54 protein-coding genes (1 of these 54 running past the window's edge) are annotated in these 56260 nt (G+C 70.8%); 24 read left to right on the plus strand and 30 right to left on the minus strand.

What is annotated here, in order from left to right; all coding sequences use genetic code 11:
* Window positions 1-109: 109 nt before the first annotated feature.
* Window positions 110-1138: a tRNA (adenosine(37)-N6)-threonylcarbamoyltransferase complex transferase subunit TsaD gene (tsaD, locus tag GNZ18_RS02815; protein ID WP_214616131.1), complete on the minus strand. Its 1029-nt coding sequence runs from the start codon at window positions 1136-1138 to the stop codon at window positions 110-112.
* Between the two features lie 60 nt (window positions 1139-1198).
* Between tsaD and alaS the strand changes: the two genes are divergently transcribed.
* On the plus strand, window positions 1199-3820 hold the full coding sequence (gene alaS, locus GNZ18_RS02820) for an alanine--tRNA ligase (protein WP_156214463.1): 2622 nt from the start codon (window positions 1199-1201) through the stop codon (window positions 3818-3820).
* Window positions 3821-3831: 11 nt separating this feature from the next.
* Here alaS and GNZ18_RS02825 read toward each other — a convergent pair whose 3' ends face one another.
* The 3 genes from GNZ18_RS02825 to GNZ18_RS02835 form a co-directional block, all read right to left on the minus strand.
* Entirely contained in the window at window positions 3832-4308 is a 477-nt protein-coding gene (locus GNZ18_RS02825; protein WP_173390620.1) for a Fur family transcriptional regulator, read from the minus strand.
* Window positions 4309-4834: 526 nt separating this feature from the next.
* On the minus strand, window positions 4835-5365 hold the full coding sequence (locus GNZ18_RS02830; RefSeq protein WP_216651135.1) for an SMI1/KNR4 family protein: 531 nt from the start codon (window positions 5363-5365) through the stop codon (window positions 4835-4837).
* Window positions 5366-5529: 164 nt separating this feature from the next.
* Entirely contained in the window at window positions 5530-6705 is a 1176-nt protein-coding gene (locus GNZ18_RS02835; protein ID WP_156214465.1) for a DUF418 domain-containing protein, read from the minus strand.
* Window positions 6706-6854: 149 nt separating this feature from the next.
* On the opposite strand from GNZ18_RS02835, the gene GNZ18_RS02840 reads away from it, so the two are divergent.
* On the plus strand, window positions 6855-7517 hold the full coding sequence (locus GNZ18_RS02840; protein ID WP_312874266.1) for a response regulator: 663 nt from the start codon (window positions 6855-6857) through the stop codon (window positions 7515-7517).
* Entirely contained in the window at window positions 7514-8620 is a 1107-nt protein-coding gene (locus GNZ18_RS02845; protein ID WP_156214466.1) for a sensor histidine kinase, read from the plus strand. Before GNZ18_RS02840 ends, GNZ18_RS02845 begins: the two co-directional genes overlap by 4 nt.
* Before the next feature lie 23 nt (window positions 8621-8643).
* On the opposite strand, the gene GNZ18_RS02850 is transcribed toward GNZ18_RS02845, so the two are convergent.
* The 3 genes from GNZ18_RS02850 to GNZ18_RS02860 all read right to left on the minus strand — a co-directional run bounded on the left by GNZ18_RS02850 (window position 8644) and on the right by GNZ18_RS02860 (window position 12460).
* Complete coding sequence (locus GNZ18_RS02850) at window positions 8644-9237, minus strand: ASCH domain-containing protein (protein WP_156214467.1); 594 nt, start codon at window positions 9235-9237, stop codon at window positions 8644-8646.
* 749 nt (window positions 9238-9986) lie between these two features.
* Window positions 9987-10208, minus strand: coding sequence for a LuxR C-terminal-related transcriptional regulator (locus GNZ18_RS43515; RefSeq protein WP_312874295.1), 222 nt, complete (start codon window positions 10206-10208; stop codon window positions 9987-9989).
* 1223 nt (window positions 10209-11431) lie between these two features.
* Window positions 11432-12460 (minus strand): RNA polymerase sigma factor, encoded by a 1029-nt coding sequence (locus tag GNZ18_RS02860; RefSeq protein ID WP_156214468.1) that lies wholly within the window; start codon window positions 12458-12460, stop codon window positions 11432-11434.
* A 405-nt stretch (window positions 12461-12865) separates the two neighbouring features.
* Between GNZ18_RS02860 and GNZ18_RS02865 the strand changes: the two genes are divergently transcribed.
* The gene (locus tag GNZ18_RS02865; protein ID WP_156214469.1) at window positions 12866-13270 is read left to right on the plus strand and encodes a hypothetical protein; all 405 of its coding nucleotides are present in this window, start codon (window positions 12866-12868) and stop codon (window positions 13268-13270) included.
* Between the two features lie 195 nt (window positions 13271-13465).
* Here GNZ18_RS02865 and GNZ18_RS02870 read toward each other — a convergent pair whose 3' ends face one another.
* The 3 genes from GNZ18_RS02870 to GNZ18_RS02880 form a co-directional block, all read right to left on the minus strand.
* Window positions 13466-13705, minus strand: a complete 240-nt coding sequence (locus GNZ18_RS02870; protein ID WP_156214470.1) for a hypothetical protein — start codon at window positions 13703-13705, stop codon at window positions 13466-13468.
* Window positions 13698-14111 (minus strand): hypothetical protein, encoded by a 414-nt coding sequence (locus tag GNZ18_RS02875; RefSeq protein ID WP_156214471.1) that lies wholly within the window; start codon window positions 14109-14111, stop codon window positions 13698-13700. The genes GNZ18_RS02870 and GNZ18_RS02875 overlap by 8 nt, the downstream gene beginning before the upstream one ends.
* 481 nt (window positions 14112-14592) lie before the next feature.
* Window positions 14593-15087 carry a winged helix-turn-helix transcriptional regulator gene (locus GNZ18_RS02880; protein ID WP_156214472.1) on the minus strand — a complete coding sequence of 165 codons (495 nt, stop codon included), beginning with the start codon at window positions 15085-15087 and terminating at the stop codon, window positions 14593-14595.
* A gap of 107 nt (window positions 15088-15194) precedes the next feature.
* On the opposite strand from GNZ18_RS02880, the gene GNZ18_RS02885 reads away from it, so the two are divergent.
* Both GNZ18_RS02885 and GNZ18_RS02890 read left to right on the plus strand, forming a co-directional pair.
* Window positions 15195-16619: an MFS transporter gene (locus GNZ18_RS02885; protein WP_214616122.1), complete on the plus strand. Its 1425-nt coding sequence runs from the start codon at window positions 15195-15197 to the stop codon at window positions 16617-16619.
* An 18-nt stretch (window positions 16620-16637) separates the two neighbouring features.
* Entirely contained in the window at window positions 16638-17126 is a 489-nt protein-coding gene (locus tag GNZ18_RS02890; RefSeq protein WP_156214474.1) for a pyridoxamine 5'-phosphate oxidase family protein, read from the plus strand.
* 91 nt (window positions 17127-17217) lie between these two features.
* Here GNZ18_RS02890 and GNZ18_RS02895 read toward each other — a convergent pair whose 3' ends face one another.
* Window positions 17218-18171 (minus strand): LysR family transcriptional regulator, encoded by a 954-nt coding sequence (locus GNZ18_RS02895; protein WP_156214475.1) that lies wholly within the window; start codon window positions 18169-18171, stop codon window positions 17218-17220.
* A gap of 96 nt (window positions 18172-18267) precedes the next feature.
* On the opposite strand from GNZ18_RS02895, the gene GNZ18_RS02900 reads away from it, so the two are divergent.
* The 3 genes from GNZ18_RS02900 to GNZ18_RS02910 all read left to right on the plus strand — a co-directional run bounded on the left by GNZ18_RS02900 (window position 18268) and on the right by GNZ18_RS02910 (window position 21980).
* Entirely contained in the window at window positions 18268-19515 is a 1248-nt protein-coding gene (locus GNZ18_RS02900; RefSeq protein ID WP_216651136.1) for an MFS transporter, read from the plus strand.
* A 243-nt stretch (window positions 19516-19758) separates the two neighbouring features.
* Entirely contained in the window at window positions 19759-21549 is a 1791-nt protein-coding gene (locus tag GNZ18_RS02905; RefSeq protein WP_156214477.1) for a hypothetical protein, read from the plus strand.
* Window positions 21550-21620: 71 nt separating this feature from the next.
* Entirely contained in the window at window positions 21621-21980 is a 360-nt protein-coding gene (locus GNZ18_RS02910; protein ID WP_156214478.1) for a hypothetical protein, read from the plus strand.
* Window positions 21981-22357: 377 nt separating this feature from the next.
* Here the strand turns inward: GNZ18_RS02910 and GNZ18_RS02915 are convergent, their stop codons facing one another.
* Complete coding sequence (locus GNZ18_RS02915; RefSeq protein WP_216651137.1) at window positions 22358-23527, minus strand: low temperature requirement protein A; 1170 nt, start codon at window positions 23525-23527, stop codon at window positions 22358-22360.
* 179 nt (window positions 23528-23706) lie between these two features.
* On the opposite strand from GNZ18_RS02915, the gene GNZ18_RS02920 reads away from it, so the two are divergent.
* Window positions 23707-24177 carry a VOC family protein gene (locus GNZ18_RS02920; RefSeq protein ID WP_173390621.1) on the plus strand — a complete coding sequence of 157 codons (471 nt, stop codon included), beginning with the start codon at window positions 23707-23709 and terminating at the stop codon, window positions 24175-24177.
* A 7-nt stretch (window positions 24178-24184) separates the two neighbouring features.
* On the opposite strand, the gene GNZ18_RS02925 is transcribed toward GNZ18_RS02920, so the two are convergent.
* On the minus strand, window positions 24185-24922 hold the full coding sequence (locus GNZ18_RS02925; protein WP_156214480.1) for an SDR family oxidoreductase: 738 nt from the start codon (window positions 24920-24922) through the stop codon (window positions 24185-24187).
* A gap of 91 nt (window positions 24923-25013) precedes the next feature.
* Here GNZ18_RS02925 and GNZ18_RS02930 point away from each other — a divergent pair, with 91 nt between their 5' ends.
* From GNZ18_RS02930 to GNZ18_RS02945, 4 genes are all read left to right on the plus strand, one after another.
* Window positions 25014-25865: a LysR family transcriptional regulator gene (locus GNZ18_RS02930; protein WP_156214481.1), complete on the plus strand. Its 852-nt coding sequence runs from the start codon at window positions 25014-25016 to the stop codon at window positions 25863-25865.
* A gap of 141 nt (window positions 25866-26006) precedes the next feature.
* Entirely contained in the window at window positions 26007-26447 is a 441-nt protein-coding gene (locus tag GNZ18_RS02935) for a hypothetical protein (protein WP_156214482.1), read from the plus strand.
* Window positions 26448-26826: 379 nt separating this feature from the next.
* Entirely contained in the window at window positions 26827-29007 is a 2181-nt protein-coding gene (locus tag GNZ18_RS02940) for a hypothetical protein (protein ID WP_156214483.1), read from the plus strand.
* Entirely contained in the window at window positions 29007-29684 is a 678-nt protein-coding gene (locus tag GNZ18_RS02945; RefSeq protein WP_156214484.1) for a hypothetical protein, read from the plus strand. The genes GNZ18_RS02940 and GNZ18_RS02945 overlap by 1 nt, the downstream gene beginning before the upstream one ends.
* 46 nt (window positions 29685-29730) lie before the next feature.
* Here GNZ18_RS02945 and GNZ18_RS02950 read toward each other — a convergent pair whose 3' ends face one another.
* Together GNZ18_RS02950 and GNZ18_RS02955 are read right to left on the minus strand one after the other, a co-directional pair.
* Window positions 29731-30258, minus strand: a complete 528-nt coding sequence (locus tag GNZ18_RS02950) for a DUF6939 family protein (RefSeq protein WP_156214485.1) — start codon at window positions 30256-30258, stop codon at window positions 29731-29733.
* Between the two features lie 583 nt (window positions 30259-30841).
* Window positions 30842-31582 carry a TetR/AcrR family transcriptional regulator gene (locus tag GNZ18_RS02955; RefSeq protein ID WP_156214486.1) on the minus strand — a complete coding sequence of 247 codons (741 nt, stop codon included), beginning with the start codon at window positions 31580-31582 and terminating at the stop codon, window positions 30842-30844.
* Between the two features lie 89 nt (window positions 31583-31671).
* Here GNZ18_RS02955 and GNZ18_RS02960 point away from each other — a divergent pair, with 89 nt between their 5' ends.
* From GNZ18_RS02960 to GNZ18_RS02970, 3 genes are all read left to right on the plus strand, one after another.
* The gene (locus GNZ18_RS02960; protein ID WP_216651138.1) at window positions 31672-33081 is read left to right on the plus strand and encodes an MFS transporter; all 1410 of its coding nucleotides are present in this window, start codon (window positions 31672-31674) and stop codon (window positions 33079-33081) included.
* A gap of 300 nt (window positions 33082-33381) precedes the next feature.
* Window positions 33382-35001, plus strand: a complete 1620-nt coding sequence (locus GNZ18_RS02965; RefSeq protein ID WP_156214487.1) for an alpha/beta fold hydrolase — start codon at window positions 33382-33384, stop codon at window positions 34999-35001.
* 265 nt (window positions 35002-35266) lie between these two features.
* Complete coding sequence (locus GNZ18_RS02970) at window positions 35267-35815, plus strand: GlcG/HbpS family heme-binding protein (protein WP_156214488.1); 549 nt, start codon at window positions 35267-35269, stop codon at window positions 35813-35815.
* Window positions 35816-35889: 74 nt separating this feature from the next.
* Here GNZ18_RS02970 and GNZ18_RS02975 read toward each other — a convergent pair whose 3' ends face one another.
* Window positions 35890-37239 (minus strand): FAD-binding oxidoreductase, encoded by a 1350-nt coding sequence (locus tag GNZ18_RS02975; RefSeq protein ID WP_156214807.1) that lies wholly within the window; start codon window positions 37237-37239, stop codon window positions 35890-35892.
* Between the two features lie 166 nt (window positions 37240-37405).
* Between GNZ18_RS02975 and GNZ18_RS02980 the strand changes: the two genes are divergently transcribed.
* The 4 genes from GNZ18_RS02980 to GNZ18_RS02995 all read left to right on the plus strand — a co-directional run bounded on the left by GNZ18_RS02980 (window position 37406) and on the right by GNZ18_RS02995 (window position 40983).
* Complete coding sequence (locus GNZ18_RS02980) at window positions 37406-38176, plus strand: sensor histidine kinase (RefSeq protein WP_156214489.1); 771 nt, start codon at window positions 37406-37408, stop codon at window positions 38174-38176.
* Window positions 38173-38859, plus strand: coding sequence for a response regulator (locus GNZ18_RS02985; RefSeq protein ID WP_156214490.1), 687 nt, complete (start codon window positions 38173-38175; stop codon window positions 38857-38859). The genes GNZ18_RS02980 and GNZ18_RS02985 overlap by 4 nt, the downstream gene beginning before the upstream one ends.
* Window positions 38860-39149: 290 nt before the next feature.
* Window positions 39150-39665, plus strand: a complete 516-nt coding sequence (locus GNZ18_RS02990) for a hypothetical protein (protein ID WP_156214491.1) — start codon at window positions 39150-39152, stop codon at window positions 39663-39665.
* A 256-nt stretch (window positions 39666-39921) separates the two neighbouring features.
* A complete protein-coding gene (locus GNZ18_RS02995; RefSeq protein WP_156214492.1) occupies window positions 39922-40983 on the plus strand; it encodes a hypothetical protein in 1062 nt (353 codons plus the stop codon).
* On the opposite strand, the gene GNZ18_RS03000 is transcribed toward GNZ18_RS02995, so the two are convergent.
* From GNZ18_RS03000 to GNZ18_RS03065, 14 genes are all read right to left on the minus strand, one after another.
* Window positions 40980-41855, minus strand: a complete 876-nt coding sequence (locus GNZ18_RS03000) for a lysophospholipid acyltransferase family protein (protein WP_156214493.1) — start codon at window positions 41853-41855, stop codon at window positions 40980-40982. The two genes, GNZ18_RS02995 and GNZ18_RS03000, sit on opposite strands and share 4 nt — an antisense overlap.
* Window positions 41852-42850 carry an NAD-dependent epimerase/dehydratase family protein gene (locus GNZ18_RS03005; RefSeq protein WP_376766258.1) on the minus strand — a complete coding sequence of 333 codons (999 nt, stop codon included), beginning with the start codon at window positions 42848-42850 and terminating at the stop codon, window positions 41852-41854. The genes GNZ18_RS03000 and GNZ18_RS03005 overlap by 4 nt, the downstream gene beginning before the upstream one ends.
* Window positions 42851-42888: 38 nt before the next feature.
* A complete protein-coding gene (locus GNZ18_RS03010; RefSeq protein WP_018654693.1) occupies window positions 42889-42987 on the minus strand; it encodes a 30S ribosomal protein bS22 in 99 nt (32 codons plus the stop codon).
* A gap of 421 nt (window positions 42988-43408) precedes the next feature.
* Window positions 43409-43612 (minus strand): helix-turn-helix domain-containing protein, encoded by a 204-nt coding sequence (locus GNZ18_RS03015; protein WP_067466901.1) that lies wholly within the window; start codon window positions 43610-43612, stop codon window positions 43409-43411.
* A gap of 340 nt (window positions 43613-43952) precedes the next feature.
* Entirely contained in the window at window positions 43953-44828 is an 876-nt protein-coding gene (locus tag GNZ18_RS03020; protein WP_156214495.1) for a phosphatase, read from the minus strand.
* Window positions 44829-44898: 70 nt separating this feature from the next.
* Window positions 44899-46122, minus strand: a complete 1224-nt coding sequence (locus tag GNZ18_RS03025) for an acetoin utilization protein AcuC (protein ID WP_156214496.1) — start codon at window positions 46120-46122, stop codon at window positions 44899-44901.
* A 63-nt stretch (window positions 46123-46185) separates the two neighbouring features.
* On the minus strand, window positions 46186-46617 hold the full coding sequence (locus GNZ18_RS03030) for a hypothetical protein (protein WP_156214497.1): 432 nt from the start codon (window positions 46615-46617) through the stop codon (window positions 46186-46188).
* A 147-nt stretch (window positions 46618-46764) separates the two neighbouring features.
* Entirely contained in the window at window positions 46765-47559 is a 795-nt protein-coding gene (gene proC, locus GNZ18_RS03035; RefSeq protein WP_173390622.1) for a pyrroline-5-carboxylate reductase, read from the minus strand.
* A gap of 52 nt (window positions 47560-47611) precedes the next feature.
* Entirely contained in the window at window positions 47612-48547 is a 936-nt protein-coding gene (locus GNZ18_RS03040) for a proline dehydrogenase family protein (protein ID WP_312874267.1), read from the minus strand.
* A gap of 71 nt (window positions 48548-48618) precedes the next feature.
* Entirely contained in the window at window positions 48619-49845 is a 1227-nt protein-coding gene (locus GNZ18_RS03045) for an LCP family protein (protein ID WP_156214499.1), read from the minus strand.
* Window positions 49846-49924: 79 nt separating this feature from the next.
* Entirely contained in the window at window positions 49925-50659 is a 735-nt protein-coding gene (locus GNZ18_RS03050; RefSeq protein WP_156214500.1) for an ABC transporter permease, read from the minus strand.
* Window positions 50656-51387, minus strand: a complete 732-nt coding sequence (locus GNZ18_RS03055) for an ABC transporter ATP-binding protein (protein WP_156214501.1) — start codon at window positions 51385-51387, stop codon at window positions 50656-50658. The genes GNZ18_RS03050 and GNZ18_RS03055 overlap by 4 nt, the downstream gene beginning before the upstream one ends.
* A 73-nt stretch (window positions 51388-51460) precedes the next feature.
* Window positions 51461-52069, minus strand: a complete 609-nt coding sequence (locus tag GNZ18_RS03060) for a TetR/AcrR family transcriptional regulator (RefSeq protein ID WP_312874268.1) — start codon at window positions 52067-52069, stop codon at window positions 51461-51463.
* Window positions 52066-52950 (minus strand): sugar phosphate isomerase/epimerase family protein, encoded by an 885-nt coding sequence (locus GNZ18_RS03065; protein ID WP_156214502.1) that lies wholly within the window; start codon window positions 52948-52950, stop codon window positions 52066-52068. Before GNZ18_RS03065 ends, GNZ18_RS03060 begins: the two co-directional genes overlap by 4 nt.
* Window positions 52951-53100: 150 nt before the next feature.
* Here GNZ18_RS03065 and GNZ18_RS03070 point away from each other — a divergent pair, with 150 nt between their 5' ends.
* The 3 genes from GNZ18_RS03070 to radA all read left to right on the plus strand — a co-directional run.
* Window positions 53101-53799, plus strand: coding sequence for a class I SAM-dependent methyltransferase (locus GNZ18_RS03070; RefSeq protein ID WP_312874269.1), 699 nt, complete (start codon window positions 53101-53103; stop codon window positions 53797-53799).
* Window positions 53800-53921: 122 nt separating this feature from the next.
* Window positions 53922-54986, plus strand: a complete 1065-nt coding sequence (locus tag GNZ18_RS03075) for an alpha/beta fold hydrolase (RefSeq protein ID WP_156214503.1) — start codon at window positions 53922-53924, stop codon at window positions 54984-54986.
* Window positions 54987-54997: 11 nt separating this feature from the next.
* Window positions 54998-56260, plus strand: the 5' portion of a protein-coding gene (radA, locus tag GNZ18_RS03080) for a DNA repair protein RadA (RefSeq protein ID WP_156214504.1). It continues 210 nt past the right edge of the window; 1263 of the gene's 1473 nt are visible here — the first part of the coding sequence; the start codon lies at window positions 54998-55000; the stop codon falls past the right edge of the window.

Below are 56260 nucleotides of genomic sequence, written 5' to 3' on the forward strand. Positions count from 1 at the left end.
CTCCGCCATTCGAATCGGCGGGCGACGAAGGCCGGGGAGGGCCGGGGCGAGCGTTGGCCCGAGTGCAAGGAGACTCGCGCGGGGCGCGGACGTCCCGTCGTAGCAACGGCTACCGACTGGCGGGGGCGAGCGCGGCCCGGGTCAGCGGGGCCGAGGGGTCGGTCGCCAGCGTCAGACCTGCGGGCGGGGCGCCGGCGTCCACGAGGAGTTCGCCGACGGCGGCGATCATCGCGCCGTTGTCGGTGCACAGCCGCGGCGGCGGGACGCGCAGGACGAGCCCGGCGGCGGCGCAGCGCGAGGCGGCCAGCTCCCGCAGCCGCCGGTTCGCGGCCACGCCGCCGACGATGGTCAGGGTGTCGACGCCGTGCGCGCGGCAGGCCGCGACGGCCTTGGCCGTGAGGACGTCCGCGACCGCCTCCTGGAACGAGGCGGCGACGTCCGCCAGCGGCGCGCGGGTGCCCTCGGCCTCCACATGCCGGGCGACGGCGGTCTTGAGGCCGGAGAAGGAGAAGTCGAATCCGGCGCCGAGCATGGCGCGCGGGAAGCGCACGGCGGTGGCGGAACCCTCGCGGGCGGCCCGGTCCACGGCGGGTCCGCCCGGGTAGCCGAGGCCGAGGATCCGGGCGACCTTGTCGAACGCCTCCCCGGCGGCGTCGTCGCGGGTGTCGCCGAGGTGGACGATCGGGTCCCGGGCCAGGTCGCCCAGCAGGAGCAGCGAGGTGTGCCCGCCGGAGACGATCAGCGCGACGGACCGTCCGGGCGGCGGGCCGTGCTCCAGCGTGTCGGCCGCGACGTGTCCGGCCAGGTGGTGGACCCCGTACAGGGGCAGGTTCCAGGCGAGCGCGTACGCTTTGGCGGCGGCCACACCGGTCTGGAGCGCGGTGGACAGGCCCGGACCGGAGGTGACGGCGATCGCGTCCAGGTCGGACGGGCGGACGTCCGCCTCCGCCATCGCCGTCCGCACGCACGGCGCGAGCGCGTGCAGGTGCGCGCGGGCCGCGATCTCCGGGACGACGCCTCCGAAGCGGGCGTGCTCGTCCATGGACGACGACAGCGCGGCGCCGAGCAGCCGCCCGCCCGACACGACGCCCGCGCCGGTCTCGTCGCACGAGCTCTCGATGCCGAGCACCACCGCCACACCGGCCTCCTTATCGCAATAGACTCGCAGTTGCGAATCTAGTGCAACAAAGGAGCGGACATGCGGACGGCAGAGGTCAAGCGGCGGTTCCTCGCGCACTTCGAGGCGGCGGGGCACCGGGTCGCCGCCGGTGCCCCACTCCCCGCCGACGATCCGACGCTGCTGTTCGTGAACGCCGGAATGGTGCCGTTCAAGCCCTACCTGCTCGGGCAGCGGACCCCGCCGGGGCCGCGGATGACCAGCGTGCAGAAGTGCGTGCGGACGCTCGACATCGACGAGGTCGGCAAGACCACCCGGCACGGCACGTTCTTCCAGATGAACGGCAACTTCTCCTTCGGCGACTACTTCAAGGAGGAGGCGATCGCGCTCGCCTGGGACCTGGTCGTCAAGCCGGTGGCCGACGGCGGCTACGGGCTGGACGCCGACCGGATCTGGGCCACGGTCTACCGGGACGACGACGAGGCGTACGCGCTGTGGCGCGACCGGATCGGACTGCCCGAGGCGCGGATCGTCCGGCGGGGGAAGGCCGACAACTTCTGGTCGATGGGCGTCCCCGGCCCGTGCGGCCCCTGCTCCGAGCTGTTCTACGACCGAGGCCCCGCGTACGGCCGCGACGGCGGCCCCGAGGTCGACGAGGACCGGTTCCTGGAGTTCTGGAACCTGGTCTTCATGCAGTACGAGCGCGGCGAGGGCAGCGGCAAGGAGGACTACCCGGTCCTCGGCGAGCTCCCGTCCCGCAACATCGACACCGGCATGGGCCTGGAGCGCATGGCCGTGCTGCTCCAGGGCGTCGACAACCTCTACGAGATCGACGAGACCCGTCCCGTCCTGGACGCCGCCGCCGAGCTCACCGGCACCGCCTACCGGACGGAGCCGGACACGGACGTGCGGCTGCGGGTGATCGCCGACCATGTGCGCACGGCCCTGATGATGATCGGGGACGGGGTGACCCCCGCCAACGAGGGGCGCGGCTACGTGCTGCGCCGGATCCTGCGGCGGGCCGTCCGCGGCGTCCGGCAACTCGGGTACGAGGACCCCGCCCTCCCGCACCTGCTTCCCGTCGCCCGCGACTGCATGGCGCCGTCCTACCCCGAACTGGCCACCGACTTCGAGCGGATCGCCTCCTACGCCTACGGGGAGGAGGACGCCTTCCGCGGCACGCTGCGCCAGGGCAGCGCCCTGCTGGGGCGCGCCCTGTCCGGCACGTCCGGGCCGCTGCCCGCCGGGACGGCGTTCCGGCTCCACGACACCTACGGGTTCCCGATCGACCTGACCGTCGAGATCGCCGCCGAGCGGGGCCTCGACGTGGACGTCGACGGCTTCCGGCGGCTCATGGCCGAGCAGCGGCGCAAGGCCCGGCAGGACGCGCGGGCCAAGAAGACCGGCCACGCCGACACCGGCCTCTACCGGTCCCTGCTGGACGCCGGCGGCCCGACCGACTGGCTCGCCCACGACACCCTCACCGCCGAGGCGACCGTCCTGGCCGTGCTGCGCGACGGCGGGCCCGTGGACGCGGCCGGCGAGAGCGAGATCGTCACCGTGGTCCTGGACCGCACGCCCTTCTACGCCGAGTCCGGCGGGCAGGACAGCGACGCGGGCACCCTGCGCGGCACCGGCTTCGCCGCCGAGGTCCTGGACGTCCAGCGGCCGGTCAAGGGCCTGATCACGCACCAGGTCCGGATCACCGGCGGCGAGATCGCGACCGGCCTGCGGGCGCACGCCGAGGTCGATCCCGAATGGCGGCTCGGCGCCCGGCAGGCGCACTCGGGCACCCATATCGTGCACGCCGCGCTGCGCGCCGCCCTCGGTCCGGGCGCCGTGCAGTCAGGCTCCTACAACCGTCCCGGATACCTGCGGCTGGACTTCTCCTGGCAGGGGACGCTGCCGGACGCCGCCCGCGGCGAGATCGAGGAGACGGCGAACCTCGCCATCCGCCGCGACCTGCCGGTGGAGGTCCGCCGCATGCCGCTGGCGCGGGCCCGCGAACTCGGCGCGCTGGCGCTGTTCGGCGAGACCTACGACGACGTCGTGCGGGTCGTGGAGATCGGCGGCGCGTGGTCACGGGAGCTTTGCGGCGGAACCCACGTGGACCACGCCGCGCAGGTCGGCAGCATCACGCTCACGGGCGAGTCGTCCGTCGGGTCCGGGCGGCGGCGCGTCGAGGCCGTCACCGGCCTGGAGTCGTTCCGCTACCTCGCCCGCGAGCGGGATCTGGTCACCGAGGTCGCCGCCCGGCTGAACGCGCCCCGGGACCGGCTCCCCGAGCGCGTCGCGAACCTGGTCGAGAAGCTCAAGGAGGCCGAGCGCGTCAACCGGCTCCTGCGCGACCAGGTGGCGGTGGCCGAGGCGGGCATCGCCGCCGCCCAGGCCGAGGACGCGGGCGGAGTCCGCTTCGCTCACGCGCACACCGACGCGCCCCCGCGCCGGCTCGCGGAGCTGATCGTCGATCGGCTGCCCGAGCGCCGTCCGGGGGTCGCGGCCGTGACGTCGCCGTCGGGATTCGTGGTCGCCGCCAACCAGGCGGCCCAGGACGCCGGAGTGTCCGCCGGGGAACTGGTCAAGACGGTCCTGGACGGGCGGGGCGGCGGGAACGCCCGGCTGGCCCAGGGGCGTCCGCCGGGCGACGCGTCGGCGGCCCTGACGGTCCTCGCGCGGCTCCTGGCCGCGTCCACCGACCGCTGACCGGCGCGGGGTCACTCCTCCGGGAGCCGGGGCGGACGGCATGCGGCGCAGCGGCCCCGGACGACGATGCCCGTCGCGGCGAACCCGGCGAGGTCGCGCCGCACCAGCGCCCGGACGTCACCGAGTTCGCCGCCGCGCAGCGCGGTGACCCGGGCGCAGCCGTCGCAGACGGTGTGCGCGTGCGGGTGGTCGGCCAGCCCGTAGGTGACGCGCTTCCCGATCGCCAGGGTGTGGACGATCTGGAGCCGTTCGAACAGCGCCAGTGTCCGGTAGACGGTCGACAGGTCCATGGTGCCCGCGGCGGCGGCGCGTTCGTGGACCACGTCGGCGGTCAGGTGGCCCTCCGCCTGGGCCAGGACGGTCACGATGAGCGCGCGCGGACGGGTGCTGCGATGGCCCGCCGCCCGCACCCGGCGCAACGCCCACGAACGGCGACGCGCGTGGTCCGGGCGGCAGGGGTCCCGGTGGGAGGGATCCGGAGGCGACATGGCTGCATTGTTGATGCAGTTGCGACTTATTTGCAATAGTGGCCCCATGGCCTGCACACCGGTGAACTGGAGCGACGCCGCCGCCTGCTTCACCATCGCCGAGAACGCCTGACGCCCGCCCAGGCTCCGCGGACCGCGGCGCCCACCGAACCCCGGATCATGCTCAGAACACGTTCCCCGGGTCCGGTGGGCGCCGCCCCACATTCTCCACCCGCACCAGTGCCGCCAGGGGAAGGGGCAGGCGACGCCCTCCTCCCCGCCAACGCGAAGAGGCGACGGCACGACGGCACGACGGCACGACGAGGTGACAAGGCGAGGAGGCGACAAGGTGACAAGGTGACGAGGCGACGGCACGACGAGGTGACAAGGCGAGGAGGTGACGAGGTGACGAGGTGACGGCGATGAGGCGCGATGGCTTTCGTCGTGCCCTATGCCGACAAGCCGGACGTGCGGTTCGAGTACGTCAGGCGGCGTACCGTCCGCGTCCGGTACCTGCTGCGGGTGTCCGCGGTCGGACGGCGGGCCTTCAGGCCAGGCGCCGCTCCGCTTGGGACCACGGCTGCGGCCCTGAGAAGTCGTCGCTGTCCATGGCTTCTTCCACGTACCACCCCGCGTCGGCGAGCCAGGTCCGCAGCCAGTCCGCGAGGCTGTCGGCGTCCTGGAACCATGCGTGGCTCCAGTCGTCGTCCACGGCATTCGGCTCGAAGAGCAGGACGGGCGCTTCGGCGTCGGTGCAGTCGACCGCCGCGTACATGCCGCAGCCCCAGTCGAGGACGGGAAGCACGCCGGTCGGCCACTGGCCGGGCGTCTGCTCCTCCCGGTAGGCGCTCACGACGGTGCGGCCTTCGGAGCCGATGAGGGGAAGGAACTGGTGGTCGGGCCCGAACCCGCCGTTCCCCACCTCCCGATAGAGCCGTGCCAGCAGCGGAGGCAGCGCGAACCCGAGCACCGCCTCAGCCTCCTTGACCTGCTCTGGCGTGGCACAGGAGAGGTCGCCGCCGGTCTGCCGCATCGCCCGCTCGGCGACCCGGATCAGCAATTCGTCGTGGTCCGTCACGCGGATCACGATGGCATTCGCCTCTGACACCAAGGAACGCGGCGCCCGGCGCCCGCCCGCCCCGGGCACGCAGCGCGTGAGGTTCGTCAGGACGTACCGAGGCTGACAGCGATGGCGGGCGCCCGGCATCCGCCGCCCCGCCACACGCCGGCCGTTCATCTCCCTCATCTGACGCACCGGCTCGCCAGCGACGCGGTGTGGACGAGGTGCTCCAGCGGCCCGCGCCGGAAGTACCGGGACCACAGGAACGCCGGGACGGTCACCGCGAGCATGAAGCCGAGCAGGATGTGCGGCGGCCATTCCGGCAGCTCGGCCCCGCGCGGCAGGAGTACGACGATGTGGGCGACGTAGGCGGTCAGCGACATCGAGCCGACCGCGATCAGCGGGACGGCCAGCCGCCGCAGCCGGGGAAGCCGGTCGACGGCGGCCAGCGCCGCGACCGTCACCAGCAGGGCCGCGCCGGTGCCGCCGGCCAGCGAGAGGGTGGTCTCGCCGTGCGGCGCGGCGGTCAGCAGCCAGGCGGCCCCCTCGGACGGGTCGCCGTCGACGTCGGACCACCAGGCCGCGGGCGACCCGGTCTCCCCCATGAGGCCCGGGAGGAGCCGGAAGGCCAGCCACGATCCGCCGTACCCGAGCACCGTGAGGGCACCGCCGAGTGCCGCGAGGCGTACGCGGACGGCCCTCGATGCGAGATCGAGGCGGCCGAAGGCCATCCCCGCGATCAGGAACGGCATGTAGGTCAGCGCCGGGTAGGTGCCCGTGAACAGCAGGTCGAGGAGACCTTCGCCGCTCACCCGGACGACCGCGCCGCCGCCGATGCCGCCGTCGGAGAGGTCGTCCAGGACGTCCCGCATCACGAACGAGAGCTGCGGGCCGACCAGTGCCCACCCGACCGCGATCAGGGCCAGCGTCCGGGCGCGGAGGCGGATCAGGGGCAGCGCGAGCAGGAAGTAGGCGCCGTAGTAGGCGAGGACGACGTCCACGTCGGTCGGGGTCATGGTCAGCGCGACGCCGAGCGGCACCAGGATCGCCGCCCGGATGACGACCTTCGCCGCGGCCTGCCTGCCGGGCCGGCCGGTCTTCGGCGTGCGCCGCCCACCGATGATGACCAGCGTCACCCCGCCGAGCAGCGCGAACAGGGCCATGGATCTGCCGTGCGTCAACTCCGCGAGCACGCCCGTCGGCCCGCCGTCGGCCGGATCAGGGCCGACGTGCGCCACGTACATTCCGAAGACCGCCAGGCATCGGGCCAGGTCGAGACCGACGAGACGTCCCGTCGCCGGGGCGTCCCGCCGGGTCGCCGAGGCGCCGTGCTCGCTCGGGGGAGCCTGCTGTGTCATGTCATCGAATGTCGCGGCTCGGGGCGGCTGATCACATCCGCCGCCCGTCTAGAGATACCCGGCCGATCGGCTAGACCGACCCGCCGACCGGCGGGTGTTCATGGCCGTGCGGCCGTCCAACGACACTTGGACATGGTAGTAATCGAAACGTGATCCGCGTGCTTGTGGTTGATGACGAGGCACTGATCCGTACCGGCTTCACGCACATTCTCAACGCCGCCGACGGCATCGAGACGGTCGGGGCGGTCGCGGGCGGCGAGGCGCTGCGCGCCGTCCAGGACCTGCGTCCAGACATCGTCCTCCTCGACATCAGGATGCCGGACGTGGACGGGCTGACCGTGCTCGCCGACATCCGCCGGCTGGCCGATCCGCCCGTGGTGGCCATGCTCACCACCTTCGACACCGACGAGTTCGTGGCCGGGGCCCTGCGCTCCGGGGCCGCCGGGTTCGTGCTGAAGGACACCGACCCCGAACACCTGGCCTACCTGGTGCGCACCCTCGCCGAGGGCGGAGTCGCGCTGTCGTCCAAGGTCACCCGCACGGTCGTCGACGGCTATCTGGACGCCGGGTCCCAGGCCCCCGCCGTCAGCGCGGTGGCCCGGCTCACCGACCGCGAGCGGGACGTGCTCGTGCTGGTCGCCCAGGGCTTGTCGAACACCGAGATCGGGGCCCGCGTGCATCTGAGCACCTCGACCGTGAAGGACCACGTCAGCGCGATCCTCGCCAAGCTGGAGGTCGGCGGGCGCGTCCAGGCCGCGCTGCTGGCGGACCGCGCCGGCCTGCTCGTCCCGCGCGACGGGGAAGGCACATGAAACGGCGCGCGGTCCGCCGTCCCCTGACGGACGCGGGTCTCGTCGCCATCTCACTGCTGGACGCCTGGTTCCAGGGGAGCTTCGACACGCGGTTCAACATCGCGTGCGTCGCGCTCACCTCGTGCGCCCTGCTGCTGCGCCGCCGCGCGCCGCTGCCCGCGTTCGTCCTGACCGTGCCCAGCGTGCTGACCTCGTCGGCCGTGGCCGGATCGCTGATCGCCATCTACGCCCTCGCGGCGCGGACGCGCAGCCGCCCCCTGCTGGCGGCCTGCGCGGCGGTCTTCGCCGCCTGCTACATACTGCCGTGGCCGGCGCCCAAGATCGGCCCGATCCTCGCCCTCTCGGACGTCCCGGACCTCGCCTACGGGCTGGGCCTGGCCGCCGCCCCGGCGCTGTTCGGCCAGCTCGTCCAGGCCCGCCGCGACCTCGCCGCCCGCCTAGGGGAGATCACCGAGGTACGCGAGCACGAGCAGTTCCTCGCCGCGCAGAGCGTCCTCGCCAAGGAACGCGCCCAGCTCGCCCGCGAGATGCACGACGTCGTCTCCCACCAGGTCAGCCTGATCGCGGTACGCGCCGGCGCGCTCCAGGTCAGCACGCTCGACCCGGACGCCAAGGACGCCGCGACCACCATCCGGCGGCTGAGCGTCCAGACCCTGGACGAGCTGCGGCACATGGTCAGCGTGCTGCGCACCTCCGGCAGCCCGCCCACGGAGCTGACCCCCCAGCCGACCCTCGCCCAGCTCCACACCCTGGTCGCGGGCTCCGGCATCGAGGCCGACCTGCACGTCGACCTGGACGGCGACCTCCCGCCCCCGGTCCAGCGGGCCATCTACCGGACGGTGCAGGAGGCACTGACCAACGCCCGCAAACACGCCCCGGGCTCCAGCACCCGCGTAGAGGTCCGCCACCGGGACGGGACTGTGCGCACCACCGTCACCAACACCGCCCCGACCAGACCCGCGCTCCCCCTCCCCAGCGCACACCACGGCCTGATCGGCCTACGCCAACGCGCCGAACTCTTAGGCGGCGCCCTGGAATCAGGCCCCACCCCCGACCGCGGCTACCACCTCACCCTGGAAATCCCCATACGGCCACGGCGCTGATCCGCGGGCACCCCCGGGAAGAATCATTCGGCCAAGGACCGCAGGTAGGCCATGAGCGCCTTGCCGCGCGGGGAGATGCGGTAACCGGTCTCCAGGCTCTCGGTGAGGCCGAGGGCCTTGAGACGGCGGACGTCGGCCTTGAAGGAGAGCTTCTCGCGGCCCAGCCGCTCGGCCAGATCCATGGCGCGCAGGCCGGGTCGCTCTTCGATGAGCCGGAGGACCTCACGGGTCCAGGGCGCGCGGCGGCTGCGGCCGTCGATGCCGTCCAGGGTGGCTTTGAGCCCGGCCAGTTCCTGCTCGGTCAGCTCGGCCTTCTCGGCCAGCTCCGATCGAGGGTCGGGGCCGCCCAGATGGAGCATGACGCGGTGGTAGCCGCCCTCCTTGGTGCTCTTGGACAAGGCCGTGAGCAGAGCAGCGCGCCCCTTGAACCCCGATCGGAGCGCGTCCTCCTCGGTGATCTCCTCAGGGGTGACGGCCGTGACCGAGTCGATGACGACGATCCCCGCCCAAGTGCGCTGGGTGCTTCCCGCATGAACACGCGGCTCGGCCCACACCCGGAACACCCGATCGATCCGCCCACCCGCGATCCCCTCCAGGACCTCCCGCCTGAACAGCATCGTCCCCTCCCCGGTAACACGCCTCTCCTCCCGCAATCCTCCTAGGAAAACCCCGAGGAGGGCACCGGGGGGAAGGAACCGGCACGGGCCTGCGGCCATGCTCACATCCATGGGTCTCTCGTGACGCAACTCGCCGACCCTCACCTCATCGACCCGCACGTTACCGTGGGTAGTTATACTCTGACATCGTGCATTCGGTGCCGTCCGGAGCTCTGTGCTTCGGAAATCTCCCGTTCTTGTTCAGCGTGAGGCGTTTCCTCCCGCAGCAGGGACAGTCCTGTTTGCTCCTGGGCCGCCGGCACCGCCCACTGATATCGCCGTCGCGAGTGTAGCGAGTTGTTCCTGACCCCTGACACTCTTCCTGTTCACGGTGAACAAAGAAGCCGCGCGTGGCTTCCAGATAATGTCTCGGTAAAGTCTTATCCTTATTCAGCGAGACCCGTAAACAGCATATGTCGCAGTGGACCATGCGCCTCCCACTTCCCCGCTTCCCCAGCAGCCCCACACAGGCACGCTGGAATCTGGCTACAATTGGAGCCTATCCGAACCCACTGACGATCTGACCTACCCAAACGTCTGCACAGTCACCACACAGCAGGGGCAGACCCCTATCGCGAATGCAGCTCCCCGAATCACCACAGAACGCCCAGGCGCCCCGCATTCGCGGATCGGCCCCAACCATGTGGATCGGATACCAGTCACGCTGCGACACGACGCGGGAAGACAGGTCCGGCGGTCTTCTGATTCGATCAGATCAACTGGCGGCGAGCGGCCCACACCACCGCTTCGATCGGGGTGCTCACCTCTAGTTTGTCGCAAATCGTACGCAGGCGGCGACGCAGGGTACGGGCCGACAACTCCAGGTTGCGGGCGGCGATATCAGCGGTAACGCCAGAAGCGATCTGAGCCAGTAGCTGAATTTCCTCCTCGCCCAGAGGTCGCTCCTCGACGTCTCGACGCCGCGCGAGGATGGGGAAGGCCGTATGCGCCGTCCAACTCACCGCAGCCGTTCCTAGCGGGGATTCGGTGGATCGCGCTTGAGCTCCGGTGTCCTCCCGAGGCTCGAAATCACTCGGTCGGTCAGGGGCCTCCAACGGTCTCTGCTCGTCGGCATCGACGAGCAGCCATCCACGTGCCCTGGTCTCTTTCACGCTGACGTTCACGGGTCGGAACCTCGCCGCGAGAGCCGAGGCGTTCGATCGGTCGGGAATGGTTTGCGCCAGGCTGTCGGTGTACAGCCCGTCCGAGAGCATCATGGTCAGGTCGACGCCGGCCTCGGCCATCGCTCGTTTCGCGACGGGGGCTTCCAGAAGTCGAACGGTCAGATTGATCGCCTGGCCGAGGATTCCGTGCTCGTCAGCGCGCACGAGGCCGGAATGAGCGGCCATGCGCAAGCGCAGGGCGCTCTTGGCGGGACGCACCCGGTTGTGCTGGCGGACTCTGAGGCACAGCTGGTCGATGAGTTGAAGGAAATCGGCCGTTCGGGGAGGCTGGGGGAACACAATCAGCAACCCGTCACCCCGGTCCTCCCTGTACGCCTTGCCCCACCCAGCCTCGATGCTGTGGTCGACCGCCTCCTGCACAACGTGGTACATGGCGTCGCGCAAAGCCATCCTCTCGTGGTCAGCGCGGTTGAAGCCGCTGAACCCGGTGATGTCGATGGCCATGATCAAGGAATGCCGAAGGTCCAGCGGCGAGCGTGGCCGCTGGAGTGATTGGGCGGTATCCAGGATCTCGGCGATCAGATCGTCGTCGGGCTGGTCGCGCAGCCGACGGGCGCCGGGGGACCCCAGGTCGGTATGTTCGAGCAGGCTGAGGGCTCGCAATACGCCCGCCAGAGTCTGGCGCGTTGATCGTTGAAGAATGATCCCCTGCCAGGGCGGCCGCTCCCGGCCGGCGTCGGCGGCCTCCTGCAGCCGCTGGTCAATGGTGCCGGAGTCGAACACCTCGGTGCCCGCGGTCGTCTCGGCGATCAGAATGTCCAACGGTGTGGGCGTGTCAGCGGGTGCGTGGTCCCGCAACATTCCCCACAACTCCACCGCCTGCCGCTGCCAGTACGCATGTCGTGCAGCGAACACCGAGTTCACATGAACCGTACTGACATCCCCCACGACCGTGACATCATGCCCGGCGACAATGTGAGTGCCGCTAAAAAGGCTGTCGGCAGTGCTGGCCTTCTCACTGGGGCCGGTCATCACCAATCACCCTCCTGTACCGCATCCCGGCTCACACTGGTTCTCAACCGGCTGAGCCGGGTGCGCAGCGTTTTCTCGTTCATCTCAAGCTCGGTGGCGACCTCCCTGATCGTCTTGTCGTCCAGGATCATCTGAGCGGCGGTACGGGTCTGCGAATTGGCGATCTCTGCCAGGACCTCGCGGCGGCGCTCGCGCTTCAGCGCCGATTCACTGGTTGGGTCTTCCCACTGTGTCGTGGTCGTGGTCAGCGCGGCCTCGGCCACTTCAGGAGAACGCCCGGACGAGCCATGGCGGCCCCAACTGTGCTGCTCCCGGGCCCAACGGTCGTAGACGTTGGGGAACTGGAACAGGCAGGCGCCGATAAAGAAGGTGTTCAGGCTGGCACCCTTGCTCGGGTCCCAGCGGTTGGGCTCAAGCACTTTGGTCGTGAAGTACTTCAGCGCACGGGTGACGGTCTCGCCCACCAACTCCAGCCGATCCTCACGGCTCCAGCGGCCGGGCCCGTACTCGGCCAGGCTGATCGGTCGCCCCCTGGCCTTGCATTCCTTCACGATCTGGCCGGTACGTGTCCAGTTCATCAGCACCGCCAGCGCGTAGGCGACCGTCTCGGCCTTCCAGGTGGAGGTGATCGGTCCATCGAAACCCTCGGCCCGCATCTCCTGTACAAGTCTCTGCTGCTCGACCCGTTGTTGAGGGCGCTCAGCTTGTTGAGGGCGCTCAGCTTGTTGAGGGCGCTCAGCCGGTACCGTCGCCTCCGGAGCAAAAGCGTCCTGGTCTTCCAACTCCACCGTGGCGAGCTCGGCCTCCAGCGCGCGCAGGCGCCGCTCGGTGACTTCTGGCCCGCCGTCGGCTCCATCCTGCTCCTGATCAAGATCATCTTCGGCATCGAGATCCTTGCGGGTGTCACCATGCTCAGGAGGGTGATCTGGTGATGTGCTCGCCGGAGTGGCCTGATCCGGACGCTTGCCGTGTTCTATCTGGGGCGGATCAGGCCGTGGCGGATCCCCCGCCTCCTCGGCTCGCCCCATCATCCCCTCCAGTAAGAGTCTGGCCTGGATGGCCGTACCTGTCAGCGGTGTAGATGACGCCACGCCGGATTTGCCGCACCTGATCCCGACTTTTCTCCACCCAGATCAACTCGGCATCGGACGCCCTCGACCTGAGGAACTCTCATCCCGCAGTGATCTACAGCCGCCGGTGTCGGCGCCATCAAGGCACGAACCGCCTTCACCACAGCCTCCGAGCCGCACACCGTTGGAGACTCCATGGCCACCACCCGTCCACCCGGCACCACCGGCCCCTGGCCCCGGCCGAAGCGGGACAACGCCGCTGCGAAGAGATCTCGCTCCGCTGCCAGCGGACGGAGGCGGACCGGCAAGGCCGATCGGCTCAGCGACGCCCCTTCCAGCGAGAGGGCGCGTCCGTGGCGATGGATGGCCCTGCCACTGGGACTGACGGCCTCCCCCAGCGGTGCCGCGCTGGCCGTCTGGCGCCAGACCGGCGACGCCGACCTGGCATTCAAGATCGCCATTCTGGTCGCCGCGCTCGCGCTTCCCCTCGGCCTGACGGTGATCTTCCAGAACGCTCTACGAACCTGGCTCAGGCATCGCCCGGAGATGCGCCGCGCCCGCGACGACGGGCACGCTCTGCGCGCCACGACCGAAGCCGCGCTGGCCGGTCCGCACGACACCCCGGACGTGGCCGCCCGCAAACGCGCCGACGCGCGCGCCTACGCCCGCGATCGCGGTTGGACCAACCCCACCACGCTCGGCGACATGATGGCCATCACCCGCCACGGGCTCCCCGCCGACGGCTCCGACCACTGGCATGAGCAGTAGATCATCAAGCTTTGAGATCGGCAGGGATTCGGGCACCTTCCAGCACGGAGGTGCTCGACCGGGCTCGTGCGCCAGCGCACAACGGCTGGAACGCGCGGCCGTGATGCCACCCGCACCACGTCGGAAACGGTCGTGCGGCCTGTTCCGGCCGGTCCTACCGCTTCGATCATTTGCCACGCGTGGAACGAAATCGGGCTAGGAGTCCGCGACCTCGAGTTCTTCCTGTTTCTTCCTGCGCCTAATATAGCGTTCAATCACGCCCGTAATTGCGGCCGATGTCGCCACCACGCCGATCACCGCGGGGACGGCCGCCGGGCCGAGCGAGACGAAGACGGCAGCGGTGGCCGCCCCAATGGAACCAACTGAACCTAATACCGCCGGCACCGTCTGCGAGTTGGGGGCCGCTGACCTGCCGTCGGGCGGGTCGTCAGCCATACACCTTCACTCCCACAGCCACCGCGCTTAAAAGGATCATGACAGCAACTCCGTTGGCGATGAAGATCCAGCCCATCTTGAGCCAACCCCACTCCTTAATCCTAGCTCCACTCTCGTAGGCGAGCAGGCGGAGAAGGAAGGGGAAGGCAGTACAACCAAGCAGTATGGCTATGAGGCAGAGCACCACCTGAGACATCGGGACGGGCAGTTTCTTGGACGAGGCCACGACGAGCGTGGTCGCCAGGGCCAGCCCAGCCGCTATCGTCCAATCCGTCCAAAACAATCCGTCTTCCCTGGTCAGGCCGTGCTTCTTGCCAGGAAGTTCCGTCCGGCTGAGCCCCTTCAGCGTGATCTGGAGCCCGGCCGTCACCAGCGTTATGGTCACAGTGATGAGAAGCTCTCGCAAAGTGCCGTCATCCCTCGCCTTCAAACCAGATGTGGCCGATGAGTCATCTGGCGTGCTATCCGAGAGTAAATACCTAAACACTCATTCATGATCGTTTTAAGGATGTCTGGAAAGTTCGGCCGACTGAGGTCACGGCCTGGCAGGGGTCACCGCAGGTTCACATACGCATGGCGAAGTCATCCACGTCTTCCGGTGCGGATGAAGCGCGACACGGGGCTTCTCGATCAGGGCCCTTAGGGGCCGTAGGGCACGCCCCAGGAGCCGAAGTAGATCAGGTCGGCGTCGAGGGCATTGGCGCCGCAAGCACCGTCTTTCTCCCCGGCCAGAAGGCCGGCAGGCACCCAGGGCCCTTCGCGTGACCGAGCCCATGCAGGCGAGCTGCACGATCGTGCGGTGGAGTGCCTGCTTGGACGGCGAAAGGCTCCGTGCGTTGGCACATCGGGTTGGGCGATGGAGAGTCCCGGTCAGGGGGTTCCGTTGGCTAGGGCCTTTGGGGAAGGGCGGCGTGGGCTATGGCGGCGCGTTCGGCCGCGTCGCGTTCGGTGGCCTCCTGCTCAGCGGCGGCGCGGAGGTCGTAGGCGGCGCGGGCCGCGGCGATGGAGTTCTGGTGCTCCTCGGTCCAGACGACCAGGGAGCGGACGGTGGCGTGCAGCGTCTCGCCCATCGGCGTCAGGGCGTAGTCCACGCGGGGCGGGACGGTCGGGTGGACCGTCCGGCTGACCAGGCCGTCGCGTTCCAGGTGGCGCAGGGTGCGCGTCAGCATGCGCTGGCTGACCCCGTCGATCGCGCGGCGCAGTTCGGTGAAGCGCAGGCTGCGCTTGTCCAGGAGGGCGATCACCAGCAGCGACCACTTGTCGGCGATGCGGTCGAGGATCTGCCGCACTTCGCAGTCGGCGCGCTGGTCCCACTGGAGAACGTCGTCGTCGACGCCGGTATCCGCGCAGTAACCGAGGGACTCGAAAGTGCCGTCTTCCATGCTCACCGATGGTGCCTGACGATGCTGTCACTTACAAGAGGGAACCGGCAGTCATTCGGGGAACCACCCCGGGGGCCGGTTCCCGCGATGAGAGGGAGCGGGCACCGATGTCCGGTTCGACCAACGTGTCACCCCGGCTGGAACGGCGTGCGTGGGGTGTGCTGCTCGTGCTGTGCGGCGCGATCTTCCTGGAGGGGATCGACGTGGCGATGCTGAACGTGGCGCTGCCGTCGATCCGCGCCGACCTGGGCCTGTCCACGGGGATGCTCAGCGGGGTCGTCAGCGCCTACGTGCTGGGCTACGGCGGGTTCATGCTGCTGGGCGGACGCGCCGCCGATCTGCTGGGCCACCGCCGGATGTTCGTCCTGTGGCTGGCGGTCTTCCTGGTCTTCTCCGGGTTGGGCGGCCTGGCCACCGAGGGCTGGATGCTGCTGGTCGCCCGGTTCGTCACGGGGGTCGCGGCCGCGTTCATGGCCCCCGCCGGGCTGGCCCTGGTCACCCTGAGTTTTCCGGAGGGGCCCGCGCGCACGAAGGCGCTCGGGGTGTACGCGGGGACGGCCGCGGGAGGGTTCTCGCTCGGCGTGGTCGCGGGCGGCGCGCTCGCCTCGTTCGGGTGGCGGTGGGTGTTCTTCGCGCCGGTCCTCCTGTCGGCGCTGATCCTGGTGGCGGCCCTGGCCTTCGTCCGCGACACCGGCGGCGAGCGTCCCCCGGGCGGCTTCGACCTGGCCGGATCGTTCACCGTGACCGGCGCGATGCTGCTGCTGGTGTACGGGGTCGTCCGGCTGGAGCACCCCGGTGACGCTCCCGTCCTGACCGTCGGCGCGTTCGCGGCGGGCCTGGCGCTGCTGGGGCTGTTCATCGCGGTCGAGCGGCGGTCGGCGTCCCCGCTGCTGCGGTTGGGCATCCTGCGGACGGCGTCGCTGGTGCGCGTGAACGTGGCCGCGCTCCTGTTCCTCGCCGCGTTCGCGGGCTTCCAGTTCCTCGCCACCTTGTACTTCCAGGAGGTGCGCGGCTGGAACACGATGCAGACCGGCCTGGCCATGCTGGTGCTCGGTATCGACACCGTCCTGGCGCCTCTTTTGACGCCGCGCCTGGTGGGCCGCTTCGGCAACGCCCGCGTGCTGTTCGGCGGCATCGTGCTCGCCGCGGTCGCGTACGCGCTGTTCCTTCCCGTCGGGCTGGACTGGACCTACGCGGCCATGCTTCCCACGCTGATCCTGCTCGGGCTGGCCTTCTCGCTGACGTACGGGCCGCTGACCATGGCCGCCACCGAGGGCGTCGCCGAGGACGAACACGGCTTGGCGGGCGGTCTGCTCTACACCTCCATCCAGTTCGGGACGGCGCTCGGACTGTCGGCCGTCACCGCCGTCAGCGTCGCCGCCGGTTCGGGCCTGGACGCCCTGCGCACCGCGCTGATCGTCCCCGTGGCGGCGGCGGCGGTCGGCGCGATCGTCATCGCGTTCGGGCTTCGTACGCCCGCCATGCCGCCGAACGCGACCACCCCGGCCGAGTCCAGCGCGATCGCGGCTTGAGAAAGGAAGAGGAGAGCAATGGCCGACAAAGTGGCATCGTTCGCCGAGATCAAAGAACAGTTCGACACCTACATAGGCGACATCGTGTACGCGACCATGACCACCGTCGACACCAAGGGACGGCCTCGCGCGCGGGTGCTGATTCCGGTCTGGGAGACCGTGGACGGCGTCCCGGTGGGATGGCTGGCCACCTACAAGACGCCGGTCAAGGCCGCTCATCTGGCCGGGAACCCGCACACCACCTTCTCCTACTGGACGCCGAGGCAGAACGCGGTGAGCATCGACACCGTCGCCGCGTGGGTGGACGACCCGGACACAAAACAGCATGTGTGGGACCTGTACCAACGAACGAGTCCAAAGGGAGCCGGGTACGACCTGGGCAACTTTTGGCGCGGCGGGCCCGGCGATCCGGAACTGCACGTCCTGCGGTTGGAGCCCTGGCGCGTCCAGGTGATCAGGGGAACCGACCTGCACAGCAGAATCTGGCGCGCCACAGACGCAGGGTAAAAGGGCGGCGGCTTCTGCCAAGGAACAGATGTCGATCGTCCCCGCCGGGCAGCCGTCCAGCTCCGCTCGGCGGGGACACGTTATCGCGTCATCATGCGCTGACCGCCGCTTGCTCGGCGGCGGTCGGCCTTGGCGGGCCTGCTTCTTCAAGGAGTTCGGCAAGGGCGTTGAGCGCCGGGGTGGTGTGGTCGGTGCGCCAGACCAGGCCGAGCTGGCTCGTGGCCTCCAGGCCGCGTACCGGGATGTAGCGCAGGTCGGTGCGGGCGTGGTGTTCGGTCAGGGGGCGGCAGGCGAGCATGGCGTGGCGGCCCGAGGCGGCGAGGGCCAGGCCCTGCTGGACGGTGGTGATACCGGCCGTGGAAAGGATCGGCGCACCGGACGGCGTGACCGGCGGTGTCCGGGCGGCCTTCCAGTAGTCGGGGGCGTCACCGGTGCGGTGCAGCAGATCGAGGTCGGCCAACTCCTCCAGGTCGATGGTGTGCCGATCGGCCAGCGGGTGCTCGGTGCTGAGGACGATGAACTGGTCCTGGGCCGGGAACCGGAATCCGACGGTCAGTTCGGGCTCATGCACGGGCAGCTCCACGATCACGGCGTCCACCTCACCGTCGAGGACGGGGGTGAACGGTGAGCCCAGCGGGAGATCGTGGGTGTGCACGGCCACCCCGTGCAGGTCGTGCAGGGCGCGGAAGGTGGAGGTGATCTCCTCATAGACCATGCCGGTGAACCCGATTCGCAACTCTTCCAGGGCACCGCGCATCGCTCGTTCCCGGGCGCGGTCGAAGGTCCGCAGCAGCGTCCGGTAGGCGGGACGGACCTCCTTGACGAACTGCGCCCCGGCCCGTGTGAGGGAGACCCGGCGGCTGGTGCGGGCGACCAGTCGCGCGCCGACGCGCGATTCCAGCGTGGCGACGAGCTGGCTGACCCTCGACTGGGAGTAGCCCAGCCGTTCGGCGGTGCGTCCGAAGTGGAGTTCCTCGGCCAGGACGATCAGGCACTCGATCTGTTGCAGGTGCGCCTGGTGCATCGTGGGAAGCCCGGTGGTCATATGACCGAGTGTAAGGACCGATCGATCAGCCTGGCTAATCGATCAATGAGGAGATCGGTGTTGTTCCGGCGCGTCGGTGGCGATGGGCTGGGGGGCATGAGTTCTCTGGATGCGGTCCGTGACGAGCGAACGCCCCTGCCCGGGTGGGTCGCCGTCGGGGTGCTGACGCTGAGCACGTTCCTGGTGGTGACCTCCGAGATGCTCCCGGTCGGGGTGCTCACCCCGATGGCCGACGGGCTGGGCGTCTCCTCGGGCGCGATGGGCACCAGCCTGACGATCACCGGCCTGGTCTCCGCGCTGACCGCCCCGCTGGTGCCGCGCCTGCTGGGGAACCTTGACCGCCGGGTGGTGCTGGCGGTGGCGATGGTGGTGCTCGCCGCCGGCAACGGGCTGACCGCGATCGCCGGCGGGTTCGGGATGCTGGTCGTCTCGCGGATCGTCCTCGGTATCGGGATGGGGACCGTCTGGGGCATGGCCGCGGCGGTGGCGACCCGCCTGGTCGCGCCGCGCGACATCGCCCTGGCGGTCTCCTTCGCCGTCAGCGGCGTGGCCTCGGCCTCCGTGCTCGGCGTCCCGCTGGGCACCTTCGTGGGCAACGCCTTCGGATGGCGGACGGCCTTCGGCGCCCTCGCGGCCCTGTCGCTGCTCCTCGTCCCGGCCCTGGCGCTGACGCTGCCGAGGCTGCGTCGTCCGGCGGCGACCGGCGACGAAGCCGGGGCCGGACGGCGCCGGTCGCTGGCGCGTCCGGCGGTCGTCTCCGGGCTGGTCGTGGTGGTGCTGCTGGTCACCGCGCACTTCGCCGCCTACACCTACGTCCGTCCCGCGCTCGAAGAACTCCCCCGCATGTCGGCGAACGCGATCGCCCTGTCGCTGCTCCTCTACGGCGTGTTCGGGCTGATCGGCAACTTCGCCGCCGGGGCCGCCGCCGGACGCCGCCCCCGGCAGACGGTGCTGCTCCTGGCCGCGGGCATCACCGCGGCGCTCATGATCCTGGCCCTGTTCGGCACCACCGCGCTGGTCGCGGGCCTGGCGATCGCGCTGTGGGGCGCGGCCTACGGCGGCGTCTCGGTCGGTGGACAACTGTGGATGTCGGCCGCCGCCCCCGACCGGGTCGAGCACGTCACCGGCCTGTACGTCGGGGTGTTCACCGCTTCCATCGCCCTGGGCGCCTTCGCCGGCGGCCTGATCGTCGAGGGCGCGGGAATCGTGCCACTGCTGTGGAGCACCGCCGCCCTGGCACTGGCCTCACTAGTGGTCGGCCCCATCGGCCGCGTCCCGAGCCGACCGCAACCCAGCAAACCCCCCACCTCCCCCGACCTGGCCCACGCCCATCACGCCGAATAGCCCCATTCCATTATCCCCGACTGCGCCAGGGGCGTTGATTTTTAAATCGCGTGGTCGTGATTCGAATGCCACATATTTCGGGTAGAGCCGTAGCTTTACTCTCCCGAGCACGCTCAACTGCTGGTCAACGCTCGTCGAATGACCGCAACCGGCCCACATGTTGATCAACAACCGACCGGAGTGCGACTCTCCCCGCAGAGCCCGTAGATCGCGGGCTCAGTAGGGATTGAGGACGTCAAGTACATGGGTCTCAAGATTCAGGCGGCGATCGTGGCCGTTGCCGCGGCAGCATCACTCGCGACGCCGGGAACCGTCCAGCTGGCAATGGCGGGCCCGCGGGCCGACCAGCCTTCCTCTCCATTCGCATATCCCCGCCAACCCCACACCTACAAGCCGCACAAACACCCTGACAGGTCCAGAGCTCCGAGTGGCGCAACAGAGCCGGAGCCCCTGCCGCATGTCGCCCCCGGCCTGACGAACCTTCTGACCGACTACCGCGAAAGGGCGATCGGTCACGAGGACTTCGCCAGATTCGCCTACATCAAGCTCGGGATCCCGCAGCCCGGCCGGGAACTCCCGGACCGCTACACAGACTCCGAGCTTCCCGACGAGCAGCGTTCCCTGCTGGCGGGCCTCCTGGCCGGTGCCCTGGACCAGCTTCCCAAGGACGTGGCCGAGAGCATCCGCGGCAACGCCAGGCCCATCGAACCCGCTCCGAGCTCGCGGTTACCTTCTCGGCCGCGCGCGGCGGCTCCCGACGCTCACTGCGGATACCAGTATTCGAGGTCACTGTGGGGTGAGGTGTCCTGGTGCAAGGAGACCACGGCTCACTTCGAGGTGAGCTACAACGTCACGGGCCCTCGCGCGGTCGATCTGACCGATGCCGACGGCAACCGGGTTCCGGACTACGTCGAGCAGACGGTCAAGTCACTGGAGTATGCCTGGAGCAGGTACAAGGGCTTCGGGTACAAGATTCCCGACAAGGCAGATGTGTACATCGGGAACCCTCGCGTCGCCGCTGGAGTGGGATTCACGCCGCCGTACTCGCTCATCGGCTTTCCCACCATCGTGATGGGGCAGCAAGCCGGCGCGTTCTACCTGCCCCGCCATGAGTTGTTCCATCTTTCGCAGTACGAGTACATCCCCACCCGTTCGTGGGTCTTCAGCGCTCGCACGACGCAGTGGTGGATGGAGGCCACGGCCGAATGGGGAGCCCGCGTGACGATGGGCGGCGACCCGAGCGTGCCCGAGTCAGAGCGATACCAGTACGCCCGGCACCTGCCCGAGTTCCTGGGGCGCCCCAACGACAAGCTCAACCAATGGGACGGGTTCGGCGCGCCCCGCCAGTACGGGGCCTTCATCTTCGCCGAGTTCCTCTCCGCCAGGCTGAGCTTCGACGCGGTCCGCCAGACCTGGGAGCATCTCGGGGGCAACTGGCGGGGGCAGCCTTTGGAAGCGATCGACGACACCTTCGCCGACTACGGCGTGATACCCAGCGACGAGATGCAGGTGTTCGCGACCGCCAACTACCAGCTGTGCAAGAACGATCCCCAGGATCCCAACGATTCCGGCTGGCACTATCTCAACATCGACGTCCCCCGGTGGTGTGATTTCCTGGCGTCCGACTCACGCACCAACGGCGCGGGCAGCGCGGCCCCGGGCATCCACCGCCCGTACCGCTACAACGTTCGCCTCGGCGCCGACGGTCGGGCCGCGGGGACGGTGACGGTCCGCGGAGGCGGCACCGCCTACATCGATCTCATCGCTCCGGCAGGGGACCTGCGGCGCCTCGTGGTCGGGCTGACCGGAGTCCGGGGCCTCCAGGGCAATCTCATCACCTGGGAGACGATGCCCAAGCGGTGCTATCCCGACCAGCAGACCCTGTTCCTCGACGCGAACGCGGAGATGCAGGCCAACCTCGGCGACCGTTGCACGGTGGCGACCCTCGCCATCAATCGACCCAACGCTGACACCGATGGAGACGGGCAGCGGGTCAACTGGTCCACCTATTTCCTCAGCGCCGCCCCTCGGTAGCGGACATGGACGGGAGGGCGCCTGATCAATCCGCCTGCTTTGCTCAGGCGCGCTCCTCTACACTCTCGCCAATGAGCGGAAGGCTCTCCCGCGGCTTCATGGGCTGCGCGGCGGCCCTGGCGGCCGTCCTGCTCGCGGGTGTTCTCTTACTGGTCGTGTGGTCGTCATCGCGGTGCGGCGAAGCGGAGCCCGGTGAAGTCCAGGTCGTCAACGGCACCGGCGGTGGCGTCCGCCTTCGGCTGCGCTACGACTCCGGCGCGACCAGCGAGGCGATACCGCTGTCACCAGGACAGGCCATTCACATGGCGGCCTCATGCGCTCCCACGGCGTTCGTCGCGACGGCCCCCGACGGCCGCACCGCCACCTACGGCCCTCCGGTCTGTCCCGGAGGGCCCTGGTACATCCGCTTCCCCGGAGCCGAGTCGCCATGATGGTCGATCGCCTCGCCCGGCTCGCTCCGGCGGCGCTGCTGTTACTGACAGCGTCCGCGTGTTGCGTGCCCGGCGAAGGGCCAAGCGTCATCACCGTCATCAACGACAGTCCCGTCGCCGTGAGAGTCTGGCGCCAGTACGGGACCGGGACGGCGGACGGACGATCGATGCGTGTCCGGCCCGGGGAGGTTACCCGCCTTCCCGCGCCGTCCTCCTGCGCCCCCGACACCTACTTCGCGCGGGCGGGCGATGGGCGCACGGTCAGCGAGGGGCCCCCCGTCTGCCCGGACGCGACCTGGCGGATCACCCTGCCGACGCCGGGACCGACCGCGTCGCCCACGTCCAGCTAGGACGCGTCCCCCGGCCCGGCGCCCCGTTCATGACCGGTCCTCGCCTCTGGCCTCCAGGGCCTCGGCGACCTGGCGGTGCACCCGTGTCAGCACGATGACCAGCACCACGAGGATGACGTCCAGGATCAGGACGGAGACCAGGGGCGACAGCCACCGCGCCGCGACTCCGGCGGCGGCGCAGGCGGCGCAGGCGAGGAGCCGGGCGGCCCACGCGCGTCCCGTGGTGACGTAGTACCACCACGCCTGCGCCACCAGGTACAGGATCGGGCCTCCGAACATGAGCAGGCTCAGCCGGACGGTCCCGGCCCCGGAGGCGTGGCCGATCACCAGCCCCGATCCGACCGCCAGGGCCACCAGGCCGGTCAGCGTGCCGTAGGTGCTGTTCACCGCGCGGTGGATCGACCGCATCGGGTCGGACGTGGACGCGACCTGCCGCGTCACGATCTCCTCGCCGCCGAGGAAGTAGGTGGCCCACAGGCACGCCGGCGCGACGAACACGCCGAGGGCCGCGGCCACCGTGGGCGCGTCGACCGGCGCGTCGGTGATCGACGAGCCGATCGTCAGCACGGTCTCGCCGAGTTGCAGGATGAGGAACAGGCGGATGCGCTCCACCATGTGCTCGGCGTCGAACACGAAGTACCGGGACGGGAAGACCCGGCCGGGCAGCGGGTGCCGCAGCCATGTGCCGGTCAGATCGACCGCGGCCGCGGCGGCCCACCAGGCGATCCGGGCGTCATGGTCCACCGCGGCCCCGACCAGCCACAGCGGGACGGAGACGGCCGCCCAGATCAGGACCCGGTGGTAGTGGCTGCGCAGTACGGCCACCGACGCCGTCACGGCGGCCGTCGTGCCGGTCAGCAGCAGGATCGCCACGAGCGGCACCACGAACGCCCACGGACGGCCCGCGAACGCGTGCGGGATCTGGGCGTTCATGAACAGGCCGAGGCCCATCACCGCCAGCACGAGCCCTCGGGTCTGGGCCCGCGTGATGTCCAGGAAGGTGGCGTCGAAGCTGGTGAGGACCCATGTGCCGAGGACCGCGACGACCATCACGGCGGTCTCGGCGGCGCCGCGCCAGGACAGCTCGGTGTGCAGGTGCTCCGCGAGCTGCCCGACGGCGAAGACGAAGACCACGTCGAAGAACAGCTCCAGCGGGGACACGGCGCGGCGCGGCCCGGCGTCGGCGACCGCGCTCACGTCGGGAGGTCCGTCGGAGACGCGACACGAACCTCACTCAAGGTCAGCATGAAGTCACGTTAGGTCATCACCAGCGGCGATGGGACGAGGTGTGAACCAGCCCCATCGGGCATAGCGGCCAAAAGGACCGTTGACCACTGCGAAGACGGGAATGGATCATGGCTGTCTCCAGCACTCCGATGAACCTCACTCAGGCCGCCCACGTCGGGATCTCGGTCTCGGACCTGGACGCGTCGATCGCGTTCTACAGGGCCCTCACGGGACGGGACCCCATCGTCGCGGACGAGACCATGCGCAGCGTGCCGTTCGGCGGGACGCAGGGCCTGCCCAACGCCGAGCTCCGGTACGCCACGTTCAACCTCGACAACATCGGGATCGACCTCATCCAGTTCCAGGACCCGGTCGGCACGCCGACGCACGGGGCGGCCAACCGTCCGGGCTCCATGCACCTGTGCTTCGAGGTCGAGGACTTCGACGCGGTGCACCGGCGCATGGAGGAGGCGGGCTACGGCTTCCTCGGGGACGACTACACCTTCGTCGCGGGCGAGGTCACCCCCGATGAGGCACTCGGCACCCAGGTCGCCTACTTCAACGACCCGGACGGCACCAACCTGGAGATCATCCGGCCCAGGGGCGGGTTCGCCAACTAGCGCGGACTCACCAGGGGATGACGCCGTCGTCCTCGAAGAAGGAGCCGGTCGGGCCTCCGTCGGGCATCGTGGCGAGCCGGATCGCGATCGCCGCGCCCTGCTCAGCGGTGCGGGGCGCCTGGAAGCCGGTGAAGTCGGTCGCGACCAGTCCGGGGCAGGCGGCGTTGACCAGGAGGTTCGTCCCGGCGAAGTGCCGGGCGTAGTGCACGGTGACGGCGTTGAGGAACGACTTCGTCGGCGAGTACGCCGCCATGACGGGGCCGACCTCGACCTCCGGATCCGTCTGCCGCGTGAGGGAGCCGACGGAACTGGACATGTTGACGATGCGCGGCGACGGCGCGCGCCGCAGCATCGGCAGCATCGCGTTGGTCACCCGGATGACGCCGATGACGTTGGTCTCGACATTGGCGCGGACGACGTCGAGGTCGAGCGTGGTCGGGTCCTGCACCCATCCCGGGCCCGCCTCGCCTGAGATTCCGGCGTTGTTGACCAGGACGTCCAGGCGTCCGGCCCGGCGTTCGATCAGTTTCGCGGCGTCGGCGGCGCTCTGGTCGCCGGTCACGTCCAGGGGGACGCCGAAAGCGTCCGCCCCGGCGGCGCGCAGTTTCCCGACGGCGGACTCGCGGCGTCCTTCGTCGCGGGCTCCCACGCCCACGCGGTATCCGAGGGCGCCCAGGCCGGCCGCGATCTCGTATCCGATCCCCTTGTTCGCGCCGGTCACCAGCGCGACTCTCGCTTCGCTCATGCGTCGATGCTCGCCCGCGACCGAGCGGCGGCTCCAACACCGATGAAGTGCGCTGTGATACCGGGGAGGTATCACCGCATACGCTCTGCCCATGGACAGCTTGGAGACGCGCGAGCTGAGGTACTTCATGGCCGTCGCGGAGGAACTGCACTTCGGACGTGCCGCCGCGCGCCTCGGCATGGCGCAGCCGCCGCTGTCCCGGGCCGTCCAGCGGCTCGAACGGCGCCTCGGTGTCACGCTGCTGGAACGCGACCGGCGGGGCGTCGCCCTGACCGGCGCCGGAACGGTGCTGCTGGACGAGGCCCGCGCGGCCCTCGACGCGGTCACCGCCGCCGCCCGCCGCACCCGGCGCGCCGGAGGTTCGGGCTCCGGCGAGCGCCTGGTGCTGGCGGTGAAGGCCGCCGCGTCCCACGAACTGCTGACAGAACTCCTGGACGCCTATGCCGCCGAGCCCGGCGCCGCCGGGATCGAGGTGCTGCCGAGCGGCATCTGCGAGCAGGGGGAGATGCTGCGCGACGGCCGCGCCGACGTGGCGCTCATGCACACGCCGTTCAACTCCCTCGCCGGTTTCGACAGCGAGGAACTGCTGACCGAGGGGCAGATCGCCATCCTGCCCGCAGGGCACCCGCTCGCCGCGCGCGGAACACTGTCGCTGGACGAGGTCGGCGACATTCCCGACCTGCCGCTGGCCCGCTGGGCCCGCCACGGCGTGTTTCCACCCGGTCCGGGCCCCGAAATCCACGACATGACCCAACTGGCCCAGCTGATCGCCCTCGGACGCACCGCGGCCGTTATCCCCGAATCCGCCCGAGCCTGGCTTTGGGCCCAGCACGCCGCCGTGCCCCTGACCGACGCGCCCGCCGTCGTCACGCATATCGTCTGGCCCGCCCACAGCCGTTCCCGCGCCCTCGCCGAACTCATCCGCACGGCCACACGGCTCTAATACGGCCCGCCCTCGGACGGCGCGGCAACCAGATTTCCCCTGGTTAGGGAGTTCGTTTCCGACCTCCCCGAAATGACGCGACCCCGGCGCCCTTCCCGCTCTATGATCCTTGCACTTCGGGTGCGAGTTCGAGGGGATCTCATGGGGTCGAAAGCCAAGCTGCGGGGCCATCTGAGCGCTGATTTGCAACACGGGGAGACCATCGAAGTCATCACCGTCGCCCAGCTCAAACAGGGGATGAAGCAGCACCTGGGCAAGAATCTGGCGGCCGGTGTGGCCGCGGGGCTGGTGACGACGGCGGTCACCGGGGGCGGCAGCCTGTTCGTCTATGCCTCGATACCGGCGGTGTGGGTCGTGGTGACCTCTCAGCGCGTCCTGATGTACGCCAAGACCGGCAGCGCCTCCAAGCCCGGCGAGATGGTGTTCGCCGCGCCTCGCCAGGCCCTCGGCGCCGAAGCGAAGTCCGGGCTGCTCACCCAGGTCGTCATCGCCGACCGCGACGACGGCCGATCACTGGTGCGGTTGAACCTGGGCCTCAGGAGAAAGGCCGCCAACCGCATCGTCCTTTCCATCGGAGGTTGACAGGGTCGGGCGGCCACTCGCCGGAATGCCCGCTCCAGCCGTATCGAAGCGTTCCGTCATGGCGGGCGGACTCTGCGCGATATCCGCTGTTCAGATCGTTTGCAACGGCCTGCGGCGGCTGACTTTAGAGCGATCTGACAGGCTCAGAGATCGCTCGACAGTTCCACGGTAAACCGAAGGCCATATTCGCACGTCCTGCTTGCGAATGTTGACCAATTGGACTCCTACCCTCAGTTGAGGTGATGGCGTGAAAAGTCATGTCGGCATCACCGCCTCGGTCGCGTTGACCCTGGCGGCGAGTACGGTGGCGGCCGTTTCCGGGGCGAGTGCGGCCGTCGCGGGAACGAGCTACACCGAACGTGCGCCAAGACCCTACGAAGTGACCTCCAAACGTCCGAAGGCGCCGTTCGCGGTCGCCCCGCGGCGCCTGAACGTCCCGCTGGCCTGGTCGAAGACCGCCGCCAAGCCGGTCAGCCGGGCTATCACTTACCGCAACAACACGCGCAAGGCCATGCAGGTGCGGCTGAAAGTGAACCTGCGCGACCGTTCCGGACGCGCGGTCCCCGCCGCCCTGGCGAGGTTGTCGACGACCTCCCTGACCGTCCAGGCCGGACGGGAGGCCGGGGTCGACCTGGAACTGCGTCGCGACGGGACCAAGCCCGGCGCCTACCACGGCACCGTCCAGGTCTCCTCCGCCGCGGGCGAGCCGCTCGGTTCCACGGCGGTGTCGGTCGACCTCCGGGCACCGGTCCCCGCCCCCGCCGCCGCGGTCGGGCCCGTCACCGCGTCCGCGAACTCCATCGTCGCCGACCTCGCCTCACCCGGCATTCCGGACCTGACGCGGCGCTACCCGCTCACCTACCGCAACACCGGGTCGAAGCCGGTCACGCTGCGGCTGGCCGCCGACATGAACGGCCCGGGCGGCGAGCCGACCCCGGCTCCCGCGGCGCTCCTCCAGGTGCCCGGCCAGGTGACCGTTCCCGCCCGGGGCACCGCGAAGGTGACGCTGACCTTCCGGGGCGCGAAGATCCCGCACGGCCGCTACCTCGGTGCCCTGGTCGCGACCGGCACCGACGGAACCACGAAGGTGACGACCACGCTCGTGGCCGACGTCGGCCGGGAGAAGTACAACGTCGCGGTCAACCTGCTCGACCGCGACGGCGCCGTGCCGACCCAGCCGACCTGGGTCTACGCCTGGGGCGTCTCGGACGGCGGACGCTGGATGCGCGAGGTCGTGAACGGCAGGGACGTCTTCGAACTGCCGCCCGGCACCTACGACATCACCACCGCGATCACCACCGGCGCGGGCGAGACCCTGATCAACCACCGGGTCACGGTCGACGACTGGGACCTCGACCTGCGGATGGACGCCCGCGAGGGCAGGCCGGTCGAGCTGAGCCCTCAGGGCATCGGCGTTCCCGGCGAGATCGAGGCCTGGTACGACACCCCCTGGTACAGCTTCAACGCCGTGGGGCCCGAGGGTTCGGTCTTCGCCGTCTGGCACGGCCCGGACGAGGTCAAGGACAACGTCGGCTTCCAGGTCACGGGGTGGGGCAAGCGCGACGCCACCGGCGGCCCGGGAGCGGCCTACATCCTGAGGCGGCGCTTCGACGGACGGATCCCGTCCGCCACCGTGTGGCACCCGAGCCCGGACGAGCTGAGCGTGACCCGCAACCACTTCCGTTCGGTGAACCTCTCCGGCTTCGGCGAGCTCAACGTCACGGGTGGTTACGTCGACAAGATGCGGTTGAAGGTGACCCTCCCGCAGACCGTCACCACCTACATCGAGCCGGGCCTGGTCTACAGCCGGGAGCTGGGTTACGGAATCGAGTACGGGAAGTGGGCGGAGATCGCCGACTACCGGATCGAGGCGCAACGGGGGGAACGCGACGACGTCTGGAACGGCGCGGTCCTCGCCCCGGGCGCCTTCGCCGAGAACAGGCCGTACCGCGGTTCGAACGGTCAACTGTCGGTGTCCGCCTACGACCAGTACACCGACGCGTCCGGACGGACCGGCTCGATGGACCGGACGGCCAACGCGTTCACCCTCACCGCGGACGGCCAGACGATCGGTACCGGTACGGGACAGCTGTATGCCACCCTCCCGCCTGAGTCCAAGCGCTACACCCTCACCTGGAACCGCACCGCCCACCCCGAGATCGCCAAGTTCTCCACCGCGATCACGACCGAGTGGTCGTTCGAGTCGCACCACATCGAGTGGCAGAGCCAGATCCTTCCGCTGCACCTGCTGCGGCTCGCGGTGCCGGGTCTGGACGACGCCAACACCGCCGCGCCGGGCTCCCGCACACAGATCCCGGTGAAGGTGGAGCCGGTCACGGGCCTGCCCGCACCCGAGATCACTTCAATGTCGGTCGAGACGTCCGCCGATGACGGCAAGACCTGGCAGGCGGCCTCGGCCGCGGAAGAAGGCGGCAACTGGACCGCGACCGTGACCAACCCGGACACTCCCGGCTTCGTCTCCCTGCGGATCAAGGCGGCCGACGCCGACGGCAACACCGTGAGCCAGACGTTCATCCGCGCCTACGGGGTGAGGGCCTGATGCGCCGATTCACGATCTTCACAGCGACCGCCGGGGCTCTCGTGGCGTTGCTGCCCCTCCAGGCCGGCCCGGCGGCCGCGGCCCCGGCCACCGGCACCGCGCGCGCCTGCGATCCCCATCTGACCGGGTTCTCCCTCCCGACCCCCGACCTCTTCACCGCCGACGAGGTGACGGGCACGGTCCAGGCGAGCTGCGCCCCGTCCGAGGACATCGCGGTGGGCCTCGCCACCGGCGACCGGCGCGTGACGGTGCCGCCGCTCGCGATCGTCCCGGCCGGGCGGACGACCGCCGCGTTCCCGCTCAAGGTCAGGGAGGCGCCATCCGACCAGTTCAAGACCAAGGTGGCCGCGCGGTACGGCGCCGACCTCCTCGCTCAGCCCGTGACGGTCAGCCCCGGCCTCAAGGCGTTCACGCTGCGCCCCGAGTCGGACGGCGTATACGTGTACGGGGAGATCTCGCTCTGGGGACTCTCCCCGACGGGCGGAACCGTCGTGCGCCTCACGAGCGACAGTCCTCTGCTCAATCCGCCCACTACCAAGACGGTCCGTCCGAACGTGCTGGGAGAGGACTTCCGCTTCGCGGCCGAGAGGGTGACCTCGCCTCAGAAGGTTCATGTCACCGCCACAGTCGGAACTCGGACGATGACCGCTGAAGTCACGCTGGTCCCGTCCGCCTGACACGTTGGAAGGAGGCCCCGGAGCCGGACGGCTCCGGGGCCTCCTGTCACGTCTGCTGGACGCGTTGCGCGACGAGCGCCGCGTGGGAGAGCGGCGTCGAGAGGTCGGCCACGTCCCCGTTGGTCGTGTAGTCGAGCAGGACGACGGTCCGGTGGTCGCTGAGTCCGCGCAGTTCGGCGACGAGTTCGGGGACGCGGTGGTCGAGCATCCAGCGATAGGTCGGGAGGTAGAGCAGGCGCCGGGCCCGCTCATATCCGAGCAGTCGGCCGTCGAGGCGGTGGCCGAGCGGCGGGCCGAGCCGCCGGACCGTTCGCTTGATGCCCTTCATCGTCGCGACGTCCAGCTTGGTGAAATCCTCCTGCTCGCCGGCGAACACCTTCAGCGCCTGCCAGACGCCTTCGACGGACTGCGACGTCCGGTCCGGATGGCCGGGCACCGGGATGCCGCCGTGCGGATAGAACGGGCTGAGGCGAACCCAGGGCTCGGCTCCCCGGGAGGTCACATCGAGGATCAGCGCGTCGGGGAAGTCCCGGCGAAGGGTGGTGCGGCGACGGCTCGCGACATGAAGCGGCATGGAAGAAGCCGACCACCCGGGTCCGACAGTTCACCTCAAGGCGAGAAGACGAAACAGCACCCGGACGCGGCGCCCCGCCACATCAGCGCCCCCACGTCCCAGACCCGCATCAGGGGCCCCGCATCAAGGGACACCACGTCCCCGGACGCCACGCCACCCCCCCCCCACATCACAACCCTTGCGTCACACGGCCCTTGCGTCACACGGCCCTTGCGTCACACGGCCCTTGCGTCACAGCCCTTGCCTCCCTTGCCTCACAGCCCTTGCCTCACGGGCCCGGCCTCACGGGCCTGCCTTACGGGTCCTGCGTCACGGGTCCTGCGTCACGGGCCCTGCGTCACGGGCCCTGCGTCACGGGCCCTGCGTCACGGGCCCTGCGTCACGGGCCCTGCGTCACGGGCCCTGCGTCACGGGCCCTGCGTCACGGGCCCTGCGTCACGGGAGCCGTGGCAAGGGCTCCGGTTCAGGGGCTCCGGTTCAGGGGGTGCTGCGGCGTGCGGCGTGCGGTGGTGCGGCACCGGTCCCTGCGTGGGGGTACATGTCGCGGCTCTGTGTCGGGACTCCGCGTCCAAGGGGCGTCGCGTCAGGGGGTGCTTCGGGTGGTGAGGTTGTTGATGATCAAGGTGAGGGTGAAGTCGAAGCGGTCGTGGCCGGTGCCGGAGGTCAGTTCGGGTGCGTAGCGGCGGGTGTAGGGGAAGCGGTCGGCGGGGAGGGCGCCGAACCGGTCGATGAGCTCCTCCCGGCTGAGGACCCAGGCGTCTTCGCGGCGGCGTTGCCGTTGCTGGACGAGTGAGCGCTCCAGGGCGTAGCCGCTGACGTAGAGGGTGAGCGCGTCGAGCGTCCAGGCGGCGGTCTGCGGATCGATTCCTCCGGCGAGCAGGATCGCCAGGATTCCCTCGCCGACCCGGAGCGTTTCGAGGTGGGTGGGGACCATCGCCAGCGCGGCGCGGGAGACCCCGGGGTATTTCAGGTACTGGTCGCGGATCTGCCCGTACACGTCGAGGATCTGCTCCCGCCACCTGGCCGGGTTGGGTTCGGGGATCTCGATCTCGGCGCAGAGCCGGGCGATGAGCAGGTCGTCGAGGTCGTCCTTGTTGAGGATGTGCGCGTACAGCGAGGACGGGCCGGTGCCGAGCACGGCGGCGACCCGGCGGATCGTCAGCGCGTCGTAGCCTTCGGTGGCGATGACCTGCAACGCGGCGTCGGTTATCCGGTCGGGCGTGATGGGCCTCTTGCGCGGCGCGGGCGAGGTGGGGTCGGCCTGGGGCGGCGCGTGGCGGGCGGCGCGTTCCGCCGCGCGGCGCCGTCGGGGATCGGCGGGCATGCCGCCCACTATAGCTTGACACGAACTTAGTTCGTTATGTAGGAACTTAGTTCGTGACTACCGAACTTAGTTCGTCAACAACGACACGGGTGGTTCCGCTCCCGCTTGGCCGGGCCTGGCTGGTGCTGGTGGTCGTGGTCCTCGCCGAGCTGATGGACCTGATCGACACCAGCGTCGCCAACCTCGCCGGGCCCTCGATCCGCGCCGATCTCGGCGGAGGGCCGATGACCCTCCAGTGGGTGCTGTCCGCCTACACCGCCGCCTTCGCGCTCGGCCTCGTGACCTCGGGCAGGCTCGGCGACCTGGTGGGCCGCCGGCGGCTGTTCCTGGTCGGCATCGGCGGCTTCACCCTCGCCTCACTGGCCTGCGGCCTCGCGCCCGGCGCGGGCTTCCTGATCGGCGCCCGGCTGTTCCAGGGGCTGTTCGGGGCGGTGATGATCCCGCAGGGCATGGCGCTGGTGAAGATCGTCTTCCCGCCCGAGCACCTGCGCAAGGCGCTGACGCCCTTCGGCCCGATCATGGGGCTGGCCATGGTGGCCGGCCCGATGCTCGCCGGCTGGCTGCTGCACCTGGACCTGTTCGGCGCCCGGTGGCGCTCGATCTTCCTGATCAACGTCCCGTTCGGCGTCCTCGCCGCCGCGCTCGGCTGGTACGTCCTGCCACGGCACGGCGGCGAGGATCGCGGCGCCCGTCTCGACCTCGCCGGGGTGGGCCTGCTCACCGCCGGTTCGGCGCTGTTGATCGTCCCGCTCATCCAGGGCCGCGAGCTGGGCTGGCCCGCGTGGAGTCTCGCGATGATCGCCGCCTCGCCGGCGGCCTTCGGGCTGTTCGCCGCGTCCGAGCGCCGTAGCGACCATCCGGTCATCACCCCGTCGCTGTTCGGCAGGCGCGGGTTCGTCGTGGGACTGCTGATCGTCGGCGGGTTCTACGCCGCGCTCAGCGGGTTCGTCCTGGTGGTCAACCTGCTGCTCCAGTCGGGGTTGGGCTGGACGCCGCTGCGCACCGGTCTCGCACTCGTCCCCTGGGCGGTGGGCACCGCCGCCGCGACGCTGCTGTCGGGCGCGGTGCTCGCCGAGAGGCTCGGACGCACCAGCCTGCACCTGGGTCTTTCCATTGCCATCGTGGGCCTGCTCGGGCTGTGGTGGAGCACCGCGCATTGGGGCGACGCCATCACCATGTGGAGGCTGGCACCGGCCCTGTGCGTGACCGGCATCGGCTCCGGGCTGCTGTTCATCCCGTTGTTCGACTACATCCTCGGCGACGCCCGCGCCGAGGAGGTCGGCACCGGCGCGGGAATGCTCAACGCCGCCCAGCAATTCGCCGGTGCCATCGGCGTGGCCGCGCTCGGCACCGCCTTCTTCGCCCGGGTGGGACGGCCGTCCACCGCGTCCTATCTCGCCGCGGCCGGATTGGTGTTCGCCGTCTGCGCCGGGATCTTCGCCTTGGCGCTCCTGCTGGTCGGCCTCCTGCCCAGGCACTCCCAGCAGTCCCCTCACTAGGGCGTTTCTGATGGATCATCAGGGCGACCTTGCGGGTCCTGGAACGGCTCCACAAACCACCTCTCGGCGACCTGCTGCCACAGCAGCAACAACCACGTTGCTCGTTGGGTCCGCCCAAGATTCATCAGAAGCGCCCTAGTGCTCGCGAATCCTGATGGCGCCACGGACGGCTCTCGCTTCAGCCGTGCGCTGGTGGGGCCAGCCCTACCTCGGGCATTCCGGAGAGCCCCATGGGCGGGCCGCGCCGGCGCGCCATAGCGTTCTTCCTGCCTATGGCAGTGACAGCCAATCGGGGGATTTGTGAAAAAGGTTATCGTCGCGGTCGCGACGGCCGGTCTGAGCATCGCCGGAGTCGGTGCCACAAGCGCGTCCGCGGACGCGGGGACGCCCGAGGTGTTCCGTCCCGCGAATCTGAAATGGCACGGTTGCGACACCGAACTCGTCAACGAGGTCAAGCGCTACGACCGCCTCGGACCGGTCGCCGTCTCCAAGATCATCCAGTGCGCCGAGCTGGACGTCCCGCTGGACCACGCCCGCCCGGACGGCCAGAGGATCACGCTCCAGCTGACCCGGACCCCGCACCAGGGCCCCGGCAAGGCCAAGGGCGACATCGTGGTCAACCCGGGTGGTCCAGGGGCCAAGGGATCCCTGTTCGGCCCCGCCTTCTATGCCCAGAACTCCGCGCCGATGCGGGCGGCCTACAACGTCATCGGCTTCGACCCGCGCGGCATCGGCTTCAGCAAGCCCGCGCTCAGCTGCGACACCGGATACGGCAACGCGCCCCGGCCGGCCTACGGCCATGGGGATCCCAAGCTCGAAGCGGCCTGGCTGAAGCGGTCGAAGTCCTACGCCGACGCCTGCGCCCGCAAATACGGCAAGGGAACGCCGGTGAACCTGCTCGACCACATGAAGACCATCGACGCGGTTCGCGACATGGACATCATCCGGGCCGCCCTCGGTGACAGGAAGCTCGACTACTACGGCGGTTCCTACGGCACCTACCTCGGCCAGGTCTACGCCACGGTGTTCCCCAAGCGGGTCGGCAAGATGGTGCTGGACGGCAATGCCGGCCCGGCCAATGTCTGGTACGAAGCCCAGGCTCCCCAGAACATCGCGTTCAACGAGAACATGGAGTACTACTTCGGCTGGCTGGCGCGATATGACGACCGTTATCACCTGGGCAAGACCCAGGCGGCGGTACGGAAGTTCTACTACGACCTGGAGTCCAGGCTCACCAGATCGCCCATCGTCAAGAACGGCGTCGCGGTCGGTGCCGCCGAACTCGTGGACACCGTCCAGAACGTCGCCTACCGGCGCGCCCAGGCCATTTGGCACACCTATGCCTCCGGCCTTTCCGCCTACAAATCCGGCGACCTGGACACCTTCCTCGACACCTTCGGCGCCACCACGGCAGGCGGCCAGGACGACAACGAGTTCGCCGCCTACCACGCCATCCAGTGCAGTGACGTGAAGTGGCCGAAGAGCTGGCGGAAGTGGCGCGCCGACGCGTCCCGCATGGATCGCGAGGCGCCGTTCTCGACCTGGTTCAACGTCTGGTACAACGCGCCCTGCATGTTCTGGCAGGCCACACCGGGAACGCCGGTGAAGGTCGGGCACACGCGGGACCTGCCCAAGAACATTCTGCTGTTCAACGCCACCAACGACGCGGCCACCCCGTACGCGGACGCGCTGGAGGTGCAGAAGATCTTCAACGCCCATCTCGTCGTCCATGACGGCGAGCGCACGCATTGCGTCGTGCATCGCGGTGATCTCCGTCCGGGCGGCCTGGACTCCTATTTCGACGCCTACTGGCTTCAGGACGAACTGCCCGACAAGCGCACCGTGCACGTCTCCCCGCTCGGTGACCCGACCCCGCCGCCGCTGAACCCGCCCCCCGCGGCGGCCTCCCCCAGGACGTGATCAAGAAGTAGCATGCGAAGAGCCCTCGGTCGTCCGGGGGCCCTTCACCCGCGGTCCCGGCGGTCGAAGCAAGGGCTGGAACCGAAGCGGTTCGCCACCGCCGCAGGCCCGCCATGGGCGCCGCCTTGTGGAAACCATGGCCGTTCGTTTCCCGAGAGTTGCTCCGCTCACGGCGCACGCCGGGTTGTCCCCCGATCCCGACTCCATTACCTTCCATATTTGGATGATTACTCTATGTAATCGCATGTCAGAGAATCGGGGAGCCATGTCGATCAGGCAATTCATTGGCGGCGCCATCGTGGCCGGAGCCGTCGCGGCCGGGACCTTCGGCGGCGCTGGGACCGCGTCCGCCGCGACTCCGTCCGCCGCCCTCACCGTCCAGGGCGGGCACGGCGGCAAGGGCGGGCACGGCGACGCCACGGCGCAGGACACGGTGCTGTCCAACAGCGCGCTCGTGCGGGCGTCCAGGGCCTTCGTGCTTTCGGCGCACCGGCACGGGAACCAGCGCGTGACGCTCGTCATCATGGAACGGTCGGGCGTCATCCGGCTCGTGGTCCGTACTCGCCAGGCGGGCCCGCAGACCTATGAATCCGCCAAGCGCAAGGCCTACACCGCCGTCGCGTTCGGCCAGCCGACCAGCGCGCTGGCCGGAAACGAGACGATCAAGCAGATTCCCGGCACGCTCGTGCTGCCCGGCGGTGTCCCCGTCATCCACAAGGGCTTCCCCATCGCCGGGATCGGCGTCGGCGGCGCGCCCGACGGCAGGATCGACGAGGCCATCGCCAACGACGTTCGCGCCGCCATCGGCCACTGATCCGGGAAACGGTTCGCACCCGGGGCGGAGCCGCGATTCGCGTCCCCGCCCCGGTCGCTCCCGGCGTCCCTTTCTCACGGCCGGCCGGGAAGGATGTTGTGGGTGCGCCGGAGAATGTTGTCGGGGTCGTACCGCCGTTTGACGGTCGCCAGCCGCCGGTAGGTGTCCGCCGGATAGGCCGCCGCGACGTCCGCGTGGTCGGCCGAGCCGAGGAACCCGACATAGGCGCCCGAGCCCAGAATGGACACCCGCGACCACCGCCGCAACGCCTGGTCGAGATGTCCGGGCGGCGCGGATTCCGGAACCGGGAACGCGGCCGCCACCATGACCTCGGCGTCCCGGTGGGCGAAGGCGGTGGCGTCCCGGCCGACGCGGGCGACCGCGCCGCCCATGCCGCGGAGCGAGATCGCCGCTCCGCCGCCGGTGAACAGGTCGTGGACGGCGGTGACGCGCGCGCCGTCCAGCGTGCTGAAGAACGTGTTGCGCACCGCCATGCGCATCCCGGGAGGCAGCGCCGTGACGTCCTGGAACACCTCGGCGTACGGCACGACCCCGATGTCGTCGGAGACCACCGGGGCCAGCTCCCGGAACGGGCGCAGCGCCCGCTCCGCCCCGGCGCCGTCCGAGCCCGCGTAGCAGCAGGTCAGCGAGACGCCCTCGGGATGTCCCGGCATCGCGGGCATGAGGTTGAGCGTCGTGGTCAGGTTCTCGTCACTGGCCCGGACGAGGTCGCGCCAGCCCGCGATCAGGCCCGGCAGGTCGTCGGTCCGGTAGCCGAGCGTCCCGAAGCACACGGTCGTGATCGGCTGGGCGATGAAGTCGAAGCCGACCGCGACGCCGAAGTTCCCGCCGCCGCCGCGCAGCGCCCAGAACAGGTCGGCGTGCTCGGCGGTGTCGGCGCCGAGCATCCGGCCGTCCACGGTGACCATCTGCACCGCCGCCAGGCTGTCGATGACCAGCCCGTACCTGCGCGCCATCCAGCCGATACCGCCCCCGAGCGTCAGGCCGCCCACCCCCACCTGGCCGGTGTCCCCCGAGGACAGGCCGAGGCCGTGCCGGCTCAGGGCCGCCGCCACCTCGCCCCAGGTCGCCCCCGCGCCGACGCGGACCCGCCCGGACGCCGCGTCCAGCAGGCGCACCCGGTTCATCCGCCGCGTGTCGATGACCATTCCGTGCGTGTTCGTGCTCAGCCCCGCCATGCTGTGCCCACCGGACCGCACCGTGACGGCCAGCCCGGCGTCGGAGGCGTGCCGCAGCGCCGCCGCCACCCCCGCCGCGTCGTGAGGACGGACGACCAGGTCAGGGGTACCGTCCGCGAACAGGGCCACCGCGGACTCGGCGTAGCCGTCCTCGCCCGGCAGAAGCACCTGCGCGACCTCGGCCAGGCCCGATGCGAGACGTTCACTGCTCAGGATGTGTGTCATGAGGCAGATGGTGCCTGGGACGGGGGCTCCGGGGCGTCCGGTGGAGGGGGTGTATTTCGCCTGCTCAGCGGGGAGTCGGCGGTCCGGCCGACTACTGCGTGGGGAGTAGGCGACAATCGGCCCGGCGGGAGGATGTGCCCGCGAAACCGGCCCGTATGCTCGGAGAATGCGTAATGGTCGCGGCTTGCGGAGGCTCTACGGGGCCGGGTGGCTCATCTCCGCGGGCGTCATGTTCGTCGTCGCCCGCATGTGGCAGCTCCACCTGCGCGAGGTGGAGCAGCGCGCCGAGGAGGCGGAGCGGACCAAGGACGAGGCCGCCAGGCGCAGGGCCGTGGAGGAGCGGCTGCGCATCGCCCGCGAGCTGCACGACTCGCTCACGCACAGCATCTCGGTGATCCAGGTGCAGGCCGGCGTCGAGGTGCACCTGGCGGGCAAGCGCGGCGAGGAGGTCCCGCCCGCGCTGCTCGCGATCCAGGAGGCCAGCGCGGACGCCGGACGGGAGCTGCGGGCCACGCTCAGCGTGCTGCGCTCCAACGAGGACGGCGACACCAGCGGCCTCGGCCAGCTGGAGAGCCTGGTCGCGCGGGCGCGCACCGCCGGGCAGCCGGTCACCCTGACCGTGACCGGCACGCGGCGCCGCCTCGCGCGCGACGTCGACCAGGCCGCCTACCGCATCGTCCAGGAGGCGCTCACCAACGTCTCCCGGCACGCCGCGGGCACCCGCGCCACCGTCCTCGTGCTCTACCGGTCGGACGAGCTGATCGTCGAGGTGGAGAACGACGGCGACGTGCCCGGCGCCGCGTCCGCCGGGCAGGGACTCGGCCTGATCGGCATGCGCGAACGGGTCACCGAACTCGGCGGCCGCCTGGAGACGGGGCCGCGCCGGGACGGCGGCTTCCGGGTGCGCGCCGAACTGCCGATCCGGACCACGGAATGATCCGCGTCCTGCTGGCCGACGACCAGGTGCTGATCCGCAGCGGGATCCGGTCGCTGCTCGACGCCGAGGACGACATCGAGGTCGTCGGCGAGGCCGCCGACGGGCAGCAGGCGATCGCGCTGGCACTGGACCACCGCCCCGACATCGCGCTGGTCGACATCCAGATGCCGGTGCTGGACGGCATCGAGGCCACCCGGCAGATCGTCGCGGACCCGCGGCTGGCCGACGTCCGCGTCGTCATCCTCACCAACTACGGGCTGGACGAGTACATCTTCCGCGCGCTGCGCGCCGGCGCGAGCGGCTTCCTCCTCAAGGACACCCATCCCGCCGAACTGCTCCAGGCCCTCCGCGTGGCGGTGCGCGGCGACGCGCTCCTCTCCCCCTCCGTCACCCGACGCCTGATCAGCGAGTTCGTCGCCCGTCCCCCGGACGTCCTCGCCGCCGTGGGCATGGAGTCGCTCACCAACCGGGAACGCGAGGTCGCCGCCCTGGTCGCCCGCGGGCTGAACAACGACGAGATCGCCGAGGCCATGGTGCTCAGCCCCACCACCGCCAAGACCCACGTCAGCAGGGCGATGACCAAACTCGGTGCCCGCGACCGCGCCCAACTCGTGGTGTTCGCCTACCAGAGCGGCCTCGTGAGCCCGCGCGACACCGCCCCGCCCCCCAACAACCCCCGCTGAGCCCCGGCCGCCGCGCCGGACGAAGCGGCCTGGGACCGGGCGGGTTCAGGCCCTTCGCCGAACGGTTTCGAGTGTTGATCCTGGTGGCGGCCAGGGGCGAGAAATATCCGGGACGGCGCGAACTTCTCTGCGCCTTCACGACATCCTGACGCCCGTATCGGGCAGCGGGTTCGGGGCGCGGCGGGTCGGATTGATCACGTCCCGGCGCGCCAACCCCGCCGGGGTGCCCCCCATCTCACCCCGTACAGCGCGATCAAGAAGATCGCGCACCGATACGGGAGCGGGGACCCATGCGGAAGATCGTGATGACCGGGGTGGCCGCGGCGCTGGCGCTCGGGCTGACGGCCTGCGGAAACGTCGGCGACACCAAGTCCGCGGCGACGCCCGCGGCGCCCACGCCGCCGGCCGCGCCCACCGCCTCGCAGGGGCCGGGCGGGACGTCCGCGCCCAGCGGCGCCGCCACCCCCGGCGGCGCGTCCACCCCCACGACCCCGGGCGGTTCGGACGCTCCGACGGTGCGGCACTCGCCGCTCGCGCAGCCGGGCGGCAAGCCCGCCAAGGAGGCGTGGGGACGGCTGCGCTACGTCGCGCCGGGCAAGTTCAGTGTCGGCAACGTCATCTTCTTCACCGCCACCGACACCGTCGTGTACGTCGCCGGGGGCACCTGCCCGGACGGCACGCCGCCGCCGGCCGACGTCAGCAGGTGCTCCGTCGACGGGTTCGACGAGTGGGTGCGGGCCGCGCCGCACAACGCCGTCGTGCGCTTCTCCGGCCAGGCCGCCACCATGATCCGCGAGACCCAGTAATACGCGCGGGCGCGGGAACGACGAGCCGGGTCGCCGGTGGCGGACGGACGAAGGGTCCGCCACCCGGCCGGGCGATTCGTCCGACTTAGAGCGGTATTGGGGCCGGGAAAATGACGGCCGGCGGGTGAGTAAGACCCTGGCTCAGGTGCTGGTTTGTGCTGACCCGGCTCTTGGAGTCGGGGCGGGGCGGACATCATGGCTCTGACCGCGAACAGTGATTCGCGGTTCCGATCATTTCGGGGAGGAGCCGGTCGCCATGGTCAATCCCGCGCCGTTGGAGAGCTTCAAGGGCAGCACCGACGATGAAAGGTTGACGGCCGCGCTGTCCTACAGCGCGGCGCAGACCTACAAGCCCGTCATCCTGCTCGGAGAGGCCCGGCAGTACACGTTCGGAAAGCGGCGGACGATGTTCAACGGTTTCGCGATCAGCGGGCCGCCGGCGTCGGGGAGCGAGTTCCGCTACAACGGCAAAGTGAAGCTGAACGTGCCCGGGTCCGGATGGCTGGACATGGCCGGCGGGCAGCTCAAGGGGATCTATATCGGCGACCTCTCGTTCGAGGGCAACGCCGAGACCTCGTTCTTCGTCGACAAGACCAACACCCAGACGGTGCTGTGGGCCAGCCATCTGAAGAACCTCGGCTTCTCGCTGTTCAAGCACGTCATCTGGGGCGCGCACACCGCCGTCACGTTCTCGGGGCAATGGGACGTCAACAACTGCTACGACACCGAGTTCAAGCTCTGGGGTTCCGACAATAACTACTGGACGGACGGCATGCTCCTGGACTCCCCCAACCATCCGGCCGGGGAGCGCTACCACATATGGCTGCCGCACCTGAGCAAGAGCACGGTCGGGCCGGTCTTCGTCACCGGCATGCACAATGTGACGCCGATGCGCGTCGACGGCGGGCGCGGCCTCGTCATCGGCGGGGCGCGGTTGGAGGCCCAGCAGGGGAACCCGACCTGGGGAAGCCAGCTCATCATCACGGGCGGGAAGTTCTTGCGGGTACGGGACGTGTTCTTCTTCAACGGCATGAGCAAGCCGGATTCCACCGGGCATCCCGACCCGGCGCTCCACAAAGGCATCGTCACGATGACCGGTGGGAGCGATGTGGTCTTCGACGGCTGCATGTTCTCCAATGGGGACGGCCAGCAGAAGGGTTCGACGCCCGCCGGGACCCCGCATCTTTATGTCGGGGGCGGTGCGCGTATCCGGGTGCGCAATCACCAGTCGTCGGACACACCGCGGATCGTGCGCGCGCAGTCCGTCTCCGCGCGGGCGTTCTACCTCGACTCCGACCTGAGCGTGACCGCCGGCTAGAGGAAGGCGGGGCCCCGGAGTTCGAGGGTCTCGTTCAGCATCCGCTGGACGGTCTCGCGGACGTGGTCGGTGACGTTGGAGACCGCGGCCGGGTCGTCGGCGTCGTGGCCGTCCAGGGGCATCGGCTCACCGAAGCGGATCAGCCACTTGGACGGGAGCGGGACGAGGCCGAGGGGCCCGAGCAGCGGGAACGTCGGGGTGATCGGAAAGTAGGGGAGGCCGAGCAGGCGGGCGAGCGAGCGCAGGTCGGCGATCTTCGGGTAGATCTCCTCGGCGCCGACGATCGCGGCGGGGACGATGGGGACGCCGGACTCCAGGGCCGTGCGGGCGAAGCCGCCGCGTCCGAAGCGCTGGAGTTTGTAGCGTTCCGCGAAGGGTTTGCCGACGCCCTTGAAGCCCTCGGGGAAGACGCCGACCAGCTCGTCCTTGGCGAGCAGGCGGGACGCGTCGGCCGGGCAGGCGAGGGTGTGCCCGGCCTTGCGGGCCAGGTGGGCGAGCACCGGGACCTGGTACACGAGATCGGCGCCGAGCAGGCGGAGGTCGCGGCCCGCGTGGTCGTGGACGGCGACCGACAGCATCAGCGCGTCGACCGGGATCGTCCCGGAGTGGTTGGCGACGACCAGCGCGCCGCCGGAGGGGATGTTCTCGATGCCGGAGACCTCCACGCGGAACCAGTGCTCGTAGAGCGCGCGTGCCAGCGGGAGCAGGACGGTGCCGTTGAACTCCGGGTCGAAGCCGAACTCGTCCACCTCGTAGTCGCCCGCGAGGCGGCGGCGCAGGAAGGCCAGGCCGCGGTCGAGGAGGCCGTCGGGTTCGGGCGTGCCCTGGCGGCGCGCGGTGTCCAGCGGGATGACCTCCGCGTCCAGGCTCATGGCCGCCCTCCGCCGAGCACCGCGCCGAGCCGGTCCAGCATGCCGCCGTCCGACGCCGCGAACTCGGCGAACGCCTCTTCGGAGCTGTACTCGGGACGCCACCCGAGCTCGCGGACGAGCGCCGAGGTGTCGATCACACGGCCGTAGGTCAGCCAGCGCAGCAGTTCGGGGGAGAAGCCCGACAGGCCCGCGAAGCGCCGTCCGAGGTCGCCCAGCGTCGACAGCGACGGGGACGGGACGGGCACGTACGGACGGCCCGCGCGGCGCAGCGCCTGCGACAGCAGCAGGACGCCGTCGCCCGCGACGTTGTAGCAGCCGGGGTGGTCCTCGACGGTCATGCGGCGCAGCGCCTCGGCGCCGTCGCCCGGGTGGACGAACTGGAGCCGCGGGTCGAAGCCCAGCACCGTCGGCACGACGGGCATGCGCAGGTAGCGCGTGAACGGCGAGTCGACGTCCGGGCCGAGGAAGTTCGCGAACCGCAGCACCGAGACCACCAGGTCGGGGCGGCGCCGCCGGAGCCCGCGCACATGGCCCTCGACCTCGACCGCGTCCCTGGCGTAGCCGGACGTGGGCGCCTCGACGGGCTCGTCCGGCTCGGTGAAGACCGCCGGGTCCATCGGGGATGAGCCGTAGACGGCCGCCGAGGAGCGCACGACGAGCTTGCGCGTGTCGGGCGAGCGCTGGCACGCGGCCAGGAGCTGCATGGACCCGACGGCGTTGGGCTCCTTCGAACCCGCGCCCAAGGGTGCCAGGCCGAGGTGCACGACCGTGTCGACCCGCGCCGAGGAGATGGTCTCCGCGATGCCGGACGTGCGGACGTCGACCCGGACGAACTCGGTACGGCCGAGCGACGCGGTCGGCGGCACCGTGTCGACGCCGATGACCCGCTCGACGCCCGGGTCGGACTGGAGGGTGTTCGCGACCCGCGCCCCCAGGAAACGGGAGACGCCCGTGACGAGGACGACACGGGCCGCGGCGGCGGGTATGCAGGACACTGTGCGCCCCACCCCTTACGGCTGAGTGGCCGGCGTGACTACTTCTTGTTGCGACGCTGGATGCGCGTCTTCTTCAGCAGCTTGCGGTGCTTCTTCTTCGCCATCCGCTTGCGGCGCTTCTTGATGACAGAGCCCACGAGACCTCGCTCGGCGTATCGGGTGTTGTGCAGGAGACGGGCGTGCCGCAGGCGAGCTCACTCGGCACGCGCGCACGGTCCGCTGCCCAAGGGTACCGCTGTGGCGGTGGAGGTCAGGCCGCGCCCTCGCCCGACCCCGGACATGCCGGAGCCGGCACCGCGCGTCGCGCGGCGCCGGGCACCGTTCCAGCGCGGGCCGGGCATGCCCGTCCCGCACCGGTGTCCTGACCGTCCCCGGCGTCCGGGCGCCCGGGGACATCGGCGATGCCCCCGGCCCCCGGATACCGGTCCCGGTGACCAGGTGGCCACCGTCCGGTCCCTGTCCTCGTTCCCCAGCTCCGGGACGGTTCGTCCCGGATGCCCCCTGCACGGCCGGGTGTGGAGATCGCGGCGAGGGCGTGGATCGCCCCGCCCCTACCCGTTATCCGGCTTCGATGTACGCGTCGCGCAGGTAGTCGTGAACGGCCTGCTCGGGAACCCGGAACGAGCGGCCCACGCGGATCGCGGGCAGCTCGCCTGAGTGGACGAGGCGGTAGACGGTCATCTTGGACACCCGCATCACCGAGGCCACTTCGGCCACGGTCAGGAACCTGACCTCACTGAGAGGTCGCTCGCCTGAGCTCATCGGACGCCCTCTTCCACACGTGCCGCGCACCGGCCCTTTGGGTGACTTTGATCACGCACGTGTACTTCCTCCAGCGTAAATCGCGTATCGGCAGTCGCAAGAGGGGAGTTCCACCCATTTGCGTATCCGGACCTGACCGGGCGGCCACAGGGATATGTCCACACACAGCGTGGACATGACGGCACAACGCGTGGTGTCACGACCCGTTGTCAACCAAAATCAGGCGATGACCTGCGTCTCAGGCGCGATCATCGGCTCCGCGCGGACACCGGCGTCCCACCACCGGAGCCCCGTCACAGGGGGTGACGGCCGCCCGGGTGTATCCGCCGAGTGAGGAAGGTCAGCCGGACGGGAGCAGCCCCGCGCGACCCAGGAGGTAGGCCGTCATAGGCGCGTAATGGTGCGGGGATACGCCGTCGTCCAGCGGAACGACGACGTCGATCTTGCCCTCGGCGGCCCCGGCGAACAGCGCCGGATCGTTACAGTCCGCGAACCCCACGGTGTCGATGCCCGCCTGCCCGGCCGCACCCGCCCAGCCGTGGTCGGCGATGGCCAGATCCGGCCAAACTTCGGTTTTCTCGCCCGTTGGCCCATCGGGAGCGATAACGGACACACGCCCCACGGGTGCCGGTTCACCGGTCGCCAGTTCGCGCAGCATCGCCTCCATGGGCCGCGGGTCGTGGGTGTGGTGGGTGCGCCCGTCGTCGCCTTCGAGCATCGCGACGCCGCCCTCGGCGTAGACGATGCGGCGCGTCTCGGAGCCGCCCCAGCCCGCGTCGATCTCATACGTCCAGCCCTCGGCCGGGGTGAGGACGCGGCAGCCGGCGCCGGCGAGGGCGTGCGCCACCGCCTGGTACACCGGCGACAGCGTCGCCGGGTGACCGGTGGCGATCAGCACGGTCTCGGCGCGGCGGGCGGCGAGGCCGACGCGCTCGCCCATCGCCTCCAGCATGTCGAGGGTGATGTCGGGGTCGATGGTGTCGTCGCCGTACACGTGCCCGGGATCGGGGTCGACGCCGCAGCGCTCGACCATCATCTCCAGGACGGTCCGCTCCGTCCACGAGGGCTTGAGCTCCAGGCCGAGCTGGTAGTACGGCTCGCCGTCCGCCATCAGCCGGTAGTGCTTGAGGTTGTTCTGCCGCGGTGTCGCCACATCGCCCGCGATCATCGTCTGGACGAGGTGCTCGCGCAGCTCGTCCCGTGCCGGTGCCGTCATGCCCGCTGCCGCCATCCCAGCCGCCATCCCTGCCGTCGCCATCCCAAGTGTCGTTCGCGTGCGAGGGTCGTCATTCGTCGGTCATCGGGTCGAGGCCGTGCTCGGGGAACACCGCCCGGCGCGTGGCCAGGACCGCCTGGTCGATCGGGCTGGCCGGGTCGTAGCCGTCCCCCCAGCGCTGGACGTCGACGACGTCGGTCCCGTCGGTCATGCGCTGCGGGGCGGTCTCGTCGGTGCGCAGCCGGACGAACTCGCGCCATCCCGCCGGCGTCCGCGTCCCGGGCGGGATCGGCGCGCCGGACGCCTCGGCCAGCAGGTGCGTCCACGCCCGCGGGACGACCTGGACCAGCTCGTATCCGCCGCCGCCGGTGGCGATCCAGCGCCCGCCCGCGGTCTCGTGCGCGAGCCGGTGCAGGGCCGCGTAGGCGGTGCGCTGGCCGTCCACGCTGAGGATGAGGTGCGCGAGCGGGTCGAGCGCGTGCGCGTCCGCGCCGTGCTGGGTGACCAGCACCTGCGGCCGGAACCGGCGCAGCAGCGGCGGGACCGTCGCCTCGAACGCGCGCAGCCAGGGCCGGTCGCCGGTGCCGGGCGGCAGCGCCACGTTGACCGCCGTGCCCTTCGCGCCGGGGCCGCCCGACTCGTTGGGGAAGCCGGTGCCGGGGAACAGCGTCCGCGGGGTCTCGTGCAGGCTGATGGTGAGGACGCGGGGATCGTCGTAGAACGCGTCCTGCACGCCGTCGCCGTGGTGGACGTCGATGTCCACGTAGGCGACGCGTTCGGCGCCCTGCTCCAGCAGCCACGCGATCGCGATCGCCGGGTCGTTGTAGACGCAGAAGCCGCTCGCGGCGCCGCTGAGCGCGTGGTGCAGGCCGCCGGAGATGTTCGCGGCGTGCTCGGCGGCGCCCGTCCACACCGCCTCGGCCGCCGCGACGGAGGCGCCCGCGACCAGCGCGGACGCGTCGTGCATGCCGACGAAGACGGGGTTGTCGGACGTGCCGAGCCCGTGCCTTGGATCCGGCCGGCCGGTGGCGCCCGCCTGCTTGACCGCCGCGATGTAGGGCTCCTCGTGGACGAGGCCGAGCAGCGCGTCGCCCGCCGCCTCGAACCCGGTGACCCGCACGTTCGGCCGGTCCGTCACGCCCAGCTCGCGGGCCAGCGCCATCGTCAGCTCGACCCGGACGGGGTTCATCGGGTGGCCCGAGCCGAAGTCGTAGGAGATGAGCCGGTCGTCCCACAGGATCGTGAGCCCGCACCCGGCCGGCTCGGCGGACGGGGGCGGGGCGGCACTGCTCATGACCTCACGGTATCGCGGCGGCCGCGTGGTGCGGATCACACGGCGTGCGCGCGACGCGCGCTCTCAGCGGCGGGCGGCGGGCTCGTGGGCGCGGGACGGCTCGGCGCGGCTCCCCGTCCGGGTGAGCGCGAACCCGGCGATCGCGGCCAGCGCCGCGACGCCCTCGCCGGCGAGGCTGATCGTCTTCTCGGTGTACCAGGCGGGGTCGTGCATGTCGGGCAGCGGTCCGAGCGCGCCCGTGTCGACGTAGTAGTAGAGCAGCAGCGCGCCGACGGCGCTGCCCGCGACGAGGAAGGCCAGCGCGTACGACCAGCGGCGGGCGTAGGTGAGGACCACGACGGCGGCCACCGCCGCCACCGCCGCCTGGATCCGGAACAGCAGGTCTCCGTCGATGGAGCCGCCCTGGACGTAGGCCATGTCCGGGGCGAACCTCCAGTGCACGATGGCGTCGGCCGCGAGCCCCGCGGCCACCAGCAGGCGGATGATGAGTCCCATACCGCTTACACGGCTGGAGGCCCCGTCTCGGCTCAAATGTTCAGAGATGAACTTCTCTCCGATGCCATGCCCGATTCCGTGAGATTTCGCCGACCGGCCGCCCGCGCGTCGACCGGCCGTCCGAGAGTCGACCGGCCCGCCCGCGGGTCAGCCGCCCGCCAGTTCCCGGCCCCGGTCGCGGGCCGCCTCGATCGCCTCCAGGACGGCCGCGCGGACGCCGTGCCGCTCCAGCTCGCGGATCGCGGAGATCGTCGTCCCGCCCGGGGAGGTGACGGCCTCGCGCAGCAGCACGGGATGCTCGCCCGAGTCGCGCAGCATGATCGCCGCGCCGACCGCCGACTGGATCACCATCTCCAGCGCGGCGGCGCGCGGCATGCCGAGCAGGATGCCCGCGTCCACCATCGCCTCGACCAGGTAGTAGAAGTAGGCGGGCCCGCTGCCCGACAGCGCGGTCGCGCCGTCCTGGAGCGACTCGGGGATGCGCAGCACCTTCCCGACCGGCGACAGCAACTCCTCGGCGAGCTTGAGGTGCTCCTCCCCCGCGTGCGCGCCGGCGGAGATCACGCTCATCGCCTCGTCCACGTGGACGGGCGTGTTCGACATGACGCGCACGACCGGGACGCCCTCGGGGAGCCGCTGCTCGATGAACGGGGTCGTGATGCCCGCCGCCATCGAGACGACCAGCCGTCCGGACGGGACGTGGGGGCCGATCTCGTCCAGCAGGGCGCCCATGTCCTGCGGTTTCACCGCCAGCACGAGCGTGCCCGCCTTCGCCGCGGCCTCGACGTTCGTGACGATCTGGACGCCGTACCGCTCGCGCAGCAGCGTGCCCCGCTGCTCGCGGCGCGTGGTCGCCATCAGCTCCGACGGGCGGCGCCCGGCCCGCAGCACCCCGGACAGCAGTGCCTCGCCCATCTTCCCGGCACCCAGAATCGCGATCATCGGCATATACCTTGACGTGGGGTTTCGTTGACCGCCCCAGCCTACCGAGCGGTCAGGAGCGCCCGGTGACGGACCGCATGACGAGCCGCAGGTTCGCGGGACGCTCGGCGAGGCGCCGCATGAAGTAGGCGTACCACTCGCGCCCGTAGGCGACGTAGACGCGGACGACCGCGCCCTGCCCGGCCAGGCGCCGCTGCTCCTGCGGGCGGACCCCGTACAGCATCTGGTACTCGAAGGTGTCGGCGTCCCGTCCGTGCAGCACCGCCAGCGCTCCCGCGATGTCGATCAGGCGGGGGTCGTGCGTGGCGAGCATCGGGTAGCCCTTGCCCGCCATGAGCACCTTCATACAGCGGACGAAGGACTTGTCGATGTCCTCCTTGCCGGTGAAGGCGATCGGCTCGGGAGCGGCGTAGGCGCCCTTGCACAGCCTCACGCGCGACCCCTCGTAGGCCAGTTCCGCGCAGTGCTCCTCGGCCCGCCGCAGATAAGCCTGGACGACCGCGCCCGTGTCGGGGAAGTCGCGCCGCAGTTCGTGGACGGTCCGCAGCGTGGAGTCGACGGTGGTGTGGTCCTCCATGTCGAGCGTGACCGTCGTCCCGGCGGAGCGGGCGGCGGTGCTGACGCGCCGCGCGTTGTCGAGCGCGAGCGCCTCGTCCACGGTCTGGCCGATCGCCGACAGCTTCAGCGAGACCTCGGCGCGCGTGCCGAGCGGCGCCCCCTCCAGCCGCGTGTCGCCGAGCCGCCGGAGCAGGTCGATGTAGTGCTGGACGTTCGCCTCGGCGCGCTCGCGGTCGGTCGTGTCCTCGCCGAGGACGTCGAGGGTGACCAGCAGGCCCTCGGTGGTGAGCTCCTCGGTGACGCGCGCCGCGTCCTCGATCGTCTCGCCCGCGATGAACCGCCGGACGACGTCACGGGTGAACGGCGCGGTCTCCACCACCCGGCGCGCACCTCCGCTGCGGGACGCGGCCAGCAAAGCCTGCCGAAGCACTGACGGACCCCCCTGTCGCTCGAATCTCGCTCGAACCCCCTGCCGCTCGCCACCAGCGTAGACCCGGGGCGTCAGGACACCGTGCCCAGGTTGTCGCCGCCGCCGTGCTGCCGGACGTACTCGGGCATCTCGGCGGTCTTGACCGCGTTGAACAGCGCCTTCGACTTCGCCGGGTCGAGCAGGACGACGCTCTGCTTTCCGCGCATGCCCGTGCCCCGGAACGGCGTCGTCATGAACGCCACATCGGAGGCGCGCAGGTGCCGCAGGCTCAGCGCGAGCGAGCGCAGCTTGCCGCCGGACACGCTCTCGTCCACGCTGATCGACTTGGTGAACGCCGACAGGAACCGGTCGAGCTTCAGCGGGTTGGTCAGCGTGCCGCCGGCCGCCGCCTGCTTGGCGAGCGCGCTGAGGAACGCCTGCTGCCGCCTGATCCGGTCGAAGTCGCCGTTCGGCAGGTTGTAGCGCTGCCGGACGAACAGCAGCGCCCGCTCGCCGTCGAGCTTCTGCGGCCCGGCCTGCCAGTTCACCTTGCGGGCCGGGTCGTACACGCTCTGCTTGATGTCGACGGTGACGCCGCCGAGCGCGTCGGTCATCGACTTGAACCCCTCGAAGTCGATGGCGCCGTAGTGGTCGATCCGGACGCCGGTCAGGCTCTCCAGCGTCTTGATCAGCAGCCTCGGCCCGCCGTAGGAGAACGCCGCGTTGATCTTCTGGTTGCCGTAGCCGGGGATCTCCACCCACGAGTCGCGCGGGAACGAGACGACGTAGGCCCTGCGGCGGTCGGCCGGCAGGTGCAGCAGCATGATCGTGTCGGTGCGCTGCCGGCCGGGCTTCCACACCTCGCCGCCGTCGCCCGTCGTGGCGGCTTCCGCGCGCGAGTCCGACCCGACGAGCAGCCAGTTCTCGGTCCCGGCGACGTTCGGGCCGGGCCGCCGGGCGCCGTCCTCGGGCAGCGCGCCCTTGATCCGGCCGATGTTGCCGTTGTAGGAGGACTGGCGCTGCCAGACCAGCCCGCCGATGCCCGCGACGACCAGCGCGAAGAACACCCCGATCGCGATCAGGACGCGCGGCCAGCGGCGCTTGCGCGGCCTGCGGTGCCCCTGGCCGCCCTCGCCCGGGGCGGCGGGCCCGTCGCCGAGGCCGGGCAGCCCCCCGATGCCGGACGGCGTCCCGCTGCCGGACGGCGCCCCGGGCCCGGACGGCGCCCCCGGAGCCGTGGCGCCCGGAGCCCCGCGCGGCGGCACGGACGCGTCGGGTGGCCGGGGCGCGGAGGGGCCGGGGAGGTCTGGGGGGGTCATGGCGCCGGAGATTACCAGCCGCTCCCTGCTGCGAGACCCACATCGGCGCAGGGTGTCCGGTTCAGGCGGGGCCCCCGGTTCAGGTGGTGCGGCGGCGGAGCGTCGCGGCGCCGAGGACCAGCGCGACGACCGTGAAGCCGGCGATGACCGCGATGTCCACGGCGAGGTCGCCGGTGAGGCTCGGGTGCAGGCTGATCTCCCGCATGCCCTCCACCGCGTACGTCAGCGGCAGGACGGCGGAGATCGCCTCCAGCCAGGACGCCATGTCGCCGCGCGGGACGATCAGCCCGCACAGCAGCAGCTGCGGCAGCACGAACGCCGGCATGAACTGGACGGCCTGGAACTCCGTCCGCGCGAACGCGCTCGCGAACAGCCCGAGCGCCATGCCGAGCAGCGCGTCCAGCACCGCGACGACCACGAGCGAGGTCAGCGACCCGGCGAGGTCGAGGCCGAGCCAGGTCAGCGAGATCAGCAGCACGACACCGACCTGCACCAGCGTGACGAGCCCGAACGCCAGCGCGTAGCCGAGCAGCAGGTCGAGCTTGCCGGTGGGCATGGTCATCAGCCGCTCCAGCGTCCCGCCCGTCCGCTCGCGCAGCGTCGCGACGCTCGTCACGATGAACATGATCAGGAAGGGGAACAGGCCGAGCAGCATCGGGCCGATCCGGTCGAACAGCACGGGCTGGTCGAACACGTACCGCAACAGGATCATCAGCAGGCTCGGCACGCCGACGAGCATGGCGAGCGTGCGGTGGTCGTTCTTGAGCTGGGCCAGGATGCGGCGCGTCGTGGCCAGCGTGATCGACAGGCTCATGAGGGGCTCCCCGCGCGCTCGGTGATCAGGTGGAGGAACGCGCCCTCCAGGTCGTCCGCGCCCGTCCTCTCCCGCAGGGCGCCGGGCGCGCCGTCGGCGAGGATCTGGCCCTCGCGCATCAGCAGGAGCCGGTCGGTGCGGCCCGCCTCGTCCATCACGTGGCTGGACACGACCAGCGTCGTGCCGCGGTCGGCCAGCTCGCGGAACAGCTCCCACAGCTCCTGCCGCAGGACGGGGTCGAGGCCGACCGTCGGCTCGTCCAGGACGAGCAGCTCCGGCGAGCCGAGCAGCGCGACCGCGAGGTTGGCGCGGTTGAGCTGCCCGCCCGACAGCGTCGCGACGACCTGGTCGCGGCTGCGGCCGAGCCCGACCTCGTCGATCACCCGGGCGACGTCGCCGCGCGGCGCGCCCAGCACGGACGCGAAGTACCGCAGGTTCTCGGTGACGCTCAGGTCCGTGTAGACGGCGGGCGACTGCGTCGCGTACCCGACGCGGCGGCGCAGGCCGCGCGACCCGGCGGGTTCGCCGAGCACGGTCACCGTCCCGCTCTGGACGATCTGCACGCCGACGAGCGCGCGCATCAGCGTCGTCTTCCCGCAGCCGCTCGGGCCGAGCAGCCCGAGCACCGCCCCCTGCGGGACGTCGAAACTCAACCCGTGCAGCACTTCCCGGCCCCCGCGGACCACCCGCAGGTCCCGCACGCTGACCGCCGGACTCGAACTCATCATGTGTTGAATTTAATTCGCGCAAGCGGTACCGGTCAAGGGGCACGCGGAAGAGAGGGAGAGCTTCGGCCGGGGTTCAGCCGAGGTAGCGCTGGAGCGTGGGCGCGACGAGGGCGATCAGCTCGTCCTCGGGGGCGGACGCGATCGGCTCGACCCGCACGACATAGCGGACGATCATCAGCCCGATCAGCTGGCCCGCCGCGGCCTGGGCGTTCAGCATCGGCACGTCGGTGGCCTCGCCGACGCGTCCGAACAGGGCGGAGGTGACGAACTCGCGCAGCAGCGCGGCGGCGCGCTCGTTGGTCATCGCCGAGCGGAGCATGGCGAGCAGCGGCGCGCGGCGCTCGGGATCGCTCCAGACCTCCAGGAAGACGCGGACCATGGTCTCGCCGAGCCGGTCGCGGGGCGCGGCGAGGATGCGCGGCAGGAGGACGGCCGGGTCCACCGGGAAGCGCATGGCCTCGATGAACACGCCCTCCTTGTTGCCGAAGAAGTGGTGGACGAGCGCCGGGTCGACATCGGCGGCCCGCGCGATCGCGCGCAGGGACGCGCCGTCGTAGCCCTTCTCGGCGAACAGCTCGCGGGCCTGCGCGAGGATCGTCTCGCGCGTCTCGCTGCGCCCGGGCCGGCGGCCGGGCCCCGGACGGCGGCCCGGACCCCGCGCGGGCCTGGTGGCCTCCGTCACCGCGCTCCCCGCAGGGTGATCTCCCCGCGCGAGCTGACCTGCCAGGTGCGGTCGGCCGCGGCGAGGTGCAGGCGGGCGAACGCGAGCGCCTCGGCGAGGTCCTCCATCCGCTCGGGACGGCCCGCCGCGCGCCGCGTGTTGACCTCCAGCACGACGTGCCCCCGGTACCCGCCCTCGGCCAGGTTCTCCAGCATCGGCCCGCACGGCTGGGCGCCCCGGCCCGGGACGAGGTGCTCGTCCTTGTTGGTGACGCCCATGCCGTCGGCCAGATGGACGTGGCGGAGCCGGTCGCCGAGGCTCGCGGCCATGTCCAGCGCGTCGGAGCCCGACACCGCCGTGTGGGACATGTCGAGGGTCACGAAGGGGTAGTCCTGGTCGACCGGGTTCCAGTCGGGGAGGTACATCCCGGCCTCGGCGCCGCGCGCCTTGAGCGGGAACATGTTCTCGACCGCGAACAGGACGTCCGTCTCGTCCTGCATGCGGGCGAGGCCCTCGACGAACTCCTTGGCGTACTCGCGCTGCCAGCGGAACGGCGGGTGGACGACGACGACCTCCGCGCCCAGCTCCTCCGCGACCTCCTTGGAGCGCACCAGCTTGCCCCAGGGCTCGCGTCCCCAGACCCGCTGGGTGAGCAGCAGGCAGGGCGCGTGGATCGATTTGATCGGCACCTGGTGGTAGTCGGAGAGGCGGCGCAGGACGTTCAGGTCCTGGGAGGAGGCGTCGGTGGAGACCATCACCTCGACGCCGTCGTAGCCGAGCAGGGCGGCGATCTCGAAGGCGCTCGGGACCTTCTCCGGATAGACCGAGGCGGTCGACAGCGTGATCGGCGCGTCCGGCACGCGCAGGGCCGGTGCGAACGCGCCGTTGTAGTCCGCGGTCAAGGCTCCCTCGCCAGGAATGTTCGCCAATGTTTCGTACGGAAAGCCTATGCGCACCCGGCGCCGATCGGACCCTCGCCCAGAGTGATCCTCGTTGCCCTCGCCATCACCCTCCAGCGCCACTCGCGTTCGGCGGGGCTACGCTCTGCTGGCGTGGCCGAGATAGCTCCGGGGGCGGTGCCGAGCCCGAACATCTGGAACTCCCCGCGCGTGTACGAGGTCGAGAACCGCGCGGTCGACCCGGACGGGGTGCTGGAGGCGGCGATGCGGGCCGTCCGGCCGTGGCGGGGCTCGACGGTGCTGGACCTCGGCTGCGGAACCGGCTTCCACCTGCCCTTCTTCGCCCAGGAGGCGGGCCGGGTGATCGGGGTGGAGCCGCATGCGGGGCTCGCCGCGACGGCACGGCGGCGCGTGCGGGACCTGCCGAACGTGACCGTCCGCGTGGGCGCGGCCCAGGCGCTCCCGCTCCCCGACGCGTCGGTGGACGTCGTCCACGTCCGCTGGGCGTACTTCTTCGGGCCCGGATGCGAACCGGGCCTCGCGGAGCTGAACCGGGTCGTCCGGCGCGGCGGCGCGATCATGATCATCGACAACGACGCGACACGGTCGACGTTCGGCGGCTGGTTCCGGCGCGGGCTGCCGAAGTACGACCCCGGCGCGGTGGAGCGGTTCTGGACGCGGCGCGGCTACCACCGGGAACCCCTCATGATCCGCTGGTCGTTCCAGAACCGGAGCGACCTCGCGGACGTGCTGCGCATCGAGTTCCCGCGCGATCTCGCGGACGCGTTCCTGCGCGAACACGAGGGCCTCGACGTGGACTACGCGGTGAATCTGTGGTGGCGCCGCGCGTGAACACTGACTGGCCGGTCACCCCCGACCTCTACTAGACTTCTCGTACAACAACAGCCCTTCGCAGGCGGTGCCGCCGCGTCTCGGCCGGCGTCCGCGACCCCGAGGAACGGGAGGAACCGGCCATGGGCCGTGCCGCCAGGACGAGCCGCACCCTGCTGGCCGCCGGGATGATCGGAGCCGCGGGCGCGGGCGCCGGGATCGCCGCCCAGCGCCGCGCCATGCGCCGCTTCCACCTGCGCCCCGACCCCTTCGCGGGCGAGCCGTTCGGCTCCCTGCGCGGGCGTCCCGTCCCCGTCCGCGCGGACGACGGCACCCGCCTGTACGCCGAGATCGACGGCGACGACCGCGACGACCTCGCCGTCGTGTTCACCCACGGCTGGACCCTCACCCAGGACTCCTGGCACTTCCAGCGCGGGGCCCTGCGCGGCCACGGCCGCCTCGTCTTCTGGGACCACCGCGGCCACGGCCGCTCGTCCGGCGGCGCGCGCGACGGGTACACCGTCCACCGCCTCGCCCGCGACCTCGGCGCGGTCATCGAGGCCACCGTCCCCGCCGGGACGCCGGTCGTCCTCGTCGGCCACTCGATGGGCGGCATGACGATCATGCGCTACGCGGACGAGAACCCCGGCCTGATCGGCGACCGGATCGTCGCCGCCGCGCTGGTGTGCACCTCCTCCGGCGGGCTCGGCGAGGTCACGCTCGGCATGCCCGCCCTGCTCGCGCGCGTGTCGCAGCGCGTCCTGCCCGGTGCCCTGCGCGCGGCGGGCGCCGGGTCGGCGGTGATCGACCGGGTCCGCCACCTCGGCCGGGACGGCTCGGTCCTGCTCAAGGACCTGGTCGCCTTCGGCCCCGACGCGGGCCCCGCCGCCGTCGCGTTCGCCGACCAGATGATGACCGAGACCCGCACCGACGCCTACCTCGACTTCTTCCGCTCCATGATCACCACTCAGGTGATCAGCGACTGCGCGGCCCTCGGCGGCACCGACGCGCTCGTCGTCGGCGCCGAGCACGACCGGCTCACCCCGGTCGGGCACAGCCACCGGATCGCCGAGTGCATCCCGTCCGCCCGGTTGGAGATCATCAGGGACGCGGGCCACATGGCCATGCTGGAACGCCCCGACCTCGTCTCCGCCCACCTCGCGGACCTCGTCGCGCGGGCTCGCGCGAATGTCGGCGGCGGGCTCTAGGCTCCCGTCCCATGGCGAAGGCGAAGACGGCGGCCAAGGCGGCCTACCGCTGCTCCGACTGCGGCTGGCAGACGTCCAAGTGGGTCGGGCGCTGCGGCGAGTGCCAGACGTGGGGCACGGTCACCGAGGCGGCGTCGGCGACGCCCGCGCGGGTGGTGCACGCGGGGCCGGTGAGCGCGCCCGCGCGCCCGATCGGGCAGGTCGACGTGCGCTCCGCCAAGACCAAGCCCACCGGGCTGGACGAGCTCGACCGCGTGCTCGGCGGCGGCATCGTGCCCGGCGCCGTCCTGCTGCTGGCGGGCGAACCGGGCATCGGCAAGTCCACGCTGCTGCTGGAGGTCGCGGCGCTGGCCTCGACCGGCGCCTCCGGCCCCGGCTCCGATGCCGGTTCCAAATCCGATTCCCATCCCGATTCCAAGGAGACCTCGCACGTCCTGTACGTGACGGGCGAGGAGTCGGCCGAGCAGGTGCGGCTGCGCGCCGACCGGGTCGGCGCGATCACCGACCACCTCTACCTCGCGGCGGAGACGGAGCTGTCGGCCGTCCTCGGGCACGTCGAGGCCGTCCAGCCGACGCTGCTGGTCGTCGACTCCATCCAGACCATCGGGACGTCGGAGGTCGACGGCGCGCCCGGCGGCGTCACGCAGATCCGCGAGGTCGCCGCCAACCTCATCCGGGTCGCCAAGGAGCGCGGCATCACGGTCGTGCTCGTCGGCCACGTCACCAAGGACGGCGCGATCGCCGGGCCCCGCCTGCTGGAGCACCTGGTCGACGTCGTGCTCTACTTCGAGGGCGACCGGCACTCCAGGCTCCGCATGATCCGCGCCGTGAAGAACCGCTACGGCCCCACCGACGAGCTGGGCTGCTTCGACCTGTCGGAGGTCGGCATCGTCGGGCTGCCCGACCCGAGCGGGCTGTTCCTCACCCGCCGCGACGAACCCGTCCCCGGCACGTGCGTGACCGTCACGCTGGAGGGCCGCCGCCCGCTCGTCGCCGAGGTGCAGTCGCTCGTCGCCAAGTCGCACCTGCCCTCCCCGCGCCGCGCGACCTCGGGGCTCGACACCTCGCGCGTCGCGATGGTCCTCGCCGTCCTCGCGCAGCGCTGCAAGATCTCGATGCACGAGCAGGACGTGTACGTGTCCACCGTGGGCGGCGTCCGGCTGACCGAGACCTCCGTCGACCTCGCGCTCGCGCTCGCCGTCGCCGGGTCCACGGTCGAGCAGTCGCTGTCCACCACCCTGATCGCGCTCGGCGAGGTCGGGCTCGCGGGCGAG

Source organism: Actinomadura litoris (genome assembly GCF_009733595.1).
In the GTDB taxonomy this organism is placed as follows: Bacteria; Actinomycetota; Actinomycetes; order Streptosporangiales; family Streptosporangiaceae; genus Spirillospora; species Spirillospora litoris.

Coding starts and splice junctions, on each gene's coding strand:
- GNZ18_RS03055 (WP_156214501.1), bottom strand. CDS start 51,387: ATGATGAGTTCGAGTCCGGCGGTCAGCGTGCGGGACCTGCGGGTGGTC.
- GNZ18_RS02870 (WP_156214470.1), bottom strand. CDS start 13,705: ATGGCTGACGACCCGCCCGACGGCAGGTCAGCGGCCCCCAACTCGCAG.
- GNZ18_RS02970 (WP_156214488.1), top strand. CDS start 35,267: ATGTCGATCAGGCAATTCATTGGCGGCGCCATCGTGGCCGGAGCCGTC.
- GNZ18_RS02845 (WP_156214466.1), top strand. CDS start 7,514: ATGAAACGGCGCGCGGTCCGCCGTCCCCTGACGGACGCGGGTCTCGTC.
- proC (WP_173390622.1), bottom strand. CDS start 47,559: ATGATCGCGATTCTGGGTGCCGGGAAGATGGGCGAGGCACTGCTGTCC.
- GNZ18_RS03000 (WP_156214493.1), bottom strand. CDS start 41,855: ATGAGCCTGGACGCGGAGGTCATCCCGCTGGACACCGCGCGCCGCCAG.
- GNZ18_RS02835 (WP_156214465.1), bottom strand. CDS start 6,705: ATGACACAGCAGGCTCCCCCGAGCGAGCACGGCGCCTCGGCGACCCGG.
- GNZ18_RS02910 (WP_156214478.1), top strand. CDS start 21,621: ATGAGCGGAAGGCTCTCCCGCGGCTTCATGGGCTGCGCGGCGGCCCTG.
- GNZ18_RS02995 (WP_156214492.1), top strand. CDS start 39,922: ATGGTCAATCCCGCGCCGTTGGAGAGCTTCAAGGGCAGCACCGACGAT.
- GNZ18_RS03020 (WP_156214495.1), bottom strand. CDS start 44,828: ATGACGGCACCGGCACGGGACGAGCTGCGCGAGCACCTCGTCCAGACG.
- GNZ18_RS02935 (WP_156214482.1), top strand. CDS start 26,007: ATGGGGTCGAAAGCCAAGCTGCGGGGCCATCTGAGCGCTGATTTGCAA.
- GNZ18_RS02905 (WP_156214477.1), top strand. CDS start 19,759: ATGGGTCTCAAGATTCAGGCGGCGATCGTGGCCGTTGCCGCGGCAGCA.
- GNZ18_RS02850 (WP_156214467.1), bottom strand. CDS start 9,237: ATGCTGTTCAGGCGGGAGGTCCTGGAGGGGATCGCGGGTGGGCGGATC.
- GNZ18_RS03030 (WP_156214497.1), bottom strand. CDS start 46,617: ATGGGACTCATCATCCGCCTGCTGGTGGCCGCGGGGCTCGCGGCCGAC.
- GNZ18_RS02920 (WP_173390621.1), top strand. CDS start 23,707: ATGAACCTCACTCAGGCCGCCCACGTCGGGATCTCGGTCTCGGACCTG.
- GNZ18_RS02975 (WP_156214807.1), bottom strand. CDS start 37,239: ATGACACACATCCTGAGCAGTGAACGTCTCGCATCGGGCCTGGCCGAG.
- GNZ18_RS02890 (WP_156214474.1), top strand. CDS start 16,638: ATGGCCGACAAAGTGGCATCGTTCGCCGAGATCAAAGAACAGTTCGAC.
- alaS (WP_156214463.1), top strand. CDS start 1,199: ATGCGGACGGCAGAGGTCAAGCGGCGGTTCCTCGCGCACTTCGAGGCG.
- GNZ18_RS02955 (WP_156214486.1), bottom strand. CDS start 31,582: ATGCCCGCCGATCCCCGACGGCGCCGCGCGGCGGAACGCGCCGCCCGC.
- GNZ18_RS03015 (WP_067466901.1), bottom strand. CDS start 43,612: ATGAGCTCAGGCGAGCGACCTCTCAGTGAGGTCAGGTTCCTGACCGTG.
- GNZ18_RS03050 (WP_156214500.1), bottom strand. CDS start 50,659: ATGAGCCTGTCGATCACGCTGGCCACGACGCGCCGCATCCTGGCCCAG.
- GNZ18_RS03075 (WP_156214503.1), top strand. CDS start 53,922: ATGGGCCGTGCCGCCAGGACGAGCCGCACCCTGCTGGCCGCCGGGATG.
- GNZ18_RS02980 (WP_156214489.1), top strand. CDS start 37,406: ATGCGTAATGGTCGCGGCTTGCGGAGGCTCTACGGGGCCGGGTGGCTC.
- GNZ18_RS02945 (WP_156214484.1), top strand. CDS start 29,007: ATGCGCCGATTCACGATCTTCACAGCGACCGCCGGGGCTCTCGTGGCG.
- GNZ18_RS02865 (WP_156214469.1), top strand. CDS start 12,866: ATGGCCCTGCCACTGGGACTGACGGCCTCCCCCAGCGGTGCCGCGCTG.
- GNZ18_RS02930 (WP_156214481.1), top strand. CDS start 25,014: ATGGACAGCTTGGAGACGCGCGAGCTGAGGTACTTCATGGCCGTCGCG.
- GNZ18_RS02885 (WP_214616122.1), top strand. CDS start 15,195: ATGTCCGGTTCGACCAACGTGTCACCCCGGCTGGAACGGCGTGCGTGG.
- GNZ18_RS02925 (WP_156214480.1), bottom strand. CDS start 24,922: ATGAGCGAAGCGAGAGTCGCGCTGGTGACCGGCGCGAACAAGGGGATC.
- GNZ18_RS02880 (WP_156214472.1), bottom strand. CDS start 15,087: ATGGAAGACGGCACTTTCGAGTCCCTCGGTTACTGCGCGGATACCGGC.
- GNZ18_RS02860 (WP_156214468.1), bottom strand. CDS start 12,460: ATGGGGCGAGCCGAGGAGGCGGGGGATCCGCCACGGCCTGATCCGCCC.
- GNZ18_RS02895 (WP_156214475.1), bottom strand. CDS start 18,171: ATGACCACCGGGCTTCCCACGATGCACCAGGCGCACCTGCAACAGATC.
- GNZ18_RS02950 (WP_156214485.1), bottom strand. CDS start 30,258: ATGCCGCTTCATGTCGCGAGCCGTCGCCGCACCACCCTTCGCCGGGAC.
- GNZ18_RS02990 (WP_156214491.1), top strand. CDS start 39,150: ATGCGGAAGATCGTGATGACCGGGGTGGCCGCGGCGCTGGCGCTCGGG.
- GNZ18_RS02825 (WP_173390620.1), bottom strand. CDS start 4,308: ATGTCGCCTCCGGATCCCTCCCACCGGGACCCCTGCCGCCCGGACCAC.
- GNZ18_RS02985 (WP_156214490.1), top strand. CDS start 38,173: ATGATCCGCGTCCTGCTGGCCGACGACCAGGTGCTGATCCGCAGCGGG.
- GNZ18_RS02900 (WP_216651136.1), top strand. CDS start 18,268: ATGAGTTCTCTGGATGCGGTCCGTGACGAGCGAACGCCCCTGCCCGGG.
- GNZ18_RS03045 (WP_156214499.1), bottom strand. CDS start 49,845: ATGACCCCCCCAGACCTCCCCGGCCCCTCCGCGCCCCGGCCACCCGAC.
- GNZ18_RS03025 (WP_156214496.1), bottom strand. CDS start 46,122: ATGAGCAGTGCCGCCCCGCCCCCGTCCGCCGAGCCGGCCGGGTGCGGG.